The organism is Bacillus sp. CH30_1T (assembly GCF_008364765.1).
GTDB lineage: Bacteria > Bacillota > Bacilli > Bacillales > Bacillaceae_B > Rossellomorea.
This window is the reverse complement of sequence record NZ_VTUY01000017.1, coordinates 1-57,058: the sequence shown is the minus strand read 5'-3', so window position 1 is coordinate 57,058 and position 57,058 is coordinate 1. Positions and strand designations below refer to the sequence as shown.

66 protein-coding genes and 3 pseudogenes are annotated in these 57,058 nt (G+C 39.0%); 15 read left to right on the top strand and 54 right to left on the bottom strand.

The features are described from left to right. Window positions 1–188 precede the first annotated feature (188 nt). From F0342_RS23030 to F0342_RS23020, 3 genes are read left to right on the top strand one after another with little or no spacing between them, the layout of a single operon-like run. On the top strand, window positions 189–2,300 hold the full coding sequence (locus tag F0342_RS23030) for a BglG family transcription antiterminator (RefSeq protein WP_149158116.1): 2,112 nt from the start codon (window positions 189–191) through the stop codon (window positions 2,298–2,300). A 19-nt stretch (window positions 2,301–2,319) separates the two neighbouring features. Then, window positions 2,320–2,586 (top strand): PTS sugar transporter subunit IIB, encoded by a 267-nt coding sequence (locus F0342_RS23025; protein ID WP_149158115.1) that lies wholly within the window; start codon window positions 2,320–2,322, stop codon window positions 2,584–2,586. Window positions 2,587–2,615: 29 nt separating this feature from the next. Beyond that, the gene (locus tag F0342_RS23020) at window positions 2,616–3,983 is read left to right on the top strand and encodes a PTS ascorbate transporter subunit IIC (RefSeq protein WP_149158114.1); all 1,368 of its coding nucleotides are present in this window, start codon (window positions 2,616–2,618) and stop codon (window positions 3,981–3,983) included. Between the two features lie 49 nt (window positions 3,984–4,032). On the opposite strand, the gene F0342_RS23015 is transcribed toward F0342_RS23020, so the two are convergent. The 9 genes from F0342_RS23015 to F0342_RS22980 form a co-directional block, all read right to left on the bottom strand. Next, complete coding sequence (locus F0342_RS23015) at window positions 4,033–4,938, bottom strand: stage II sporulation protein P (protein ID WP_149158113.1); 906 nt, start codon at window positions 4,936–4,938, stop codon at window positions 4,033–4,035. Then, window positions 4,928–5,467: an RNA polymerase sigma factor gene (locus tag F0342_RS23010; RefSeq protein ID WP_262481866.1), complete on the bottom strand. Its 540-nt coding sequence runs from the start codon at window positions 5,465–5,467 to the stop codon at window positions 4,928–4,930. The genes F0342_RS23015 and F0342_RS23010 overlap by 11 nt, the downstream gene beginning before the upstream one ends. Before the next feature lie 364 nt (window positions 5,468–5,831). Next, window positions 5,832–6,368 carry a DUF4269 domain-containing protein gene (locus tag F0342_RS23005; RefSeq protein WP_149158111.1) on the bottom strand — a complete coding sequence of 179 codons (537 nt, stop codon included), beginning with the start codon at window positions 6,366–6,368 and terminating at the stop codon, window positions 5,832–5,834. 40 nt (window positions 6,369–6,408) lie between these two features. Then, entirely contained in the window at window positions 6,409–6,741 is a 333-nt protein-coding gene (locus F0342_RS23000; protein ID WP_262481865.1) for a hypothetical protein, read from the bottom strand. 139 nt (window positions 6,742–6,880) lie between these two features. After that, window positions 6,881–7,219 carry a hypothetical protein gene (locus F0342_RS22995; protein WP_149158110.1) on the bottom strand — a complete coding sequence of 113 codons (339 nt, stop codon included), beginning with the start codon at window positions 7,217–7,219 and terminating at the stop codon, window positions 6,881–6,883. Window positions 7,220–7,322: 103 nt separating this feature from the next. Next, the gene (locus tag F0342_RS22990; protein WP_262481869.1) at window positions 7,323–7,706 is read right to left on the bottom strand and encodes a GNAT family N-acetyltransferase; all 384 of its coding nucleotides are present in this window, start codon (window positions 7,704–7,706) and stop codon (window positions 7,323–7,325) included. A 114-nt stretch (window positions 7,707–7,820) separates the two neighbouring features. Beyond that, a complete protein-coding gene (locus F0342_RS25110) occupies window positions 7,821–7,964 on the bottom strand; it encodes a hypothetical protein (RefSeq protein WP_188048678.1) in 144 nt (47 codons plus the stop codon). A 312-nt stretch (window positions 7,965–8,276) separates the two neighbouring features. Continuing rightward, the gene (locus F0342_RS22985; RefSeq protein WP_149158108.1) at window positions 8,277–9,074 is read right to left on the bottom strand and encodes a phosphotransferase; all 798 of its coding nucleotides are present in this window, start codon (window positions 9,072–9,074) and stop codon (window positions 8,277–8,279) included. A gap of 354 nt (window positions 9,075–9,428) precedes the next feature. Further along, window positions 9,429–9,653 carry a hypothetical protein gene (locus F0342_RS22980; protein ID WP_149158107.1) on the bottom strand — a complete coding sequence of 75 codons (225 nt, stop codon included), beginning with the start codon at window positions 9,651–9,653 and terminating at the stop codon, window positions 9,429–9,431. 243 nt (window positions 9,654–9,896) lie between these two features. On the opposite strand from F0342_RS22980, the gene F0342_RS22975 reads away from it, so the two are divergent. After that, window positions 9,897–10,391, top strand: coding sequence for a GNAT family N-acetyltransferase (locus F0342_RS22975; protein WP_149158106.1), 495 nt, complete (start codon window positions 9,897–9,899; stop codon window positions 10,389–10,391). Window positions 10,392–10,550: 159 nt separating this feature from the next. Here the strand turns inward: F0342_RS22975 and F0342_RS22970 are convergent, their stop codons facing one another. From F0342_RS22970 to F0342_RS22960, 3 genes are all read right to left on the bottom strand, one after another. Further along, window positions 10,551–10,970, bottom strand: a complete 420-nt coding sequence (locus F0342_RS22970) for a VOC family protein (RefSeq protein ID WP_149158105.1) — start codon at window positions 10,968–10,970, stop codon at window positions 10,551–10,553. 79 nt (window positions 10,971–11,049) lie between these two features. Further along, the gene (locus F0342_RS22965) at window positions 11,050–11,847 is read right to left on the bottom strand and encodes a class I SAM-dependent methyltransferase (protein WP_149158104.1); all 798 of its coding nucleotides are present in this window, start codon (window positions 11,845–11,847) and stop codon (window positions 11,050–11,052) included. A gap of 23 nt (window positions 11,848–11,870) precedes the next feature. After that, window positions 11,871–12,416, bottom strand: coding sequence for a GNAT family N-acetyltransferase (locus tag F0342_RS22960; protein WP_149158132.1), 546 nt, complete (start codon window positions 12,414–12,416; stop codon window positions 11,871–11,873). A 250-nt stretch (window positions 12,417–12,666) separates the two neighbouring features. Here F0342_RS22960 and F0342_RS22955 point away from each other — a divergent pair, with 250 nt between their 5' ends. Further along, the gene (locus tag F0342_RS22955; protein ID WP_149158103.1) at window positions 12,667–13,308 is read left to right on the top strand and encodes a GNAT family N-acetyltransferase; all 642 of its coding nucleotides are present in this window, start codon (window positions 12,667–12,669) and stop codon (window positions 13,306–13,308) included. Window positions 13,309–13,397: 89 nt separating this feature from the next. On the opposite strand, the gene F0342_RS22950 is transcribed toward F0342_RS22955, so the two are convergent. Then, window positions 13,398–14,015 carry an NUDIX hydrolase gene (locus F0342_RS22950; RefSeq protein ID WP_149158102.1) on the bottom strand — a complete coding sequence of 206 codons (618 nt, stop codon included), beginning with the start codon at window positions 14,013–14,015 and terminating at the stop codon, window positions 13,398–13,400. A 343-nt stretch (window positions 14,016–14,358) separates the two neighbouring features. Further along, window positions 14,359–15,843 carry a flavin monoamine oxidase family protein gene (locus F0342_RS22945; protein WP_149158101.1) on the bottom strand — a complete coding sequence of 495 codons (1,485 nt, stop codon included), beginning with the start codon at window positions 15,841–15,843 and terminating at the stop codon, window positions 14,359–14,361. Between the two features lie 441 nt (window positions 15,844–16,284). On the opposite strand from F0342_RS22945, the gene F0342_RS22940 reads away from it, so the two are divergent. Further along, window positions 16,285–16,869, top strand: a complete 585-nt coding sequence (locus F0342_RS22940) for an LOG family protein (RefSeq protein WP_149158100.1) — start codon at window positions 16,285–16,287, stop codon at window positions 16,867–16,869. Between the two features lie 179 nt (window positions 16,870–17,048). Here F0342_RS22940 and F0342_RS22935 read toward each other — a convergent pair whose 3' ends face one another. Further along, window positions 17,049–17,900, bottom strand: coding sequence for an aldo/keto reductase (locus F0342_RS22935; RefSeq protein ID WP_149158099.1), 852 nt, complete (start codon window positions 17,898–17,900; stop codon window positions 17,049–17,051). Window positions 17,901–17,931: 31 nt separating this feature from the next. After that, window positions 17,932–18,915, bottom strand: coding sequence for an aldo/keto reductase (locus F0342_RS22930; protein ID WP_149158098.1), 984 nt, complete (start codon window positions 18,913–18,915; stop codon window positions 17,932–17,934). A 189-nt stretch (window positions 18,916–19,104) separates the two neighbouring features. Here F0342_RS22930 and F0342_RS22925 point away from each other — a divergent pair, with 189 nt between their 5' ends. Next, window positions 19,105–20,022, top strand: a complete 918-nt coding sequence (locus tag F0342_RS22925; RefSeq protein WP_149158097.1) for an AraC family transcriptional regulator — start codon at window positions 19,105–19,107, stop codon at window positions 20,020–20,022. 90 nt (window positions 20,023–20,112) lie between these two features. Here the strand turns inward: F0342_RS22925 and F0342_RS22920 are convergent, their stop codons facing one another. The 11 genes and pseudogenes from F0342_RS22920 to F0342_RS22870 all read right to left on the bottom strand — a co-directional run bounded on the left by F0342_RS22920 (window position 20,113) and on the right by F0342_RS22870 (window position 28,770). Continuing rightward, entirely contained in the window at window positions 20,113–20,775 is a 663-nt protein-coding gene (locus F0342_RS22920; protein ID WP_262481864.1) for a DUF4405 domain-containing protein, read from the bottom strand. 73 nt (window positions 20,776–20,848) lie between these two features. Beyond that, window positions 20,849–21,583, bottom strand: coding sequence for a cytochrome P460 family protein (locus F0342_RS22915; protein WP_188048676.1), 735 nt, complete (start codon window positions 21,581–21,583; stop codon window positions 20,849–20,851). A gap of 881 nt (window positions 21,584–22,464) precedes the next feature. Then, a complete protein-coding gene (locus F0342_RS22910) occupies window positions 22,465–23,001 on the bottom strand; it encodes a GNAT family N-acetyltransferase (protein ID WP_149158094.1) in 537 nt (178 codons plus the stop codon). Between the two features lie 285 nt (window positions 23,002–23,286). Then, on the bottom strand, window positions 23,287–23,970 hold the full coding sequence (locus F0342_RS22905; RefSeq protein ID WP_149158093.1) for a DUF421 domain-containing protein: 684 nt from the start codon (window positions 23,968–23,970) through the stop codon (window positions 23,287–23,289). A 681-nt stretch (window positions 23,971–24,651) separates the two neighbouring features. Further along, a complete protein-coding gene (locus F0342_RS22900) occupies window positions 24,652–25,242 on the bottom strand; it encodes a histidine phosphatase family protein (protein ID WP_149158092.1) in 591 nt (196 codons plus the stop codon). 119 nt (window positions 25,243–25,361) lie between these two features. Next, window positions 25,362–25,559 carry a hypothetical protein gene (locus F0342_RS22895; RefSeq protein ID WP_262481863.1) on the bottom strand — a complete coding sequence of 66 codons (198 nt, stop codon included), beginning with the start codon at window positions 25,557–25,559 and terminating at the stop codon, window positions 25,362–25,364. A 143-nt stretch (window positions 25,560–25,702) separates the two neighbouring features. Then, window positions 25,703–26,360 (bottom strand): annotated as a pseudogene (locus tag F0342_RS22890) (HAD family hydrolase). 58 nt (window positions 26,361–26,418) lie between these two features. Then, on the bottom strand, window positions 26,419–26,631 hold the full coding sequence (locus F0342_RS22885; protein WP_149158091.1) for a hypothetical protein: 213 nt from the start codon (window positions 26,629–26,631) through the stop codon (window positions 26,419–26,421). Between the two features lie 350 nt (window positions 26,632–26,981). Continuing rightward, window positions 26,982–27,404, bottom strand: a complete 423-nt coding sequence (fosM, locus tag F0342_RS22880) for a FosM family fosfomycin resistance protein (RefSeq protein WP_149158090.1) — start codon at window positions 27,402–27,404, stop codon at window positions 26,982–26,984. A gap of 96 nt (window positions 27,405–27,500) precedes the next feature. Then, window positions 27,501–28,004, bottom strand: coding sequence for a hypothetical protein (locus F0342_RS22875; protein WP_149158089.1), 504 nt, complete (start codon window positions 28,002–28,004; stop codon window positions 27,501–27,503). Between the two features lie 364 nt (window positions 28,005–28,368). Beyond that, window positions 28,369–28,770, bottom strand: coding sequence for a MerR family transcriptional regulator (locus tag F0342_RS22870; RefSeq protein WP_149158088.1), 402 nt, complete (start codon window positions 28,768–28,770; stop codon window positions 28,369–28,371). Between the two features lie 69 nt (window positions 28,771–28,839). On the opposite strand from F0342_RS22870, the gene F0342_RS22865 reads away from it, so the two are divergent. The 3 genes from F0342_RS22865 to F0342_RS22855 all read left to right on the top strand — a co-directional run bounded on the left by F0342_RS22865 (window position 28,840) and on the right by F0342_RS22855 (window position 30,605). Next, window positions 28,840–29,076, top strand: coding sequence for a hypothetical protein (locus F0342_RS22865; RefSeq protein WP_149158087.1), 237 nt, complete (start codon window positions 28,840–28,842; stop codon window positions 29,074–29,076). 26 nt (window positions 29,077–29,102) lie between these two features. After that, on the top strand, window positions 29,103–29,435 hold the full coding sequence (locus tag F0342_RS22860) for a hypothetical protein (RefSeq protein WP_149158086.1): 333 nt from the start codon (window positions 29,103–29,105) through the stop codon (window positions 29,433–29,435). 183 nt (window positions 29,436–29,618) lie between these two features. Continuing rightward, window positions 29,619–30,605 carry an arsenic resistance protein gene (locus F0342_RS22855; RefSeq protein ID WP_149158085.1) on the top strand — a complete coding sequence of 329 codons (987 nt, stop codon included), beginning with the start codon at window positions 29,619–29,621 and terminating at the stop codon, window positions 30,603–30,605. A 154-nt stretch (window positions 30,606–30,759) separates the two neighbouring features. On the opposite strand, the gene F0342_RS22850 is transcribed toward F0342_RS22855, so the two are convergent. The 6 genes from F0342_RS22850 to F0342_RS25105 form a co-directional block, all read right to left on the bottom strand. After that, a complete protein-coding gene (locus F0342_RS22850) occupies window positions 30,760–30,975 on the bottom strand; it encodes a hypothetical protein (RefSeq protein WP_149158084.1) in 216 nt (71 codons plus the stop codon). Between the two features lie 238 nt (window positions 30,976–31,213). Next, window positions 31,214–31,489, bottom strand: a complete 276-nt coding sequence (locus tag F0342_RS22845; protein ID WP_149158083.1) for a hypothetical protein — start codon at window positions 31,487–31,489, stop codon at window positions 31,214–31,216. Window positions 31,490–31,573: 84 nt separating this feature from the next. After that, a complete protein-coding gene (locus F0342_RS22840) occupies window positions 31,574–31,804 on the bottom strand; it encodes a DUF3953 domain-containing protein (protein ID WP_149158082.1) in 231 nt (76 codons plus the stop codon). Between the two features lie 616 nt (window positions 31,805–32,420). Further along, window positions 32,421–32,762, bottom strand: a complete 342-nt coding sequence (locus tag F0342_RS22835; RefSeq protein ID WP_262481862.1) for a hypothetical protein — start codon at window positions 32,760–32,762, stop codon at window positions 32,421–32,423. A gap of 121 nt (window positions 32,763–32,883) precedes the next feature. Next, window positions 32,884–33,174, bottom strand: a complete 291-nt coding sequence (locus tag F0342_RS25780; RefSeq protein WP_188048674.1) for a TIGR04104 family putative zinc finger protein — start codon at window positions 33,172–33,174, stop codon at window positions 32,884–32,886. A gap of 58 nt (window positions 33,175–33,232) precedes the next feature. Beyond that, window positions 33,233–33,463: a DUF3953 domain-containing protein gene (locus F0342_RS25105; protein ID WP_262481861.1), complete on the bottom strand. Its 231-nt coding sequence runs from the start codon at window positions 33,461–33,463 to the stop codon at window positions 33,233–33,235. 593 nt (window positions 33,464–34,056) lie between these two features. Between F0342_RS25105 and F0342_RS22820 the strand changes: the two genes are divergently transcribed. Further along, window positions 34,057–35,586 (top strand): glycine betaine uptake BCCT transporter, encoded by a 1,530-nt coding sequence (locus F0342_RS22820; protein WP_149158081.1) that lies wholly within the window; start codon window positions 34,057–34,059, stop codon window positions 35,584–35,586. A 211-nt stretch (window positions 35,587–35,797) separates the two neighbouring features. Here F0342_RS22820 and F0342_RS22815 read toward each other — a convergent pair whose 3' ends face one another. The 6 genes and pseudogenes from F0342_RS22815 to F0342_RS25590 all read right to left on the bottom strand — a co-directional run. Further along, window positions 35,798–36,247, bottom strand: a complete 450-nt coding sequence (locus tag F0342_RS22815) for a 2-thiouracil desulfurase family protein (protein ID WP_149158080.1) — start codon at window positions 36,245–36,247, stop codon at window positions 35,798–35,800. A gap of 197 nt (window positions 36,248–36,444) precedes the next feature. Next, window positions 36,445–37,038 carry a DJ-1/PfpI family protein gene (locus F0342_RS22810; protein ID WP_149158079.1) on the bottom strand — a complete coding sequence of 198 codons (594 nt, stop codon included), beginning with the start codon at window positions 37,036–37,038 and terminating at the stop codon, window positions 36,445–36,447. Between the two features lie 367 nt (window positions 37,039–37,405). After that, window positions 37,406–38,572: pseudogene (locus F0342_RS22805) on the bottom strand (MFS transporter). 175 nt (window positions 38,573–38,747) lie between these two features. Then, entirely contained in the window at window positions 38,748–39,650 is a 903-nt protein-coding gene (locus F0342_RS22800; RefSeq protein WP_149158078.1) for an NAD(P)/FAD-dependent oxidoreductase, read from the bottom strand. Window positions 39,651–39,861: 211 nt separating this feature from the next. Next, window positions 39,862–40,260 (bottom strand): Rrf2 family transcriptional regulator, encoded by a 399-nt coding sequence (locus tag F0342_RS22795; RefSeq protein WP_149158077.1) that lies wholly within the window; start codon window positions 40,258–40,260, stop codon window positions 39,862–39,864. A gap of 209 nt (window positions 40,261–40,469) precedes the next feature. Further along, window positions 40,470–40,643 (bottom strand): annotated as a pseudogene (locus tag F0342_RS25590) (antibiotic biosynthesis monooxygenase family protein); the annotation flags it as partial. A gap of 568 nt (window positions 40,644–41,211) precedes the next feature. Here F0342_RS25590 and F0342_RS22780 point away from each other — a divergent pair. After that, window positions 41,212–41,502, top strand: a complete 291-nt coding sequence (locus tag F0342_RS22780; protein WP_149158075.1) for a hypothetical protein — start codon at window positions 41,212–41,214, stop codon at window positions 41,500–41,502. A 45-nt stretch (window positions 41,503–41,547) separates the two neighbouring features. Here F0342_RS22780 and F0342_RS22775 read toward each other — a convergent pair whose 3' ends face one another. From F0342_RS22775 to F0342_RS22745, 7 genes are all read right to left on the bottom strand, one after another. After that, window positions 41,548–42,198: a hypothetical protein gene (locus F0342_RS22775; protein WP_149158074.1), complete on the bottom strand. Its 651-nt coding sequence runs from the start codon at window positions 42,196–42,198 to the stop codon at window positions 41,548–41,550. Next, window positions 42,191–42,736 carry a sigma-70 family RNA polymerase sigma factor gene (locus F0342_RS22770; RefSeq protein WP_149158073.1) on the bottom strand — a complete coding sequence of 182 codons (546 nt, stop codon included), beginning with the start codon at window positions 42,734–42,736 and terminating at the stop codon, window positions 42,191–42,193. The genes F0342_RS22775 and F0342_RS22770 overlap by 8 nt, the downstream gene beginning before the upstream one ends. Window positions 42,737–42,862: 126 nt before the next feature. Further along, window positions 42,863–43,537 carry a lysoplasmalogenase gene (locus tag F0342_RS22765; protein WP_316252645.1) on the bottom strand — a complete coding sequence of 225 codons (675 nt, stop codon included), beginning with the start codon at window positions 43,535–43,537 and terminating at the stop codon, window positions 42,863–42,865. A gap of 345 nt (window positions 43,538–43,882) precedes the next feature. Then, window positions 43,883–44,239 carry a hypothetical protein gene (locus F0342_RS22760; protein WP_149158072.1) on the bottom strand — a complete coding sequence of 119 codons (357 nt, stop codon included), beginning with the start codon at window positions 44,237–44,239 and terminating at the stop codon, window positions 43,883–43,885. Between the two features lie 450 nt (window positions 44,240–44,689). Further along, window positions 44,690–44,842, bottom strand: a complete 153-nt coding sequence (locus F0342_RS22755) for a hypothetical protein (protein ID WP_188048671.1) — start codon at window positions 44,840–44,842, stop codon at window positions 44,690–44,692. A gap of 78 nt (window positions 44,843–44,920) precedes the next feature. After that, a complete protein-coding gene (locus F0342_RS22750; protein ID WP_262481860.1) occupies window positions 44,921–45,103 on the bottom strand; it encodes a hypothetical protein in 183 nt (60 codons plus the stop codon). A gap of 28 nt (window positions 45,104–45,131) precedes the next feature. Then, window positions 45,132–45,539, bottom strand: a complete 408-nt coding sequence (locus F0342_RS22745; protein ID WP_262371814.1) for a YbaN family protein — start codon at window positions 45,537–45,539, stop codon at window positions 45,132–45,134. A gap of 298 nt (window positions 45,540–45,837) precedes the next feature. Here F0342_RS22745 and F0342_RS25100 point away from each other — a divergent pair, with 298 nt between their 5' ends. After that, complete coding sequence (locus F0342_RS25100) at window positions 45,838–46,008, top strand: hypothetical protein (protein ID WP_188048670.1); 171 nt, start codon at window positions 45,838–45,840, stop codon at window positions 46,006–46,008. Window positions 46,009–46,037: 29 nt separating this feature from the next. Here the strand turns inward: F0342_RS25100 and F0342_RS22740 are convergent, their stop codons facing one another. Next, window positions 46,038–47,024 carry a DUF1835 domain-containing protein gene (locus tag F0342_RS22740; RefSeq protein WP_149158070.1) on the bottom strand — a complete coding sequence of 329 codons (987 nt, stop codon included), beginning with the start codon at window positions 47,022–47,024 and terminating at the stop codon, window positions 46,038–46,040. A 270-nt stretch (window positions 47,025–47,294) separates the two neighbouring features. On the opposite strand from F0342_RS22740, the gene F0342_RS22735 reads away from it, so the two are divergent. Beyond that, window positions 47,295–48,230 carry an iron-hydroxamate ABC transporter substrate-binding protein gene (locus tag F0342_RS22735; protein WP_149158069.1) on the top strand — a complete coding sequence of 312 codons (936 nt, stop codon included), beginning with the start codon at window positions 47,295–47,297 and terminating at the stop codon, window positions 48,228–48,230. A gap of 158 nt (window positions 48,231–48,388) precedes the next feature. Here F0342_RS22735 and F0342_RS22730 read toward each other — a convergent pair whose 3' ends face one another. The 5 genes from F0342_RS22730 to F0342_RS22710 all read right to left on the bottom strand — a co-directional run bounded on the left by F0342_RS22730 (window position 48,389) and on the right by F0342_RS22710 (window position 53,994). Continuing rightward, window positions 48,389–49,792, bottom strand: coding sequence for a sensor histidine kinase (locus F0342_RS22730; protein WP_149158068.1), 1,404 nt, complete (start codon window positions 49,790–49,792; stop codon window positions 48,389–48,391). Next, a complete protein-coding gene (locus F0342_RS22725) occupies window positions 49,782–50,486 on the bottom strand; it encodes a response regulator transcription factor (RefSeq protein WP_149158067.1) in 705 nt (234 codons plus the stop codon). The genes F0342_RS22730 and F0342_RS22725 overlap by 11 nt, the downstream gene beginning before the upstream one ends. Window positions 50,487–50,674: 188 nt before the next feature. Further along, window positions 50,675–51,547: a hypothetical protein gene (locus tag F0342_RS22720; RefSeq protein ID WP_149158066.1), complete on the bottom strand. Its 873-nt coding sequence runs from the start codon at window positions 51,545–51,547 to the stop codon at window positions 50,675–50,677. A gap of 137 nt (window positions 51,548–51,684) precedes the next feature. Beyond that, on the bottom strand, window positions 51,685–52,569 hold the full coding sequence (locus F0342_RS22715; protein ID WP_262481858.1) for a peptidylprolyl isomerase: 885 nt from the start codon (window positions 52,567–52,569) through the stop codon (window positions 51,685–51,687). Window positions 52,570–52,722: 153 nt separating this feature from the next. Next, on the bottom strand, window positions 52,723–53,994 hold the full coding sequence (locus F0342_RS22710) for a S1C family serine protease (RefSeq protein WP_149158065.1): 1,272 nt from the start codon (window positions 53,992–53,994) through the stop codon (window positions 52,723–52,725). 263 nt (window positions 53,995–54,257) lie between these two features. On the opposite strand from F0342_RS22710, the gene F0342_RS22705 reads away from it, so the two are divergent. Then, the gene (locus F0342_RS22705; RefSeq protein ID WP_149158064.1) at window positions 54,258–54,506 is read left to right on the top strand and encodes a hypothetical protein; all 249 of its coding nucleotides are present in this window, start codon (window positions 54,258–54,260) and stop codon (window positions 54,504–54,506) included. A 276-nt stretch (window positions 54,507–54,782) separates the two neighbouring features. Here the strand turns inward: F0342_RS22705 and F0342_RS25585 are convergent, their stop codons facing one another. Further along, window positions 54,783–56,459 carry a phosphotransferase gene (locus F0342_RS25585; protein ID WP_262481868.1) on the bottom strand — a complete coding sequence of 559 codons (1,677 nt, stop codon included), beginning with the start codon at window positions 56,457–56,459 and terminating at the stop codon, window positions 54,783–54,785. 388 nt (window positions 56,460–56,847) lie between these two features. Continuing rightward, the coding region (locus F0342_RS22695; protein WP_188048669.1) for a transposase at window positions 56,848–57,058 on the bottom strand (211 nt) is incomplete at its 5' end.

Below are 57,058 nucleotides of genomic sequence, written 5' to 3'. Positions count from 1 at the left end.
TTCCTCTATTATACGATAAACTCAGTCTTTCACCCATCTGTTCAAATTTGCAAAATCACCCCCTACAAACTCTGCACACTGAAACCCCTTTCAAAACCTACAAATAGCCCCTATACTAGATTCATAAGATGATCATCTAATTAACTAACAATATAATTATGCAAAAATGATAACAGAGGGGGATCCTCATGGTATTGGATAAAAGGCGTGCACACTTATTATCCATCATTCAACATTCGACTGATCCGATTCCGACGAAAGATCTGGTGGCCAGGACGAATTTGTCTCAACGAACCATTTATTACGACCTTGATCAGATTAATAGTTGGTTACGGACTCAAGGATTAGAACCCATTGAAAGTATGCATGGCAAGGGACTGTTTCTGCCTCCTGTATCGAAATCGAAGTTGATGGTTTCTAAGGATCAAAGTTTCGAAGGTTGGCAGTATCAATTATCGAAGCAGGAACGCGAAGTTCTGATTAAAGCGAAAATATTATTAGAAGAACAAGATGCATCGATGCAACGGTTTATGGACCTGACAAGCATGAGCCGGGGGACGATCGCTAAGGAGATTAAAGAGATCAAGCAAGAGTTCAGCGAAGCCGGTTTGCGGTTGTATTACAAGAAAGGTTCAGGCTACCGATTGAGTGGTCCAGAGGATGCTAAAAGAACTATGCTTTCGAATATACTGGCAACCATCTTCTCACACCCGGATTGGCAGAACGTGCGGAATGAAGTCCATAAGATGATCCAGCCGGAAGCGGCCACGTGGTCACATGAAACGGATCAAAGGCGCTTGGTGAGAGAGATTCTTTATGAAGCTGAGAAAGAATTGGGATTGACGCTGACAGATGAGATGGTGGAGATCCTGTCCCTGCATATCTTGATGATCATGAAGAGAATCGAGCTGCAAGAGTATATTCTTGTTCCTGAAGCAGAAAAGCAGGTCCTGCAGCAAACAGAAGCATACAAGGCAGCCCTCCATATTACGAATAAACTTGAAAACGTAAAGGAAGTCTCTTTTCCAGATGATGAGGTTTGCTTTATTACGATGAATCTGTTGGGATCCAAAGTCCAGCAAGATAACTTCAACCGTTACACAGAACAGGAATTATCAGGGCTGAAGGAAGTCGTGCAACAGATGATTGATGATTTCCAGCTTTACTCCTGTGTGGTGTTCGATGATAAAAGTGGACTGGAAGAAAATCTGATTTCCCACATCAAGCCGACATATTACCGGCTCAAGTACGGGCTCTCTATCGCGAATGATCTGGCTGACAGCATTCAAAAGACTTACCAGGACATCTATGATTTGACAAAACGGGTGATGAGGCACTTGGAGCGGTATGTCGGGAAGACCGTCCCATACGCAGAAATAGCCTACATTACCCTCCACTTTGGAGGCTGGTTGACGAAAGAGAAAAAGAAAGTCGAGACGAAGTTCAAGGCCCTCATTGTGTGTGAAAATGGGATCGGAACCTCGAATATGCTCCGCACCCAATTAGAAAATTTGATTGCCGGGCTGAATGTCATCACCACGATTTCGATGAGGGAATATCGAACGAAAGAGTACGAGGCAGACATCATCTTTTCCACCAATTATATCAAAGAGAAGGACATTCCCGTTGTCCACGTTCCAGCCATCTTGACTAATCTCGAAAAGGAACGGGTCATCCAACGTATGAATGAGCTTTTCGATTCGAAGCCACCGGAAAAGAATGTCACCGATCACCTGATGGATGTCATCAAACGTCATGCGACCATCCATCAAGAGGAAGACCTGAAAAAAGAATTGGTCCACCTTTTAGAACAAAATACTCCACGAATAAAGGAGATCAGAAAGCCTATGCTCAATGAATTATTGACAGAACGAACCATACAACTCAAAGACCGAGTAAGCAGTTGGGAGGAAGCCATCAAGGTGGCTAGTCAACCACTGATCGACATGCAATCGATTCGCCCGGATTATGTAGAGGCCATGATAACGAACGTGAAGGAGTTGGGTCCTTACATTGTCATCGCACCAAATATCGCCATCCCCCATGCACGTCCGGAGACCGGTGTCGAACAACTGGGGATGAGTTTCTTGCGACTCAAAGAACCCGTCTTTTTCTCAGAAAAAGAAAAACATCGCGCTCAGCTGGTCATCGTACTGGCGGCAATCGATAATCAAACCCACTTAAAAGCACTTGCTCAGCTCACAGAACTGCTATCCAATGAAGACAACGTGGAACAGCTGATCTCAACAAGTGATCGTCAAACCGTGATTGAATTAATCAACCAAACAATTGAAGTATAAATTAGAGGAGGAAGAAAAGATGAAAAAAGTATTAGTCGTATGTGGAAATGGTTTAGGCAGCAGCATGATTGTAGAAATGAATGTAAAAGCAGCTCTTAAGGAAATGGGAAAAGAAGCTGAGGTATCCCACACGGACCTGACAACAGCCAAGACGGAGCAAGCGGATCTCTTCATCGGTTCAGAGGATATTGTAGAAAGCTTGGAAGATGGCCGTAAACATATCGTGAAATTGAAGAACCTTATGGATAAGAACGAACTCCGAGCTGCATTGGAACAAAATATCTAGTCCACTATTAAAAGGAAGGAGCGATACAAATGGTTGATATCATAATGAAGGATATATTAGGAACACCTGCAATCCTTGTCGGTCTATTCGCCTTAATCGGGCTCCTTATTCAACGTAAGAATTCAGGAGATGTCGTTTCCGGGACCCTCAAAACGGTCATGGGCTTCGTCATCCTTGGGGCGGGTGCGAATGTACTAGTCCAGTCACTGGGGCAATTCAGCAGCATGTTCAATAAAGCCTTCGAAGTCGACGGGGTGATCCCGAACAACGAAGCCATCGTAGCCCTGGCACAGGAAAGCTTTGGTACGGAGACAGCGATGATCATGCTGTTCGGTATGGTTGTCAATATTCTTATTGCACGATTCAGTCCTTTTAAATACATCTTCTTAACCGGACATCATACTATGTTCATGGCCTGTCTAATCGCTGTCATCTTAACCACTGGAGGATTTACCGGAGTACCATTGATCATTCTCGGTTCCATTATCCTCGGGGCACTCATGGTCCTATCGCCTGCGATGCTTCAGCCTTTCACACGCAAAGTCACCGGGTCGGACGACTTTGCCGTTGGCCACTTCGGATCGATTGGTTATTTGGCTTCCGCCATGGTCGGTAAAGCGGTCGGTAAAGGATCAAAATCGACAGAGGAAATCAAAGTTCCAAAGTCACTAGGCTTTCTCAGAGACACATCTGTCTCAGTATCGCTGACGATGGTCATCCTGTTCTTTATCGTTGCAGGTGCAGCAGGTCCAGCCTTCGTTGAAGGAGAACTAAGCGGCGGACAGAACTTCCTCGTCTTTGCCTTTATGCAGGGAATCACATTTGCAGTTGGTGTGTATATCATTTTAGCAGGGGTACGTATGCTCCTTGGTGAAATCGTTCCAGCCTTCAAAGGGATCGCGGACAAAATCGTCCCGAATGCGAAACCCGCTCTTGATTGCCCGGCCATCTTCCCTTTCGCAGGTAATGCCGTCATCATCGGTTTCTTATTCAGCTTCATTGCCGGTCTCGTCAGCATGTTATTTTTACCTCTATTAGGATTAAAAGTAATCGTTCCCGGACTCGTCCCTCACTTCTTCACAGGTGCTGCTGCCGGAGTCTTCGGCAATGCAACGGGTGGTCGAAGAGGCGCAGTCATCGGCTCCATGGCGAACGGTGTGATGATCAGCTTTCTTCCAGCCCTCTTATTGCCCGTTTTAGGCTCATTAGGATTCCAGGGAACAACATTTGGAGATGCGGACTTCGGGTTGGTCGGAATCGTGCTTGGGAATCTCGTCAGCATGATCGAATCCAATATGATTCTTTTCGCGTCGATCATCGTCCTTCTTGCCATCCTGTTCTTCATCAGCTTTAAGTCAAAGGGGACTGGGGAGAAGGAAAAAACAGAAGTTGCATAAGATGAATTCAGCCCCCCTCTTTGTTTGTTGAGGGGGCTTTTTATTTTGTTTAATCTTTCATTGTTTCCTCTATTACATCTGCAAGGACGTCTATTGTCCGAAATTCTTCTTCAAGAGTATTTTCCACTCCACCTATATTCAATAATACTGTTTGATCCAGTAAATCTTGATTGTAGGTATTCTGTTCTTCAGGATTTTCTTTCGATTTCACTATGACTCCTCGGGATAGCCCAGGTATTTTTTCTTCCATTTTTTCACTCACAAACTTCGCAAATTTCAGATTTTCTTCAAAGTTGCTGCTGGACCTTGATACAATGAACACCATTCTTGCATACTCTTCATTTTTTACTTTAAGAGTCGTTTCAGCCTTTTCCCTTGAGTCCCGATGGATATCCAATGCCATCTCTATAGTTTGATGATCTCTAAGTACCTCTTTGAATTGTTCTCTCGACACTTTATACGAATCCTCAAATGACCAATTGCGTTTGTCTAATATTTCCCCGATATCTTTTTGTTCATGAATGACGTTTATACCTTTTTTGTTTAATTGTTGTTGAAGCCGTTCTCCCACTAATGTAATATTCGTTGAATCATCGAACGCTTCAGAAGCTTGATTTGTGGATAATTCGGGGATAAATGACTCTTTGTTATGTGAGTGATATACGTAAACAGCAGGTTGTTGCTGCTCTCCGATAAGAAAGGAGTCATCGTTTAAGAGTGATGCCACATTTCGATTGATGGTGGTGGTTCCGTCGAAAAATAAAAGCCAGGAAGCGACGATGACACAAAGGGTTAATCCTATTGACGTAAGGGTTCTGTTTTTATACCGTCGTCTTTTGCTTTTCCTTCTCGCAGACTCCTCTAATACATGCTGAGTGGTGGAAACAAAATCCTTCCTCGGTTCTAAAGGATACGTCTCTTTTATTAGTTGGATGATTTCCTTTTCACCTTGCATGTCTTAATACCTCCTCTGCATCTACGTTTATCTTCTTTTTCAGCTCTTTTAAAGCCCTGTGGTAGCTTACCTTTACTTTGGATTGACTGCACTGAAGAATTTCAGAGGTTTCTTTTACTGAGAATTCATTGATCCCCCTGAGGATAACGATGGATCTGTAATCGGGTTTCAAGCTGGAAATGGCATCATGCACCGTTTTCTGTAATTCTTTTTCTTCCATCTGTTCGATTGGTTGTTTAGTAGTGGAAACTATTTTTTTGAAGAAGCCTTCTTTGAAGATGGAAACAAATTTCTTCTTTCGATAATGATCAATGGCGACATGTTTGGCGATGGATAGAATCCAGGTTTTAATGGATGATTGCTGATTATAATGGGATAGATGATTGAGTACGCGGATAAATACTTCCTGTGTTAAATCCTCAGCGTCGTTTCGGTTACCTGAGAAACAGATCAGAAATTTATACACGTCTAAATAATGCGCCTGATATAGTTTGGAAATGTTGACCTCAAGATCCTCTGAATCAAACAAGCTTCTCCCCCCTTTTTCTCCATTCATATATTAATCGAATGAACCCACTAAAAGGTTACAACTTTTTCCACCTTTTATAATACAAATGACCTAACGCTTCTGTAGACATGTCAGTTGACAAGGTATTGTCGTCAACTGAAGTTTTTTCGACAAACGGAACATAAATTAGGCTTATAGAGGTCAATGGATGGTGCAGGACTTCCATTGACCTCTATAAGCCCTTAGATTGAAGGATTTACACACTATTTTCATGAAAATCATGTCTACAACGGGGTTTTCTATGTAAATAGGGGTGATGAAGTGCCTTTCATCTTCTCAGTATCGATTCCAGCATCATTTAGTTCAATGGATTTCAACTACCTATCTACCCTGTGATAATCCCTTCTTCAACCCCAAACCGGATGAGACCTTCATAAGGATCTCCCGTAATGTCTAATAGCTTACAAAACGCAGGCTCTGTCTTATATCCTTGGTTTTTAAGATGTATCACTTTCTGTTGAAGTGCAGGATATCTTTGCAACAGTTCATGTTCAATCATCATATGGAGGTGCGCATGTTGCTTATGTACCGGTTGGGCTTGGCCAAACAGCTCAAACTCAAAATCTTTAAAGGTGAAATTCGCCTTCACGACTTCTTTCCCATTAATCGTTTTCCTTTTGATTCTAAAGCCATCAATTTTGTTGTATAACGTTTGAAGTAATTCTTCAAATGACTCTAATTCTTGTACTTCCATAATAATGTCCAGGTCTGAGCCAGAAATGTCTATACCAATGGGCAGTGTTCCGCATAGAACAGGATTGTAGCTACTCAACTTATTCAAGATATCCAGTTCCATGATGGCTGTATATGCTTCTTGTTGCTTTTCCGTCCCCATTTTCATTCTTTCAAATAAATCTATCATCGGTACACCACCCTTGCCTGAAAAATGCAATATATAAAACCTAAATGCTTGGTATAAAAGATTGATCCCTTACCACCACTGTTTCAGGCACAAACTTTATTAAAATATTGCTATCGCCTAACCCCTGAAATCTGGGATCCCACTTCTCTTCTTCTGATCCAAGATAACGCTCGAGTAACCGTGTTGCAATCGTCTTATTAAAAGGCTCAACCGTGGCTTTACCTCTGAACCCTGCATGTAATACTTTTCCTGATGTATGATCGAGATCTACGATACCATTGGCGCACTCAGGGTTTTCTTCGATTCTCCCAGGGAAACTGTCTGAAGATGGTGTGCCGATGATATAGATTTGTTCATTTCCCAGTAAAACCAAACCGGTGACTCTCTCAGCCCTTCCTTGGATAATGTAGAAAGGTGCGCAAATAGAGGTTTTTTAAGAAATTCATCCAGATCAAAGCTTTTATTACCATTAATAATTTCCAAGTCTATTTCATCCTCTCATTATATAACACTTACAATGTTTTATACCTTCGTCCCATTGTAGAAGGAGAAAATGTTATTCTATATTTATCACCAAGCTCCTGCTTGGCATGTTCAGTTAAAATTTCACCTTCCCTATTATGTTCCTCTTCCATTTCGATTCCATTTGAAATGATTTCATCTAAATCCCAATCAATCCATTTCCCGTACTTACTTGCCCAATCTATCAATTTCTTCTTTAACTCAATTGATAACGGAGTGTCCTCTAACTCCAAATTACAACCGCAATCAACACACCAGATAGGATCTGCTCCAACATCCGCTTCCATTTTCAAGTTAAAGGTTTCTTTTCGCTCACAGAAGCAACGCATATATGAAATACCACCTCTAGTAATTTGATTGCACTGTTAGTCTAAAAAAGCCCAAAAAGAAAGTTGGAGATTCGCTGCCTCAATTTACTCGAAGCTTAGTTGTTTATACTGTCCACTCATATTGAATATCCGGTAAGTTTTCTTCATTCTCATTTCCCCTGCCAATGATGATAAATCCATGCTTTTCATAAAATCGCTGAGCCTTTTGATTTATATCAAATGTATAGAGTGTTAGTCTTCCACTTGAATGCTCTTTTGCTTTATTAAGCAGTGCTTCTCCTATACCGATCCCCTGATATCTAACATGAATATACAGTTGGCTGATTTCTGTTTTATTATAGGCAATCATGCCAACTACCTTCTCATCGACTACCGCTAAATCGATTTGGAACTGCCCGGGTAATCTATGATTGATGAAATGAACATGATTTTCAAAGCTGTGGATTTCTTTTTGTCCGATAGCCTGCTCCTTGCTTTCCCTCCACATTTTCACGGCCTCTGATGCATATTTGGGATGATACGGGATGATCCTGTATGGGTGTTGTTTCACATTCAATTCCTCCATTGGGTTTAGTGAAGATCAAACTGGATTGGGAGTCCCTTATTTACTGAACCCTGGTTTACTAAAGTAAGCCCCAATTAGCATGAATAACATCGCCGAGAGTATTCCAATTGCTCCTTGGTTAAATAACATAGAAACAGGTATGGATAAAGCTGCAAGCATAAAAAGAATCTTCATCAACATTTTGACTCCTCCTAACAAAACGTCACGATCGCTATTTCAGTTCCATGTGATACGATCAATGCACACATTCCAATTATTTCAAACCATTTATGTTTTAACAATCCCTATTCCTTTAATAGGAAATTATCCTCACTTTACTGTTATCCTTTGTGTTAACGGGTTGTTTATGATACTATATAAACCATCTTGAAATTGACCTCAAGTTTCAATAAGAAAACCCATCTCTGGTTTAGAGGTGGGTTTTCTTTGTATGTTTTTATCCTGCAATCTGACGCGATATTATATAATCGCGCCAGATTGCTGACCTGCCTCTTAAACCCATTCTTCCCCATGTTCACGAATAAACTTTATATCTTTTTGATAATGCTCATGGTGCCCTTCATCTATCATTTTTTGAAAAGCAAGGTCACCTTCACCGGCTTTTCTTTTCATGTAGGTACACAATCCTTCCAAGCGTAGCAATACCATCTCCAAATAACCTTCTTCCATTCCCTCCATACCGTAGGATTCAAAGAACAATACAACTCTTTGTTTTACACGCTCAGCATCATTAGTTGGATGATAGTGAACAGCTTCACCCGCTTCAGTATGATAATGCCCGCTTAAAGGAACGCAAGTATACAGAGTATAAGCGATATCCCAAAGTCTTGGACCTGGGCCCGCAACATCAAAATCAATGATACCTACTGGTTTTTCTTGGGTAAAAATAATATTGTATATGGCAAAATCATTGTGACATACAACCTCCATGCTAGCTGGTGTATTGTCCATGGGCTGCCATTCATCCGATAATGGAAAGTCACTCACAGCATCATGGTAATGCCGGAGCATCTTCGCTATTTCTTTTAAAGCATCGTTAGACCACATGTATTCTTTTAAAGGATAATTGCCGGCTTCTCCTGCTATAAATGATAATATCTCTCTATCTTTTTCATCAATTCCTAAAAACTTCGGTGCAAAGTCAAAACCTTTACTTTCCAAATGTTGCAATAACGTATGGATTTTACCACTATCAGGCTTCAATTCCCGCCTGACAGTATCTCCCAAACGATATACGTCCGAGACATTCCCTCCTGTTAGCATTTCTTCGTTTTCATTCTGACTTTTCATTTAAATTCCCCCAATTTAGGGACGCTGTGATTGTGTCAATCGAGATGTATTTTTACCCATAAATAAAAGCAGATATACAAAGGTATCTGCTTGGCAATGGGAATGTAATTGTCCACACCATTTATCCCTTGAATGATTTCAGATAGACAAATAAACGTATCCTTAAGAATCAAGGACCGCCGCTGTCTCTATCCAATTAACTAATCATTTCGAGGTATTCCACATGTGTACTATAGATTCCCCTTTCTTTACATCTCTACATTATATAATAACAAATATCGCTAACTAAACACAGGAAATGTCGGAGTTTTCCGATAATTCCTTCGTGGAAACGTCGGGATTTTTCCGTAACTTCTAAACTAACATCAACAATATCGAGCTAAGAGAAACCAGGAAACAAATGGACAAATCGACGAAAGGCTTTGCATGTCCGTTTTTGTATGAAGCATAGGACATGACAGTAGTCGAGAATAAAAATATCATCTGCATCATTAAGGATTGTTCAAATGGGCCAATATAAAACAGCAACGAGATCAACAGTACAGATACTCCTAATATAATTGCAATCTGCTTTTTCATTAAACACCTCATTGACAATTGAGAGATTACTATACGAGTGGTAAAAGGAGGGATTCCTTTCCCAATCTTCAGCTATAGCAATAACACAATTTTCTTTTTTAACGATATGATTCTATTTGTAATCTCAGATTTTAACATTCTCCGTAATCACCCCTTATGAAGTTATGCGGCACTCAGTATATAGCTTGTATAGCCTCTCACGATATCTTATAATGGAAAATATTACATTTGTTGGAGGTAATCATGAAGTCAAATGCTATAAGCCCTACAGTTACACTAGTTGAGTTTAATGAACAATACACACCTCAATTGTCCAACTTTTACTTGCCTGAAGATCAACTAGAATTTACTAGTCTCCCTTTAGAAAAAATCAATCATCCGAAAGTCTCCAAGACTTCTATTCATGTATTAGTCATGAGTAATAATGAACCAGTCGGATATTTTGCACTAGAAGATGGGGAAAAGGTTCTTAAGTATAGTGACAATCCAAAGGCCAGAATCTTAACATCTTTTTCAATTGATTCGAAGTTTCAAGGAAAAGGACTGGCAAAACAAGGATTAAAACTCCTTCCTTCTTTTGTGAAAAACGTTCTGCCTGATATCAATGAAGTGGTTCTTGGTGTTAACAAAAGGAACACTGCTGCCATAAATCTCTACCTGAAATGTGGTTTCGTAGATGAAAAACAAATGTACGCGGGACCTAAAGGACCTCAACATGTTTTACACTTGATTATTTAATTTACCTGGGGCGGCATACGCTCCTTATTGTGCTAGATGGATGGATCTCGTTTCTTCCATTATTCAAACGCCTTTAACAGAATAAAGAAAAGCTAAAGATAACTGCCTGCCCTTCAGCTTTTCTTACCCATTCCTTGAACAAGAAATAATCGTTCCTGATCACTGTGAAATGAAATATTTCTCCCGGAAAATTGGACTAAGTTCACTCCACACATCAAACTTATTTCCATCTAAATCATAAAAAACAAAATTTCTTCCAGAGTGTCCTCTGTTTTCAATAGTGCCAACCCGAATCCCATTTTCTATAAAATCCTTATGCAGTGTTTCCAACGCTTCTAAACCATTCACTTCAAAAGTTAATGAAAATCGTTCTTCACCATAAAAATCTATGAAATTAGCACTTTGATTTTCTTTTGATTTAACAAGAAAAATACTTTGGTTTGCAAGATTAAAGATGGCTTTATCTTCATCTTTATAGCTTAATTCTGCATTCAATTTATTTATGTACCATTCAGATGAAAGATCCACATTCGTTACTGGAATATAGGTTGTACCAACCCTTAATAATTTTTCGCTCATTTAAAATTCCCTCCCGCATTCAGATATAGTAAACATTCTCTTTTCATATGTGTTTACCCTGCAGGAATTCCCATATTTTTCATAACTCTTTTCTCCCAACCTTCACTGATAACGTTGATTCTTCTTTATATTCTCCAGATTCACAAATATCGAGCATGGCCTCTTTCACATCACGTTCAAATAATGAGACGTCACTTCCAAGAAAACGCTTAGACCCATAGGATGTGGAGTAAAGGTTCCCTAATAATGACTCAATAGTCCAAGTGATTTCGTATGTCGGTAAAGTGTGAACTTCAAGGTTAAATTTAGATTGGGATATGACTTCTTCATGACTGGTAACGGGATGAGTATAGGTTGAAATTCCAGCTTTTCGATCTTTTCCATACCATTTTTCGATCACTTCATTAAACCTTATTTGCCAAGGTTTCAACGTTTTATTGGGCTCATAATTATCAATGATCGCTACCACGCCACCAGGAGAAATCATATCAAATAATTCCTCTAATACGTTTGGTCTGTCCATCCAATGAAAAGCCTTGGCTATCGTCACGAGAGAAAAATGCTCATGATTCTCAGTCTTGTACTGTTCCAAGGTTCCATTGAACCATTTAATCTGACCCATTCTTACTTCCTGGTGGATACGGGTAGCTTCTTCAATCATTTCCGGTTCAACATCTATACCGACTATTTTTTGACACCAATCTGAAAACCTTATGGTAAGCTGCCCTGTACCACAGCCTAAATCAAGGAGGTTCTGCTCCCCATTTAAAGAGAACGTTTCAACCAGAAATCTTATTAAAGAAGATGGATACATAGGTCTGTATTTCGAATAATATCCTGCAGAACCCTTAAATAAATCTTGCCCGTACTTGTTCAAGTTTGTAATCCTCCCTTCCATCTCTATTCGCAAAATTTTAATATGGAATATACCTTCAAGTCTTTATGCTCCCCTTTAACATACATTACTTTTCTACTTATTCCTTCAAAAGACATACCTAACTTTTCCATAACACGCTCTGAACCCTTGTTTTCTAAAAAGCATCTCGCCTGAATACGGACTAAATCCATATGTTCGAATCCAAATGATATGACTGCATTTGCTGCTTCGGTAATTAAACCTTTGCCCCAGTATTCTTTAGATAGAACATATCCAATTTCAGCACTATTGTGTTCCGGCTGCCACCAAACAAAGTGAACGGTTCCAATCAATTGACCATTCTCCTTAAGCTCAATCCCCCATGGAGCATCGTACTGAGATAAAAACGTATTTATAAATTTCTTTGTATCTGTCAATGAAGAGTGAGTATCCCAAGTTACATATCCCGTTACTTCTTCATCCGAAGCATATACATACATATCTTCTGCATCATCTAATGTGATTTTTCTAAGGATGAGACGTTCCGTTTCAGTTTGAGGTACATCACCAAATTTTTCTGTAATGTTCATGAATTCACCACCACCTAATAAAATTAAAAAACTGATCATTATTTCCTTGAATATACCCAAAGTAGCAGCACTGATCTACAATGTCTATCTACAAATAATGTTCTCTTTACATGAATTTGACCACAAATATAATAAGTATATATAATGCACTTGTGCTTTGATTAAGGAGGATTATTTATGAATTTTGAGAGATTACGCTTCTACTCATTTGAAATATACTCTAAAAACTAATAATTAATGGAGGGTTCAAATGAGAGAAGAAATACCAGATTATAATTTATTTATGATATGTAATAAATTAGAGACCTCTGCTACAACTGAAATACCTGAAGGCTTTCACGTTCGGTTTTGTAGAAAAGATGAAGTAGATATATGGAAGAGAATGCCCTTTGATACAATAGATTTAGCTACTCAATACCATAATTTCATGACGGATTTTTTCAATCAAGTTTATTTACCATATGGTGACTTATTCTTTAAAAGGTGTTTATTTGTATGTGATGAGAGTGATACGCCTATAGGAACCTGCTTTTTATGGAAAGCGTATAATAAGGTATGGACCGTTCACTGGTTCAAGGTAAACATACATTATGAGGGAAAAGGTATTGGGCGCAGTTTATTATCATATGTCATGCATACCTTATCTCAAGAAGAATACCCAGTGTTTTTACACACACATCCTACCAGTTATAGAGCAATAAAATTATATTCAGATTTAGGGTTCAAATTGTTGACTGATTCAGTAATTGGCCAAAGGGCAAATGACCTTAATGAAAGTTTACCGATATTAAAAAAGTTTATGCCAGATGAAGATTTCAATAGTTTAGAGTTTCAATCAGCTACAAATTTTTTCTTGGACGTTGTAAATTCTTCATTAAAAGATGAATTTTAAATAAGAGAAGTCCTTTTGGGCTTCTCTTATTCTTTTCAAATTCTATGGCCAATATCTCATTAAACTGCCGCCCTTTAACTTCATGATCATTAATCATATACAGTTTCTTTACTAGGATCTTTTAAGAATTCAAACAGCATGTTAATCTGAGTTTCTGTATTCCTTCCGATTGATAGCTCCGGCAAATTCTCTTCATCAAAAAAATGAACTCCTTTTGTTTCGATTCCACTCCTTTCCTTTCCACCAGTCACCTCACATTGAATAAATATTTTATAGTAATGGTACGGTTGCGAGGGATGGGGATGCTTGTTCATATCGAGCAGTGCGAGTAATTTTACAGGGGTTACATCATATCCAGATTCTTCTCTTATTTCTTTCACGATGTTTTCACTTGGAGACAAACCTACATCACAAAATCCACCTGGCAAAGACCATTTATCATCAATTTTCTCTCTTACCATTAGAATTTTGTTATCCTTAAATACGACTCCGCGTACATCTACTTTCGGTGTCTGATAACCCGTTTCGTTCGTAAATAATTCTCTTATTTTTATCATTTCTATATCCGTGTATTCCTCCATGATCTCTGCACTGATCGTTCGTAATTCTTCATATCTCTCAATATCGTAAACATCCTTTGAAAAGGTCAGCCCTGATTGAGATAATGCTTGGATCCTTTTTGCCCATTCAAGCCATTTGTCACTCATAGTTCTTGCACCACCTTATACTTTCATACACATAAGTATGTTAACGGACAATCGTCTCCCCTTACTTCATGGTTTTCTTCCACTCTGACTTACTCAATATATCCTTATATTCTTAAATTCGACAATTTAAGAACCTTTTCCTTGTTACAATAATCTATCAAATTGGCTCAATAAGAAAAGGCTGCTTTTTAGCAGCCAGATCTTTAAGCAATCACCCTTTAATTGAATAACCCAAATATATAATTTGCCCTTAAATCACTTAATGCTTCTTTAGTTAACGGACGCGTTCGATTATTCATACCTTCTTATTCCAAATAGAAGGATTATTTTGTGGTTTTCCCAATCAGTAGGGAAAGAGCGTACGTGGCAAGTCATTGACTTCCCATGCAGCTTGTATTGCGGACTCGATTGCACCTTGTATCCAACCGTGTGTAGACGATGCGTGTTCCCCTGCAAAATGAACACGTTCTTCTGGAGTGGATATATATGGGGTAAGTTCCATCGCCTGATATGGTTTAAGCATTGAGAACGCTCCACTAAATAAAGGATCTCGAATCCAACTATGACTAGCTCCAGCAAGAAATTCACTATATACCTGGTTCCCGTGAATTTTAGACAAGTTTTTTAATGCATTTTCCAATCGGTCCTTCTTATTCAAGCTATCCCAAGGCATAGCATCATCTTCCCATGTATAACTCCCCAAGACAACACCAGGTCCTGATGTTCCAATGCCATAACTTGGATATGCAGTATAGGTATTCGGGAGATCAGAAGAGGTTCTTCCACCATACATACCTTCTTTTTCCCAAAACCTCTGTTTAAACTGGATTCCGATTTTTGTAGAAGCGACATAGTGAAGTTGTCGAATCGCCTTCCATTTATTTTTTGAAAATGAGGTAACGGGTTCTATTTCGATATGTTGTAAAACTGTAAATGGAAGGGTAATAATAGCTAAATCCCCTGTGATTTGAAAAGGCCCAAATATATTATGGTTAGAATGGAGGGTTACTTGGTTATTGTGCTGAATTATTTTTTTTACCTTTTGGCCAAATATGATATCACTAGATAGTTGAGGAAGAAATGCTTTAGGTAGCTGATCGTTTCCACCAGTTATTTCAAAAAATTTATTATCAGCTTTTAAAAATACTGCAAGTTCTCTTATTAGCTCCAGAAAACCAAGCTCAGGAAATCCTTCCGATGTAATAAAAAACTTTAGAATATCAACAGCACCTGGAGATAAATTTAATCCGAAAGGATTATTTTTTAAATAACTTTCCATGGAGTAATGGTCAAATTTTTCAACTACTATTGGCCAATGTTTCTCTTTATTTAAGGTAAGATAGTCCATCACAGGTTTCAATGAATAATGAAGCAATTCAAGAGCTGTTTTGCCTCTTTCATTAGGGGCTACTTTAATACCCAAAATATCTGGATTCTGTTCATATTCCTTTAGACGAATTTTTTTTCCTTGAAGATAGATAAGATCGTTAGGGGTAGTATTAATAAAGGTGTTTATTGGAAGTTTGAATTTTTTTATATATTCTAAAGTTAACAAATGAGATTCAGGGATGCGCATCGCACCAGCTTCAAGGTACTGTCTTTGCTTAAAATCTGCTCTCATTGTGTAGACTCTTCCACCCACCCTTTCAGAAGCTTCAAGAATTGTCACTTTGTGTCCAGCTTGCTTAAGCAAAGATGCCGAAACTAACCCTGCCATTCCTGCACCTACAATAATTATTCTCTTGGGATTATTGGTTTTTTTAAGACCATTTCTGATGATTGAAATCATTTGGTCAGATGATAACAAAGGATTGATATAACTAGACATTCTATTCCCCCTCAAGATCAAGATCTTGTGCTGAAAAAGATGACTTCAATTATCTTATTCAACTAGAAAGAACATTTATGTCCCTCTATCTACTCTTTCACACGTTTTTATAATATTAAGACAGAAAACAAAATTTTATTGATTCCGTAAAAAAGGGCAGCACTGCTAATCTTTTCTTATACAAGCTTCTTGCACACCCATGCGAAAGGGTGCTCCCTTACACTTAATGTTTTTATCACGGATAAACGGTACATCGATCTTCATTTTTTTAGTTTTAAGTTCAAACTGATATCTAACTCGGACCATCCTCTGGCTTCATAATAGTATTTGATCCATTATTGAAATTCGGTAACATCCATATTCCCATTCTTACACTAGCTATAGTTTAACAAACGATTCTAAATTTTGTATAATATTCGTGGTGATTTAAGGAGGGATAAGATGAAAAAATTAGCTGTATTCTGCGGATCTAGCCCTGGTGCTTCAGAATCTTACATATTGGGGGCAAAAAATCTCGGAAAAGAATTTGTTAAAAGGGATATTACCCTCGTCTATGGTGGGGCAAGTGTAGGACTGATGGGAGCCATTGCGGATACTGTAATAAAAGAAGGCGGAAATGTAATCGGTGTTATGCCCAGCTTTCTAGAAAAGAAAGAAATAGCACATAAATGTCTAACTGAACTCATCGTTGTAGATTCTATGCATGAAAGAAAAACCAAAATGTCAGATTTGGCTGATGGATTTATTGCTTTACCGGGTGGTCCAGGAACAATGGAAGAGTACTTCGAGATTTTTACTTGGTCACAATTAGGGCTTCATCAAAAGCCTTGTGGTCTTTTGAATATTAATCATTTTTTTGATCCTCTATTAGCTTTGTTTAAACATATGACAAAAGAGCAATTCCTAAATGAAAAATATCTGTCCATAGCAATGTCAGATCCTAACCCATCCCGTTTATTAGATCAATTTTATGCCTTTGAGCCGCCAAAGGTAAAGACTTATATCACTTCTAAAGACGAGACTTAATAAGAAGACACAGACCAAAGAAAATTTCTTTGGTCTGTGTTTTTAGTTTAAAGATGGATAACAGATATTTCTGAATCTATGTAATCCCCATTTTATACAGCCCTCTGATATTCTAAGAAAAAAAGCCAATTTCACTGGAAGGAAATTGACTTCTTCTTATTCAAATGGGAACAAAAGCATTAAATATCAAGTTTACGAGTACCGATCCACTTCACCATCTCAGGATCCCTGTGAGAAAAGAACAAGCTTTCCTTTGTGTCTAATTCAGCAATTCTCTCCATTTCTTCTTCGCTTAATTTGAAATCAAAGATATTGAAGTTTTCGATGATTCTTTCCTTACGTACCGACTTCGGAATTGCTATGACTCCTCTTTGTGTCAACCATCGCAAGATAACCTGAGCAACGGATTTATCGTGCTCTTTAGCTATTGATGCTAAAACTTCATTTTGAAACATGTTATTTTTCCCTTCAGCAAATGGTCCCCAAGACTCTATCTGAACATTGTTCTCTAACATGAAATGAACACTTTCTTTTTGTTGGTTGAAAACATGTGTTTCAACCTGGTTAACCGCAGGAACAATTTCATTATGAATGATCAAATCGATCAGGCGGTCTGGATGGAAGTTACTCACACCAATAGCCTTGATTTTTCCTTCACGATACAATTCCTCCAAGGCACGCCATGAACCGTATATATCTCCAAATGGCTGATGAATCAAATATAAATCCAAATAATCTAATTGCAGCCTTTTAAGGGAATTTTCGAATGCCTTCTTAGTGCTCTCATAACCAGTATCCTGAACCCAAAGTTTTGTGGTAATAAACAATTCTTCTCTAGGTACACCACTCCGCTCGATTGCTCTGCCTACTGCTTCTTCGTTTAAGTACGAGGCCGCAGTATCGATAAGACGATATCCTGCCATTATAGCGTCATAAACAGCTTGTTCACATTCATTTTCATCTTGTATCTGAAAAACCCCAAAACCTAGAATAGGCATTTCTACACCATTATTTAAAGTTACTTTTTGCATTTAATATCCTCCTATTTATATGGAATATCTGTTATTCATCTACCCTTTTTGCGTATTCTGCCGGATAGCGATCTCCCCATACCTCAATTTTCGATAAGGCATCATTCAAGTCATTGAGTTCCTCAGTGCTCAGTTCAATATCAGCTGCCCCAATATTTTCTTCGAGGCGATTCAATTTCCGCGTACCTGGAATCGGAACAATCCAAGGCTTCTGAGCAAGCACCCATGCAAGTGCAATTTGAGCGGGTGTCGCGTCTTTACCTACTGCCACCTTTTTTACCAATTCGACCAATACCTGATTTGATTCGATATTCTCAGGTTTGAAACGAGGAACAATACTTCGGAAATCGGAGCCGCCGAACGATGCATCTTTATTAATTGTTCCAGTAAGGAATCCCTTGCCTAACGGACTGAAAGGAACAAAGCCGATGCCAAGCTGTTCAAGGGCAGGAAGTAGTTCTTCCTCAGGACTTCTCCACATCATTGAGTATTCACTTTGAATCGCAGTGAGTGGATGAACGGAGTGTGCACGGCGGATTGTTTCCACCCCTGCTTCTGAAAGTCCCCAATGCTTAATCTTGCCTTCCTTGATTAGGTCTTGAATGACTCCGGCTACCTCCTCAATCGGAACGCTTGGGTCCACTCGATGCTGATAGTAAAGATCAATAGTGTCAACCTTCAGTCGTTTAAGCGAGCCTTCAATAGATTGCCTAATACACCTCGGCTTACTTTCCAGAACCTGTTTACCCTCTTCTATTTGGATACTAAATTTAGTAGCGATAGCCACTTTTCCCCTGAATGGAGCAAGGGCTTCTCCTACCAATTCTTCATTCACATATGGGCCATATACCTCAGCAGTATCGAAGAAAGTAACCCCCCGGTCAATCGCCTCATGAATAAGCGAAATCATTTCTTTCTTGTCTGCAGCAGGACCGTAACCATAGCTCATTCCCATACATCCAAGTCCGATGGAGGAAACTTCCAAGTCACTGTTTCCTAGTTTTCGTTTTTTCATGTACGATTCAACTCCTCAACCTATTGTGATGTGAAGATAAAAAACTGTGACACCTTTATTATGCAATAAAAGAATATAAAACCCTTATATTAATCCTGCCAAAACATTGCCTAATCCTCTCACATTACTTACATTTTGTGAGAATTTGTATTAATATTGAACTAGAAATAAGGAGTCAAGGAGGTTTTTATGTCCGAACAAATCGATAAACAGCGGTCTGAACTTACCCGACATATTGAGAGTTACACAGGTAAGGACGGGCCTTATGCGACTGCTATTCCCGCTTTATCTTTCATTCGTTTCTCTGACGTTATAGGTCCAAATTACGGAGTTTACAAGCCTTCATTATGCATTATCGTTCAGGGCAGGAAGGAGGTAACACTGGCACAGGAGAGCTATTTATACGGTCCTGCCAATTACCTTGTTGCATCCGTTAACTTGCCAATCGCCGGAAAAGTTACAGAAGCCTCTCCCGAAGTTCCTTATCTTGCTCTTAAACTGGAATTCACATCTAGTGAAATATTGGAGGTGTTACGTGATTTCCAAATGGGAGTTGACAAGAAGGAAAATGCTAAAAGAGGTTTGTATGTCAGCAAAATGGAGCCGTCCTTGTTAGACGCTGTAACAAGATTAGCTCGTTTGCTGGATGCTCCGGAAGACATCAAGGTACTTGCTCCTCTGATCAGAAAAGAAATTATCTATAGGGTTTTGCAAGGAGAAAATGGGGGCTTGCTGAAACAAATTGCAATTGAAGGAAGTTCTACCAATCAAATCAGTGACGTGATTGAACATATCATGAATAACTATGAAAAGCCTTTCAAGATAGAGGAACTTTCGGAAATAGCAAATATGAGCGTTTCTTCACTTCATCGACACTTTAAAGAGGTAACCGCGATGAGTCCAATTCAATTCCAAAAACAGCTGAGACTTCAAGAAGCCAGAAGCCTGTTATTATCTGAATCCGCCGATGCAGCAGATGTTTCATTCCGGGTAGGCTATGAAAGCCCATCCCAATTCAGCCGTGAATATTCGAGGATGTTTGGTTTACCACCAATAGAAGATATAAAGCGCATGAGGGAACAATATGATCAAAAAGTAAAAGCTTGATTCCCCTTCACTGACTTTATTCAATGTACTAAATAATATAAAATAGTGCATTATCCAATTACGGATTAATGCACCTTTTCATTCTGTAATTTATCTATCTTTGGAAGCCATAGCTTTATCCTGCTTATGGATAAATTTCAAAGCATAATGAGTCCCACTTATATATATTCCCACGATAGCCAGATGATCTATTAAAAATCCCAAGGAAGACTCATCAGAGCTCCACCCGAATGGATTATAAATGGTTAATCTAGAAAGCATATCTCTCTCAAAAGAATTCTGCACACCGTAGACAACAATTAACACCGCTATGATACATAAAGATATTGTGCGAATTCGGCTCGTGCCGGTAATCCTCGTCATCTTTCGTACTGTATTGATAATTGTTCCCCAGGACATTCCTATATGAACACCCATGAAGATAAATCCCCAATACGACGCCTGAATATGGATCTGTCGTAAAATCATGTCATTTTCTACTGGGACATAGGGAAATACTTCACTGGAAATTGGAACGCCACTTATTATTATCACAGCCATAGATACAAGAAAAAGCAGATTGACCACTATGCTAAGAATGCGACGTACATTGAACCTTCCCTTAAAAATAGTGCTATACCATCGTTTATTTAGTATATTGTGGACTATAAACAAAATTATCAGTCCAACTCCAACAAGTTCATGAATTGTGTTGCCTGTAATTTGGTAAGCCATTGCCACTAACAACAGAATGGTCATGGTAAGGTCGATCATCAGCCTGATTAACATATTTCGCTTCAAGAAGTTCTCCTCTTTCTATTTTAATATTACATGGATTCCAAATCCTCTATGTCTCTTGATTAAAATGAATCGTTAAAAGGACCTTCTGGATGATCCCTGCTTTTTCTTCGTTTTCTAGTAAACTATTTCCTGGCAAAATTCCATACTGGTTCTTCAGATTATCGTCTACTGTTCTTACATTCCAGTGTTCTGTAGGAATACTTGCAATCTGGGGATCTGTACTGCTGCCCTTTGATCCTGTAAAATTTTCAAGTTCAAAACTTTTCATTTCATCCAACGTGTTCACAAAGTCATCCCGTTCCTCATTTGCGTGACAGCTAAAGCAACGACCGATATCTTCATCGTAATCCAACGACCTGTCAGCATTGAATTCCTGGTATTGCCAATCTCCGTTACGTGGTGTCCCTTTCGGGGTTTGGTTGCCCCAACCAGTGCGCTTTTCCATCACGAAGATTTCATCAAGTTCTTCATCCCTATAAATCTCAAGAGTGATTACGGTTCCATCAGGAATCGGCTGCCCGTTTTGCACCGCTTCAATTGCTTCCCGGCTCGTGTATAGCTCCTCCCTGACATTTCCTCGATTAACCGTCGTGTAGTTCACACCCTTATTATAATTCTCAGGGAATTCAACAAGTTCACGGTCATACCCAGCAGGCTCCTGTTGAGAAGTGTCATCCGATGGTACCTTTTCGGAAATTTCAATTGAGTCATTATTGTTACCACAGGCTGTTAGAGTGAGGGACATCACTAATGCAAGGGACGGAGATAATAGTTTTTTCATAATGTTTATTCCTCCTAGTTTCTTCATCTATTTACCCGACTTTTCCTATCATGGTTAGTGCCGCTTTAGATAAGTGCTAGTTTCTAATTTTTCCCTTGACGCAATTTGTTTTTGATATTTTTATTGTTACGAGGAAGCCAGTTTAGAGAACCGATATTTCTTTTGACTTAGTATTCTTAAATTCTTAATGTGGCATTAAATACCACATTGAACATTATTCATAATGAAAGTGCCTGGAACGAGTTTTTTTCAATATCGAATAAATGAAAAGGTACTTTTATTATGCAACAGCTGAAAAAACGACAGATATCCTATTTCTCTTAAATGTTTGCCTAATCCGCTCAAATCATTAATGAAAGTTGCTAGCATAGATAAATTTGAAGCTTTATTTGTACCTCAGTTCCATCCTTCAATTTCGTTTCAACAAGGATAACTCTACGGTGCAAAGTTAATTCCCTGCAGCAACGGCTTAATATCTTTTCTTTCTATTTCCGGGACTCGGAGTTCACACGAATCTTCAACATTTTATTTCCATATGGGACTTCTTTTTTTATCGTCACTAGCTCCGGCTGATCTTTATCTTGTAAAACATTTATAATTCACTTGCTTTTTCCTTTTCAATCTTTCCTTCCTGCAAACAGGACAATTAGTGAGTAAAGGATGCGCCATACTAATTAATTTACAGATTAAATAAGTTAATTCATTGATTAAACCTAAAGTAAAAAACAGACTCATTGGAGAGTCTGTCTGATGGTTGAGAAAGGGTTAAGAGCCTATTAGACACTTAAAGAAATAGTACTACGATAAACTGGTTCTTCAATTAAATGTCGCATATAATGGAATAACAGAGGAGCTTCTATCAGCTGGTTTAGTTCAAGATGTCAAATGTTTCTTGTTTTCACCCATTCATTTTCTAAAATACTCATTTCCCACTGATTCCAATATTCTTCACCATTTTTTCCTGTATCCCTTAACAATCCCTCTTTTATAAAGCCGGCTTTTTCATAACAAGCGATTGCAGATACATTGAAATCAAATACACCAAGACCAACTCTATGTAATTTAAGTTCTTCAAAAGCAATTTTTAGTATTTCCTTTATCATTAGTTGACCTATTCCTTTTCCCCTTACGTTTTTATCACCTACTAATACTTTTCCTACTCTGGCAGATTTGTTTTTTCTATCAATTTTCCCCAAGGAAATATGACCAATAACATCTCCAGATTCGCTATCCATTACTTTATAAACCAAAGTATCGGAGTGATCATTATTAGCATTCTCAATGTATTTTTCTAACTGATCAGTAGTTAAAGGAAATCCGAATGCAGGACCTCCCCATTGAAGTAAGGATTTAGGTGAATCAATCCAATTAATCAATTGCAAAAAATCTGCACGTTCGAAATACTCCAGTTCAATCATTGTAAAATTTCTCCTCTGCCTTATTTTTTTCTTCATTTTATTATGTAATTTATTTCTTCTTCAACAAAATTGCCCATACAAAAAATAGAGCGCAATTCTGACTCCAGAAATGCGCTCTTCTTATGTAATTTAATTCTTGCGCCTCGATTGTTGAAGACCAAAGAGTAACAAACACCTGATCAGATAAATTCTTAAAACGGATTCTCTGGTTTATAAACGGTGAATCTTATTTTAAATCACATTATATTCACCAAGATAATTGATATGCTCCTATCCTAACAAATTTTATTTGGGACTAATATGTATGCCTTCACTCTCTCGCCAATCTGCGTAGAATATACTCTTTACATTGTCATATCCGTTGGTAGTTAATTGGTTACCTAACCATTGTTGATCAAATCCGAGGTCATGTAAATTATCCCATAAAATTTCCCCATCTAGAATTAACGATGTTGGGAGGTATACTGGACTTTCTGGAAGATTGAGATCTTGCTTGTCTGGTTTTTGATACATCGATTTTAATAATATACTTATTTGCCCATTAGTTTCCAATATGCCGTATTTAACTTCGCGAACTGAAAATACATTATTTTGTCGAAGTATACTCAAAACTTGATTTACATCCAATTTGTTCTTTTTAAGTAACTTTCGATCCATGACACCATCCCGAATGATGATATTGGGATCGCCTAATAAGAGAGAACGTGTCGATTTATTTTTTAGAGTCATAAACTCTATCCCCAACATAAGAAGCGTCCACAATCCGATGGCATATAAAAAGTGAAAAGTCCTTACATTATCTTCATAAATGGTATTTCCTAAAAAATCTCCAAGTACTAACACAAAAACTAAGTGAAACGGGGTTAACTGAGAGATGGATGTTCTGCCTGTTATGATAATAATAAAAAATAAGGTGACAAAACCTACTATGACTTTGATCGTCAGTAAACCAATATTAACTTCTTCCAAAGTTGTTTCCTCCAATTTAAAGTTTACTTAGTTGTAAGATCTTGAAGTTTAGATATATGAGGCTAGTTTTAGTAAGCACGAGTTCCAATTCACCAATATTTTAAAACATGGAAATTTTTTATAATCGCACAAATCACTATGGCACTCACATACGCCTTTATTGGTGAACCATTTGAATAAGCTTAGGATCTGATATGCTACTAAGATATATCCAGAAACCAATGACAGGTAAAATAAGGACGATTATTATCCAATTCAAAGCCTTGGCAGGCCAACGAACTTCCCAAATTGCTATGAATAACATAAAGAGTGCATTAAATTGATATAGATCAAAAATCCGCTCCCCTGAAACCCCTTCTGTGTTTTACTCTTAACATGTACAAACTGTGTAGGGAGTATACGTTTGGAATATGAAGGAAATGTATAGGTATACATTCGCTAATAGAGAATTATAGTTACTTATTTTTTTACCTATTTCTTCTCCAAAGTTTAACATTAGCATTCGTATTCTTCCTTAATACTTCTTACACTTACGTCCGTTAATAAGATGGAAACCAAGTCATTTAAGTTTCGAATTATTCTTAGCTGCCTAATAGTTGAAAAAGGCAAAAGCTGAAGATCAATTGTCTGATCTCCAGCTTTTGTCCCTTTAATTGAATAATGAGCCTTTTATATAATGATCTATAATGGATTAATGCCTTCATTTCCACCCCACAGCCTTTGAACATTCACTAACTCCTTTTCTCTAAATTCCATCCTATAAATATCAGGTTTGGACGTGCTATGTAAAAAATCCAAGTCATACTTACTATCGAAATATCCCATCATCAAGGTCATAACAGCCCCGTGAGATCCTATTACGATATGTTTATCTCTAAACGTTTCTAATAGTTCCTTTAAAACGTTAATTGCCCTTTTTTGACAATCAGCATTTGATTCTCCTCCCTCTGGAGCGAAAATTGAATCCCCGAATGACTTCTCCAACAGTGGAACCAATTCCTTATCAGAAACTCGATTATCTTCAGAAGAAAAGATCCTTTCTTTTAAATCTTCATATACTAAAACTTCTTGACCTATTTGATCAGCTAACTTTTCGACAGTTAAGATGGAACGTATATAGGGGCTTGAAACAACTGCGTCAATCTTCTCATCTTTCAATATGTCAGTTACTCCTTGAGCATCCATATGACCTTTTTGAGTTAACCCTCTTGTTCTTTCATTTCCATCCTTTGGTGAGTCTCCGTGTCTCACCATATAAACAAACGTACTCATCATTTATTTGCCTCCATTAAAGTTCGATTTATAACATTGTCCCAATATCATGGCCAAAACCCCGGCAGGTTAAAGCTTCACCGTGCTTGGGGTTAGGCCATAATAAAGAAAAAACTATCCTACTCTACTGCTCTGCCACGATAAACTTTCAGAGTGATGACATTTAGTAGAATCGTAACGGTGAGAAGAATCGCTGAGACATAAGCCACGGCATACATTTTGTCCATAAGAGCACTCCAATCTTCAACCGTTACTTTATAGTAGGTATAAAAAATCTGGAAACATAGTGAAATACCACAAGCATAGATACTGGTCATGGAAAGAACAATCCAATTTTTATTCTGTTTTTTATCCCGGGTAAGATTCAAAATAGGGAATACCCAAGCAAGAGGCTCCCAAGATTAAGTAAACCAAACATATTTAATCCCCTTTTTTCCTATTGTTTAGTAGACGAATGACTCTATGTAATATAGCTTATTAATCTATCAAAAGAATCGATCTCGGTATATGGTTTGATATCGGTATCATTCTTGATCCTGTTAGGATTGAACCATATGCCCTTAATATGTGAATGTTGACAGCCGGCAATATCCTTTTCTAAGTCATCTCCTACGAATAATGCATCTTCCGGTTGCACATTCAGCTTATGCAACGCTAATTCAAATATGCGTTTGTCGGGTTTACTAAATCCCACTTCTTCAGAAATAATGATTGTATCAAAACAACCTTCTAAATGAGTGTTCAGTATTTTAGCTTTTTGTCTCTGAGTGGAGCCGTTGGTTATAATGGCAACTTTAACTTGCTGCTTTATGGTATTTACGATATTCATAGTATGTTGATTTATAGAAAAACAATGAGGGAAATGATGATTCCAAAAATCTTGAATGTCATGGCGCGGTAATCTATTATGCGGTGGGAAAACATCAAATAATGATTCCAAAACGTTTATTTTATTGTTATCTCCATAGCTTCCTTTATCGTATTCTTTGAACCTATGCAACATTTCGTTTTTTGCTGGATGTGGAACAACCTCATAACACTTTTCTAAAATAACCGAAAACATTTTATCTACTGCCTGATCCCTATTCAAGTAAGGTATCATCTAAATCAAAAAGCATGGCTTTATAACTTCTCAAATAACTTCACGGCCTTTCTCGCATTGTATAGTCCTCACATTTACTTACCAATTCTAGAATGTCTTTGATCAGCCGCACTTAGTATCAATAAAATGGCAAAAAAATAAACAACACTTCCTATAATCATCTTTGTCCCATTACCTAGAGGGAATAAAAATGACATGAAAAATATACATAATGGACTAAATAATATTAAAGCTAAGCCTATTGTAAATGCCATTTTCTCAGGAATTACTTTAATTTTATTTAACATTATTTTCACCTTCTCTAATAAGATCTGTTTACTTATTAATCTAGGTTAGAATTAAGAATTTTCCAGAAACCATAGTACAATGAAGGTGATTAATAGAACACCCCACACAATAAATGAAAAAGTTCTTCTTTTATTAGCATATTTAATGAATTTCGTTCCGATAAATTCAATTATTACACCTAGTAGAAGCAAGATACACATCAGGGCAAAATTATTCAATTTATTAACTCCTTCACAAACTTATTCCGTTTAACCGCCCGTTTATCTAAGTAAAAAGGGTGGCTGATAAACTGTAGCATTCGAGCAGATCACTGTTATGTAGTAATCGCCCTTCTATCATGGATACCCTTTTAATCAAAAAACTTCATATGTGCCTTCTCTTCTCTATAGAAATCCAACCTGTCTTGTAATGTACCTGCATGAAATTCAAATTTATGCCCATCCGGGTCCGTAAAATAGATGGACTTTTTATCTCTTTCATCTCTCGGACGACCTGACAAGATATTTACATTTAATTTCTTTAGTTTGTCGTACATATTATCAAAATCTTCTTCTTCAATTGAAAAAGCAATATGGGTGTAGGATTGGTGTATTTCATTGCGGGGGATGTCTTTCTCTACATTAAGGGCAAACCACATACCCTGTACATCCAAGTAAGCCGTTTTTCTACCCATTACTAATAATTTTGCATCAAATACTTTTTGATAAAATTTAATGGACGTTTCTAAATCTGCAATTGAAAATAGAAAATGATTAAGCCCTTTGATTGTCATTTATTCACCTCAAGGAAGCGTCGGGACAGTTCTGATCCCTCCTAATAATAAAAAAACAGAGAACCGTCCCTGCGCATTATTATCCTCTCTCTCTTTTTACTGTTCCATTATTTCTACTAAACCATCATCATTCATATTTCGAATGGTTACAATCTTGCCATCGTCATTGAGGTTAATTCTTGCAGTAATCGCAGCAGTGTCGGTTTGACCATCTTTCCTGTATTTCACTTCGACTTCATAATCATAAGTATGGTCTTGATCCTTTTGTATATCAATATTCGTTGGTTTCAATTGATACCCATTTTCATATGCAAATCTTTGAAAAAACAAAATGTGATTAGTATTAATCATATCTTCCCAATTCATAACCAGCGGCTTATAGTTTTCTACTACATACTCTTCTAATTCAGGCGGAAATGCACCATCTTGTTCTAGAGCATACGTTAATTCATCATTAGGTCCTGTGAATTCTTTCTCTAAAAAGGTTTGGATGGTTTTCACATTCTCATCACTTTCCTTTGGAGAACTACAACCTACAGCCAAAACAAAAACCGACGCTAAAACGAATAAGTTCATGGTTATGCCCATGATTTTTTTCATAACCCCAACCTCCTCCGTAATCACCTATACGTACAAAGATGGTAAAAGTTTCAATTTCCTTAAAAATTCATGGGATAAATATTTTCATTCCTGAAACTGTCCGATTATTGAACAAAGAAAAAGCTGGAGTTCAGCTGTTGATTTCCAGCAATCGGCTCCATTAAGGGAATAGCTCCAATCACTCTAACCACCCTTACTACATTAAAAAGGAGCTTACCCTTTTCTGATAGGCCCCTGATTCTTGAACAACAAACTGAATAACTAAAACATTGGTTCGTCCATATTTGTAACTTTAACAAAGCATGGAATGAGGTTGGCATTTTTCCCCTCCCTCTTTATCATTAGACGAAATCAAGTTCACTCTTTAACTACAACTACCCTTTGAATTAATCTTTGGAAAACATTCTGACCAAGTTAGACAATCACATTTCAATCCATTTTTTAATACATTTAACATTTCATCAATTTGCTTCTTTTTTTCCTCTAATTCCAGACACTTCGTATTGGCCATGTGTCTCCAACGCTCTGATGGAGGAGCCTGATCATCGAAACCCTCCAACAGTACAATAATTTCTTGATTACTAAAACCAGCTAACTGAGCTGTTTTAATAAACTTGAGTTGATCCAACACTTCAATTGTGTAGCGTCTTTGTCCACTTACCCTTGTAGGAATGGGCAACATGCCAATCGATTCGTAATATCGAATAGTAGAAGCACTAACGTCAGCCGCTTTTGCCAGCTCTCCAATAGGAAGGAAAGAATCCATTATCATCACCTCTTGACTTAAAGTTCACTTTAAGTATTATACTTTAAATAATAGTAAGGGGGAGTTACTTTGAAAAAATTATTTGCTGGAATTGGGGTAGTTGGCTTATGTGCACTTTGTTGTGCATTACCCGTTATTGGCATTACTGGATTTGCAGGTATAGTTGGAATAGGTTTTGGTTTTTGGAAGTGGGGATTATTATTGTTGGCTATAGCGTTATTTATTTCTCTATTTATAAAAAAGAAAAATACATGTAATTCTAATACGGGCTGTAATTGTTCTTCGGTTTCATGTAAATATATATAATAATAATAATAGGAGGTATAAAATTTATGGCTGAATGTAATTGTTGTAAAAGCACTTCAAATATTGCTTGTAATATTGGCTCTTTCAATTCAGAAGAAAGAATCCGTTATGATGAACTTCGAAAAGAATTGAATGTAAATCGGTCTATTGAGGAACTTCCAAATGGTTATAGGTTTATTTATCCCAATCAACCCACGTTGCTATTAACAATTGTTGAATGGATTTCTTACGAAAATCGATGCTGTCCATTCATAGAATTCTCACTACAAGTAAGTGGTGAGGCAGATTTTATTAGGTTAGATCTAACAGGAGATCAAGCAGTTAAAGATCTACTGAAAGAAGAATTTCACTTAGGGTAAAAATCCTCCCTAAATCATTTGATGATTTAGGGGTTTTTAAACTCCACTAAAAAATAATTATGCTATATTAAGTAAGAGTTCCCGTTTCAGTTAATAATTCCTTAAATATGACTTATTACATATGCCTCTTATTTAACAACTTTACAAGTCTTTTTAGAGGCAATAAAAAGGGGCAACAAAATAATGATTACTAGAGAAAAATTAGAAAATAATCAAGTTTGGCTATATGTCATTATACTAGTGATAGCAGCCGGATGGGGATTATTTGTTCCAGATCTAGCAGGTCAATTAGATGTAACGATTTCTGCTGTCATTGCTATTTTAATGTATAGCATGTTTTCGCAGATTCCTTTTACTTCGTTAAAAGAATCGTTTGCTAATCGTCGCTTTATTTTGGCTTTATTAACGGTTAACTATATTGCCGTTCCAATTGTGGTGTGGCTCCTATCAAAGTTATTACCCTATTATCCACCGTTACTGCTTGGGGTCTTTTTAGTTTTACTTACACCTTGTATTGATTATGTGATTGTTTTTACAGCTATGGGGCGTGGAAACGAAAAGATTATCCTTTTGTCTACACCAATACTTTTCATTACACAAATGCTCCTTTTGCCTCCGTATTTATGGATGTTTATGGGAAAAGAAGCAAAAGGAATAGTGGAACCAGCTCCATTCTTGGAAGCATTTTTAGGTCTCATCGTTGTTCCGCTGGGAATTGCTATTGCCATACAGCTATTTGCAAGAAAAGCACCTGTCGGAAATAAAATATTAGATCTATCTGCATGGCTTCCCGTTCCATTCATGGCTCTTACTCTTTTTGTTGTTGTATCGTCTCAAATAGGCAAATTATCAACATATATTGACCTAATCATCAAAGTCATTCCTATATATATTGCTTTTATGATTATTATGCCTATCATATCTAGGTATATTGCAAAGTGGTTCAAGCTTGATATTGGTTCAGGTCGCGCCCTTATCTTCAGTGGATCAACAAGAAATTCGCTTGTAGTTCTTCCTCTTGCTTTAGCCTTACCAGATAATTTGAGCACATCAGTAGCAGCCATAATTGTGACACAAACTATCGTTGAACTTGCAGGTGAACTCATTTATATTCGATTAGTACCCAATATACTTTTGACGAAGCGTCGGGACGGTTCTGATGCTTCCTAATATTAAAAAAAGAAACAGCAGAACCGTCCCGGCGCATCACTTTTTTGGTCTTTTTCAAGTTAATCCCTCCTTTGTTCCGTAACCCTGCCTTTTACCCTAATACCAATTTTTTCAAACCATGCAGCTTACTCAAGAAAAATTCAATAAAAAAAGCTTACCCTTTGCTGGATAAGCACACGATAGTTGAAGAAGTTGAACTGATTTTTTTATGGACCTGTACCACAAGAGACTTCATACTTTTCACTTTCGATCTCTTTTGAATAACAATAGTTGCTGTACCTCCAGTAGGACTATCGTAGTTAAACCAATATACATTGTATCGCTGTCCGTAGCGTTTATCTTTATAATCACCCTTAGTTATTAAAGCCATAAAACTTTGATATGGATGCCCGTCTTTGAAAATTGCTTCTCTTAATGCGGACCTTGGCGAATCGTTTTCGTGTACCAAGGGTGCTAATATTGGTGGAAATATGATTATTACTATTAATGCCAGAAAGCCAACCATTAAAAGTCTTTTTTTCATCTTTAAATTAATACCTCATTTCTCCACTCTTATCCCATTAACCTTTCGTGATGAGGCGGCTGCCTAATTTCAGCAATTGACCTCTTTAATTCAACAAGAAACTGGAGGTCGATACAAACAATATAATCGCTAAACCTAAATTTATTATAAATTTCTTTTGTTCTTTATTCAGAAAATTTTCAATGGCATCAATAAAAAAACTTCCACCTAAGAAAATAAATAAAGTTCCTACGTAAATTGAATTAAAATCATTTAGAATCGTAATGAAAAGTAATAATAATAAAATTGCTATCATTATATAATTAATAACTTTAAACGGTTTAGAACTTTCTTGTTTTCTTTTTTCAAAAAGCAGCCCCATCACAATCTCCCACTTTCAATTTTCATAAAAGCTAAACCCTTTATTGCATAAAAAACGCTCAGCCACATCGGCAACTTTCCTCACCTAATGCATAACAGTCTCTAATAGTACTATGAATGAAAATATAGAAACAATTAAACTAAGATAGCCATAAGCTTTTCGTCCTCGTTGAAATTCCTCTAATCCCATAACAAGCATCATTAATCCTAATAAGAATAACATGTATGGTTGTAGCCAATGGTTTTCTGTTAGCAGGCTATAACCGGCCATAGTAATAACTATTAATGCTAATATTATTCTTGAAACTTTTAACATTGATTTGTCTCCTTGTAATGACTCAGATTATCACCTAATACATTCATCGTTCTGATTGGCTGTTAGAAACGTATGCATTAATCCGTTCTTTCTTTTATTCACTATAAAAGCCTCTATAAATCTAACAATTGCAACAAAAGAGTAACCGATTGTACTGCCCAAGGCATTCCTTTCCAATGCCATAGATCATTTAAGATATCTTTAGCTTTGCCCTCCACTAGAATTCTCAATATTCCTCATTTGATTCAAATAATGTTCTATACGAGGCAAATAATAGAATAACACCAAAAATATACGGATAAAGTGATATTCCCCATTCATCTACTAAACCGGCTATGACAAGACCTGTTAGAAAGATAATAGAACAAACGAAGAAAAAACTCTTACTTATTTTTCTGCGATTAAATACCATTAACAAATCAGCAGCTACAAATAGCAATAATATTACTCTAGTAATAACTAGATGTTGGGTTAAGAAAAAACTAATGATTATTATAATAGCAGCAAGTGAATTAATTAATAGAGACCATTTGATATCAGACAAAACATACACACACCTTTCTAAAAATCGATAGTAGCCCCTCCACCATGACATATGTATACGGTTAAATGCCCTCTAATTTAATATCTTCTCCCAGAGCATCCCATCTTTCATAGAAATGATCTTACCAAAAACACCAAAAGTCCTAAAGGTAATTTGTTCACCATTTTCATATTGATAATCTACTTCAAATGAGGCAAATACAGCTACATTTTTATAATGGGAAGAACTGAACCGTATCTTTTGATTACCTTTCATACACTTTACATTCCAACCATCCTTGTGACAGACAATTTCATTCTCATTTAATATCCATTGTTCAAATTCTTTTTTAGTTGGAGTAGTGATTACCATAATAATTATTAGAAGTATGATCAAAATAAATCCTAGAAATAAAACCTTCTTTTTAGTTGTCAAAGTCCACCATCTCCTGCTGGTATGAATTACTTGAGTGACCCTTTATTATCAGTCATGCTCAATAATACGAAAATCTGGAGTTCAGTTGTTCGATCGCACCCCTTGGCTTAAGTGAAAAACCTCACAATACCCCCTTATACTTAACAAGAAATGGTGTTAACAACGAACCAACCAAGAGAATGAATATCCCTATTACAAAAGTTAGAATATAATAATTTTCAAAAGGGGATAGGAAATTAAAAAAAATCAGTGAAGGTACAATTGTGCAGAAAGCAAATGATAACCTCCCCAAAATGGTTATTCTGTGTTCCATTCCACAGTTATTACACTCTATTGGTTTGTATATCCATACAAAAGAATTATAGATTTCACTCCAGCTAAATTGAGTATTACATTTATCGCATTTCTGCAAAATAAAACACCTCGATATTAGAGTTTCTCGAATAAACTACTTCCTGTTTTATCCCCCGTTAGCTTAATAAAAAGCCTTTAATTGATACAAATAATGATAAAAAAAATACACCAACAAGTAACAATCCATTTGCTTTTCGTTCTTTTTGAATTTCTTCTATACCCATAACCAACATTGTTAGACCTAAGAGAAAAATCATAATATGGTTAAGCTGAAAATTGTTTGTAATCAGTCCAAAGATAGCAAATGATAAAGTAACTATTGATAGAACATATCGTAAAATCTTCAACAAAATCCCCCCGTCAACTTCTTTGATAAAACAGACCTTTAAGTCAATACCAATTATTTCAAAATATCACCTGTAACTCAATAATTAATTTCACAATAAAGAAGCTTATTTTGTTCCAGATAAAGCACTCTTGAAGTTGAATTTCGTTACAGATTTTATTTCACGCTGGCTCTATTGCGAAACAAAAATAGAAGCTCTCTCTTTAGCTATCCATGTTCAACAAATCTTTAGAAAGATTTCACTACCTTGCTCATTAGGGTTTTGATGCACCATTTCGAACAGTTCATTTAAGAACACACCTATGATCAATACAGAAAAGAACGAAAGGTCATCGAGGAGATCTTAGATACCCTTGGAGGCAGAAGGATGCTGTTTGTGCCAGTGAATGAGCTTCAAGGAGGAGAATGAGGGAGCATTCACAACCATCCCCTAGTAATTGTATACCTAACATGGATGAACTGATCTCTATGTTGAAAATCGCGAAATTTGACGAAATATGAAAGCGACAGGTCTTTTTCTATTTATTCAAACTATGATTTAATGGATATTTGTACTGGGTACTAAAGATTATCTATTAAAGTAGTAAAGGAATGATGCAAATGGACAGGTCCGTTTTTAGGATCTCGGTAGGAATTGCAGTGGTTTTCGTCCTGATAGGGGTGTTGATACCTGAACAATTGGGATCTGCAATGGACGTAGCAAAAGGATTCGTACTTGAGAAATTCGGCTGGTTTTATCAGCTGGTCGCCACCTTTTTTCTCATATTTGCCGTGTTTATGATTTTCAGTAAATATGGAAAAATCAAATTAGGAAAACAAGATTCACAACCCGAATTCAGCAGACCGACCTGGTTTGCTATGCTATTTTCGGCCGGAATGGGGATCGGTTTGTTATTTTACGGTGTCTCTGAACCAATTTCTCACTTTTCCTCGCCACCTGCAGGAGAAGGCGGGACGGCCCAATCGGGAATTATGGGAATGCGATATACCTGGCTTCATTGGGGACTGCATGCCTGGGCGATTTATGCCATCGTTGCATTGGCACTGGCCTATCAGAAGTTTAACAGGGGGGCTCCTGGATTAATGAGCGCGACTCTTCATCCTGTAATTGGTGAAAAGGTGAAAGGCCCAATCGGTAAGACAATTGATGTTGTCGCCGTGTTTGCGACATTATTTGGCGTTGCGGCATCATTAGGATTGGGATCTCAACAGATCAATGCTGGACTGGAGTATCTGATTGGAATTCCGAACAACTTTTTTGTCCAGTTCATCATCATGATGATCATCACTGTACTTTTCATTGTTTCAGCGACTACAGGCATTTCGAAAGGAATCAAATTATTAAGTAATATCAATATGTCGTTAGCTGTTTTATTGTTTATTGTCATGCTCATACTTGGTCCAACATTATTCTTGATGAACATGTTTACCACCACCATGGGTAGCTATTTGCAAAATGTCGTTCAAATGGGCTTGCGCTTGTCTCCTTTCAATGCTGATGAAGCTGCGTGGACCCAAGGCTGGAGTGTGTTCTATTGGGCTTGGTGGATTTCCTGGACTCCGTTTGTGGGAATGTTCATTGCACGTGTGTCCAAAGGACGTACCATCCGTGAGTTCACGATCGCGGTCCTATTAGTCCCATCCCTTGTATGTGCCTTATGGTTCACTGTATTCGGCGGAACAGGAATTAACCTCGAGATGGTGGAGGGCTTGGATGTTTCAGGACAAAGCCTAGAAACGGCTCTATTCTTTATTTATCAACATCTGCCGTTCGGTGCGCTTCTATCGGTGTTGACTGTGGCACTTATCACGACTTTCTTCGTCACATCAGCCGACTCCGCAACCTTTGTTCTTGGAATGCTCACAACAGGTGGGAAATTAAACCCTCCTAACGGTGTGAAGATGGTATGGGGAATTATCCTGGTCGCATCCACACTTGTTCTGATGGCGTCCGGCGGCCTGTCAGGACTGCAGACAGCAATCATCGTAAGTTCACTTCCGCTTACATTCGTCGTGCTTGTCATGTGCTATGGATTGGTCAAGCAGCTTGGAAAAGAATATGACATCCAAATGAATCATTGGAAAACGAATGAAAAGGATAAATCAAATCAAAAGGCAGGCTAAAGAAACTACCTGTCCCATATAAGCGGTTCCGTTTTTGGAGAGAAAACCTTAAATTACACCTTAATTAGTTATGGAAATAACAGAGAAATTGGCACAGCATTTAGTACTGTATTTAACCAGTAAAAACCCAGAACCAAGTGTGGTTCTGGGTTTTTGAATTTTCATTAAAGCGCTCTATAATGGAAAATAACTCGATCTACATCAACTGAGATTATAGAAAAAACTGTTCTTCAGAAATTACTTGTAATCCGTTTCTTTTGAGTAATGCAGTCGTGACTCCATTTCCAACAATTTTCTTACTTTTAAATTCACCATTATAAATCATTGAACTTCCACACGATGGGCTATACTCTTTAAGAACAACTACATTTGCATGGACCTCTTTGGCCTTTTTTAAAGTAGCATAAGCCCCTCTTATGTACAGTTCCGTAACGTCTCTACCTGACTTCTCGACTACTTTAGCTTTCCCATCCAATACATCTTCCCCGTTGCCACCTACTATTTCAGCAGGTTCTCTGGGGGTTGAAAATCCACCAAGCAATTCCGGGCATACAGGTATTGCCTTATTCTCTTCTATTAGTTTACTGATCTTATGATCTAGACAATGCGTACCGTTATATCTTACTTCCAATCCTGCTAAACAAGAACTCACTAATATCATTGATGACACCTCATTTTAATAGCATCTTATAAACTTGTACAACTAACTCCACGTTAAATGAATAACTTAAAGCTTCGTTTTACTCTCGAATAATTCCTTTTCTTATTCCAGAATAGCGCTCCTATTTCGGAAGATCGTTAAACAAAAGAACCTAACCACACAGAAGTATCGTCCTTCTTTCATTTGTTAATGGAGAGTTACAACTTAATTTCATACTCCATTCGTTTTGCTGTCTCAACAGCTACATCTTTTCCGTGCAGTCGAGATATCAGGTGAAACGACATATTAATTCCTGCTGATATTCCTCCAGATGTTATAATTGATCCTTCATCGACAAATTTAACATCACGTTGGACTGATACTTTAGGAAATTCATGTTTTAATCGATCAATATCCATCCAATGCGTTGTCGCTTTTCTTCCATCAAGAATTCCTGCTTTTGCAAGAAGCAGCGCACCAGTACAGACTGAAGTCAGAAACTCTGTTTTTGATTGCTGGGATTTAATCCATTCAATGATACTAGGATTGTTTATTTCAATCTGTTCAGCACCATACCCCCCAGGAATAATCACAATATCTAATGAAGGATGGTTAGCGAAACTAAAATCAGGAAAAACTTTCAAACCATTCCTTGCAGTAACTAAGTCTCCATTTTCAGATAATGTTTTAACAATAAACGGCTTTTCATTTGAATTAGGTAAAGTCGCTACAGAAAAAACTTCAAATGGTCCTGCAAAATCTAATACTTCTACATCGTTAAATAGTAAAATACCAACTGTACGCTGTTGCATGTTTTAAACCTCCTGAAAAAAATATTTGTAACAGTTATATATACTTGTTTTTAGGTAAATAATCGATATTTCCTTTTATCGGTCAGATGATCAAATTTGCAAGACTCAATTACCTTATTAATAGTGATAATCAAATATTAATTGATTTTGCTTTTATTTTAGGTGGTGAAATCGCTCGATTATGTACAGCCATACCACTTCACCGAATTCTAATATTTCCTTCTATTATACAAGAATTGGGGCCGATAAACGCGCCCTGTTGAAGATCAAAGGCTGTTGAAGCTAGATCTTACTTATTTAACTCTCGCACTCGTTGTTGAATAAGAAAAGGTTATTATTAATCAACACTATTCTAGTTATTTATAAATCAACTATTCACAAAGTTTTCTTTTCTCCTTTTATCCAATCCAAACGAAATAGATGCAGTTAATAACGCTAGTAATACTGTTAATCCCGCAATCCACCCTAAATTCAAGACAGATGTATATTCAATTACCACTCCTCCTAAGCCAGCGCCTAATGTCATACCAATATTCATTAGAGCAGTATTGAAACTTAAAACAATTTCTGATGACTGCGGTTTCAAAGAAATTAAGTAAAATTGATTTGCAGGAGTGGTTAACCATGCAGATGTTCCCCAGATCATAATGGCAAGAAGAATACCTATCGTTGATGTAGATATAGAAGTGAATATCATTAAGATTATTGAGTGAACGATTAAACTGGCAGAGATAGTGCGAACTGGTCCCCAGCTATCAACGGCATATCCGCCGACACGTGAGCCTATGAAAGCAAACAAACCAAGCACTAAAAGAGATGTACTAATTTCTTCTATAGAGAAACCAGCTAATCTACTTAAAAGTGGTGTAATGTAAGTAAATACCATTGTATAGCCAAGAATCCAAAATACCGTTGTAAATAAACCGGTTATGATTTCTTTGTCTAGAATTAATAACAATTGCTGCTTTAAAGAAATCGGTTTATTACCAGCTAATTTGGGAATGAACTTATTTAGAAGCACTAAATTGATCAGTGTAACGACAGCAATAAACAGAAAGATATAACGCCAATCCATATAAGCAGCAATTAATGTTCCAATTTACACCTAAGATTAAAGAAACGGTAAAACCGGTAATAACCGTTGCAATTGCACTACCCCGCTTTGTGGGCTGAGCAAGTTGTGCAGCATAATTGGTTGCCACAACAAAATACAAACCTCCACGCATTGCTAAGACAATGCGTGAAAACATAAGTATACCGAAATTAAAACTGAAAAACGCAATGATATTTCCAAAAACAAAAATAAGCATTGAATACATTAACACTTTTTTTCTTTCGTATTTTGCAGTCAGCATAACAAGCACTAGCGCACCTATTGCATGGGATAAAGCATATATGGTACTAAATGCCCAGTCATTGAGATTGATACGCCTAAATCCCCTGAAATCATCTCTAAAATTCCAGAAACAACAAATTCTGCTGTTCCAACTCCAAAGGCTCCTAAAGCTAGCAAATATATTGCAAAACGATTCATTTCTTTCACCTTTTTCTCAATGTTATTCTAAAGAACTACTTTTCATCATATCGATAATGTTCATTAGCAAGAAGTCCAAGGAAATAAATTTTCAATATACAATCTTAGAAAGAACAAAATAGTGAGCTAACAAAGGAAATACATAGACTAAAACAATCTTTAAAAGGTTTTGATATCATTCAAACTCTTCTTCTGTTAAATCCATATTAACGGTCATAGCAATACGGCTCCCATCTGCTGCTGCAAAAACCACTTGAGATGGTTTTACATAGGAAGCATCTCCAGCAGAATACAAACCAGGTATTGAGGTTCTTCCTGATTCATCTGTTTTGATCCCACCCGACTTTGTCATTTCATACCCCAACTGCTCTCTGAACGGTGCGCTTTGAACAATTTGTGGCATGACAAAGCCTCCAGTTCTCGCAGTGTGAGTTCCATCTGTAAAGCGAATATGTTCCAATCTACCGTTTTGCCCGGTAAAGGCTAGAATGGGTTTCTCTATCACAGTAATCCCTTTTGATTGCAGTTGCTTTTTTTGCCCTTCCGATAAAAGTGTAAGACCATTTGTACAAACAACCAAATCTTTACTCCAATTGAAGAGCAGTTTCGCCGTATGGAAGATAGATGGATTTTCGGAAAAAACGAAAATCGGCTGATCCTGCAGTTCCCATCCATCACAATAAGGACAATTAAACAAACTTTTTCCATAGAACGAATAAAAGCCCTCGATGTGAGGAAAAATTTCTTTTACCCCAGTTGCCACAATTAATTTTTTTGTCCGAATACGAATTCCTGATATATCTACCACTTCATATCCCATAGCTGTTTTGTTGACTGAAACTATCTCAGTTTGTAGATGATTGACAGAAGGATAATTCAACAATTCTCTATAAGCAATACGACGGAATTCGGACGGTGTTATACCATCTCTTGTAATGAAACCGTGAGTGGCATGTGTCACAGCATTTCTAGGCTGATTATTATCAATCAATGCTACACTTCGTCTTGCTCTCCCCAGTACAAGGGCTGCATTCAACCCTGCAGGGCCTCCTCCAATAATCGCACATTCATAAATCATAAATTACACCACCTAAATAGATAATATAGATATATTATATCTATAATTAAACAAAAGATTCCGTTATTAATGAATTAAAGGTATATAGATTGTGTTGCTCTTAAGAGTGTAGAAAAATTCATCACCCCCCCGAAATATATTAGAGATACATTATATCTATTATTAAACGAGTATTCATCTTTAAAGTAAAAAACGAAAAAAATGACTTATGTTAAACTCCCATTTGCTTTTGAGCTATGTCCACTAAGTTAATTTCTTTTAAATGTTGCTTCATCTTCTCTTCTGCTTCTTTCATTTCAGCTTGAATTAAGCATTCATCTCCATGAACAAAATCACATTCAAATAAGGAAGCTGTACCTTCTATGGCGTGAATGATATCTAAAAATGTAATATCATCTTTTAAACGAGATAATCGATAACCTCCATGAGCTCCGGAAATTGATTCAATCATTCCTGCTTTTACGAGCTTGGTTAAAATTTTGGACAGATAAGTTGTTGAAACACCTTGGGATTCTGCCAGTTTCTGGACACCTATAGGTTCAATCGAAGAAGTAGTAACCAGAGAAAGCATGGTGTGTAAAGCATAATTAGTTGCTTTTGAAAATTTCATGTTAACACCTCTATTATAGATTTATTATATCTACAATATCCTTAAATATATTTATCTGTCAAGACTACTGCTTCCTAAATAAGAATGTAGACGAACAAATCTTCACCATTTTGACCCTATATTTTAGTATAAATCTTAAATTGTATTGAAAACGTTCCTCAACAACTTGGCCCTTTCATAAAGAGAAAGCGCAATTCTTATTCTGGAAATTTCCAACTCTTTATTGCATCTAAAGACTCCCAGTAAGAAACAGTAATTCCCAACTCATGATCACTTACACTTTCTATGCCTAAGAATCCCTTCTGTTGAGAGGCTTAATCCACCATTTTTTCTGCCATTCCCCCATAGCCTCTATCCCCTTCCGTTCGCTGTGAAGGAAATATTAGGGCATAATACGCCGGCTGGACGGTTCTTTTGCTTCCGAAGCAGTAGAACCGTCCCGATGATTCCCCCTATTCTAGAGACCTGGATTTAACAATCCGGTCACTAACAATTGCCACCACTATCCCGATAGCGATTGGTAGTAAAGCAATTTCAGTGTTTGAGAGTGAAACTTTGAACACAAGGAAATCTATATTTCCTATAAAACCAATTACGTATAGCAATACCATCGTTCCAATTGCGGCAATTAAAGGTATCCAAAAGGATTTAGACATAACTCCACCTCAATTCAATGAATTCTTAACAACTGTCTTTCAACTTAATACCAATTACTTCAAAATATTTAAAATCACACAATCCTTTATTCATCAGTTTAATGACATCAAATTCACCCAACTATGTGGACTAGAATTATTAAAATATTTATATCTCATCAAGAATCATAAAGCTATCGTCCTATTCAGTGGTCATTACTCCCGATTAATAGAGAATTAGACCTAAACTAGATAATGATATTTGTAATATGATTGACTACACAATTATATTTATTAACAAAAGGGGATGGCGATAGTGTTAGGTTTCCTTCAATGTTCAGTAAAGTATGTGGTTGCGTGTTCACTGGTTCTATCTGCTAGTGCTGCCGTAGGGGTGACGCAGACATTCGCAGCCGAGAATGACGGTACAAAGGTCATAGAAGATGGCGGTGGCCAAGGGGGAGTCACCTGGATGGAGTATTATCGGAGAACTTCAGGCAGCTATTCCATCATCATGTATCGAAGTGCAAACGGCGGGGATCAGTGGAAAGAAGTGACCTATAACAAGTACGGAAACATCGTTAAGGTTGTGTATGGAACATATTAAGGGGAAAAGGATGATGGATTTGGGATCTGTCATCCTTTTCTTTGATTAACGAAACGACTCAGCCATCTTAATCATATCCTTTTTAGACAAAGTGACGTCAGATCCCCCTGGAAAATATTCCATTTCATATTTGATGGTATCCCCTTCAATCCATGTCAGGTGGCTGACCTTTGCCGGACCTTCAGACTCATAATAGCTACCTTTGGATTGACCGACTTTCACTTCGTCCTGAGACAAGGTTAGATTAGTTTCTGCTTCAATGGATTGAAACGTCAGTTTGATCGTTTGCCTTTCCTTTCCCTTCAAGGTCACCAATTCTATTTTTCCTGAAGGATCCTCACCTGTTTCCGTCGTGACCTTCTCTACTTCAAATGGAGCCTTTGTGAGAAACTTGAATTCATCTCCAAGGGATTCGGGACGATCTTTGGCCTCGTATTGATAAAAAGGGGCACTGGCGTTATTTCCGTCAATCAGTCCCAATTGTGTCCCACCGAAATAAACGAATAAAGAAAGGCATGCCGCAACGAATAAAACGGACATCAACGGAGCCAGGACTGGTTTTTTATTGAAGGTGAACGATTTTGGCCGCTTAGAATGAATCTCGTTCAAAATATTTTCCCTCATTTTATTGGTAAAACCATGCCCTTTGAAGGTTTCTTCTTTCATCAGGCCACGCAAACGTTTAAGCTCATCCATTGTTATACACCTCGTTCCGTTTAATCGTTGAACCTAGTAGCGCTTTCCCTCTTGTCAACCGTGTCTTCACGGTATTGGTGTTCAAATCCATACAGGCCCCGATTTCAGATAGCTTCATTTCTTCAAAATAATATAGAAAGATGACCTCCCGATACTTGATGGGAAGGGACAACACGCTTTGGATCAGCTCTGAATTCTTTTCCTTCTCGATCACGGTTTGTTCCGGCGCGCCCATTTTTCCTTTGACCATGTCATTGATTTTATTCGTTATACTGACCATACGTGTATCCCACCGTCTTAAATAATCTTTGCAATGATTGACAGCTACGCTGATGATCCATGTTTTGAGAGAAGAATCCTCGCGAAAGGTATCCATCTTTTGATAAAACTTGATGAAGATCTCTTGTGTCAGATCTTCAGCCAGGCTGTGCTCCTTCACATAGGAATAAACAATATAATAAACATCATTTCCGTATTCCGTCATGGCTTTCTCTAGTAGTCGATCTTTCTCGGATTTAGAAATAATTCCGGTTTTCAAACACTCACCTGCTTTGTATGTATCTTCACTTAATAAGACGTTTCTTATATAGAGAAAGTTTGGATTTTTTTACAATTTGTCAAAAAAACACGCCTGGCGAGACCCCTCGACAGGCGCAAACACTGTTTACATATTCATACTTTTTCCCTCTTTATGCCCGACTGACTTCCTTAAGCTTGCGAGGCTTGTGGCAATCAAGAACTGCGCTGAGTAGTAGGTTGTCATGATCAGGACATCCGAATAAGGGATGGCTGAAACGAACATATTCCATGACAGGATTGAGTCCGAGATGACAAACAGGATGCTACCGGCAGTTGCCCATAGGTTTTCGGTCAGGATGGCGGTTAGGGCCATCAGGGAAATAACCAGCATATAAGCAATAACCGGGATCATGAGCCCATCATTTCCTTCGGTTTGGAGCGCGGTAATCAGTTGTCGGCCGATGATGAAGGAATACAACCCAATCGGCAGTAAGGCGGCGAGGCGCGTCATGTTTAGACGGGACATTTTGATAAAGCCCATCAAATAGAAGACGTGTCCCGCCAGGAAGGCTCCAAGCCCGGCAACAAATGACACGGCAATAAACCCGTCACCCAACATGCAGAAAAACAGGCCGATGACGATGAGGCGCATGGACGGTGCTGGTTTGGAGGGCAGCTGACGGAATGCGTAGAGAATGATGAGTAGCATCGGGATCAGCTTAAAGACGATTTTCAATGCTAATGGCTCTTGGGGGATGATGAATATGTAGATTGCGGCCATGATTCCAATCAGAGTGGGGAGGATCCATTTATTCAACATCGTTCACATCCTGTTTATGCAATTTTTTTAGTCCATTGACATATATATACTTGCTTTTAGGAGGAGATTCCTTCTATGGGCAGGATAAATAGCTAGTTGAATCTTATTTTAGTATGTGAACCAGCTTCTCTTTTACAGGGAGATCTATAATCATGCTGGTTTGGGCTATAATCGTGCTGGATTTGAAATAATCATTCCGGTTTCAGATTAATCATGCTGGAATCTGATTTATTAAGCTTCTTATTCACATATTGGTCCTCCGTGTCGAATTTTCTTGATGCCGTCCCCTCGCTTATAAAAAATGAACGCAAAAACCACTCAAAAGGTGCGTGGTCCTTGCGTCTTTCATTTGAATGAAGTTGACTTTTTAATGATTTCTCCCCCTGGACCTACACTGTAATGAGCAATCGAGTTGGTTACTGAGCCTTTCCTAATGAGCCCATCCTTATAATTAAACGTTATTTCCCAAGCCTTTGAATCACTACTGAAATGGGTTTCTTTTGAAAGGAGTTCCACGTCATCCATACTGATTTTTTTTAAGCTTGATTCATTATGTTTCTCTACATCTTTTTCAAATTGTTCCATGGCAATGGCTTCAGCTTTCTCACTTTCAATGATTCCCGTTCCATCATCCGCACATCCTAACAATGAAAGCACTGTGATCAAGCTTACAAGAAGAATCATGATACTTTTTAAATGCATCTTCCCATTCCCCTTAAACATTGGGACCGCCACCTGAATGGTGATTCGAATTCATGGCTTGTTGGGTATGTCGGGCGGACTTTTCGTATGCTTCATCCCTGGAATTTCGGGACGTATTCTTGATGCTATCTCCATAAAACTCCATCTTCCTGGAACCAATCCAAATTCTAATGCCAAAGTAAAGGACTAGAATTCCGACGAAAAGAAAAAAAATACATCATTTGGTTTCCCCCTCACTACTCTTTATGGATGGTTAATGTCAATTATTTCAAATGTTATAGTGTTGGGCAATACCTATTCATAAAAAGGGCAAAGGGGCTTGGCTGCATTTAAGGAGCACAGATGCAGTTCCTTTGCATATCCCCTCAATCTTTTCGATATTTTAAACTTTCCGATGGAAGAACCCTAAGATTGTCTGTTTTAGCTGGAAAATCGATATTACATGGGTGCTCAGGCAGGTCTTGGGTTTGAATCATGGAGTGAAGATAACCTTCGCTTACTAATCATGCCGGTTTCGAGGACATTCATGCCGGATTTGAAGTAATCATGCCGGTTATAGAAAAATCGTGCCGGAATTCCATTAATCATGCCACTTTCGTTCATAATCATGCTAGGTTGTCGAATGTTCTTTATCTTGTCATTAAAAAAGACTCGTCTCATCGACGGGTCTATTAGGCAGTATCATTTCAAAGGAATAAAATATTTCTCCATTTCCCTTTCAGAGATAATCATTCTCGTGGATAAGTCTTTCGTTCGTAAAACAAACTCCTTGATGCCAATATACTCAGATTCAGCAATTAAATAAAAGTCTGCTCCCTTTTTGAACCCTCTGAAATCACTTTTTAATTGATAACTCTTCAGCATTGTCTCTAGTAACTCCTTGGTTCATTACTCACTGGCTCTTTTCCACCTGATATGACTCCGGATATATCGTCTCGATTTTTTTTATAAAATAATAATGTTTATATAAAGCGAGCCCAATTAAGATGATCCGAACGAACAGGATATCGACGAACACTACTGAGAGCAGAATAAAGAAATCAGCCGTCACGTTGATCCTGATCTTCTCTTTCCGGGTCATCCCCTTCTTTTGAAGGAGGGCGAGAACATATTTATCATAAATGACTGTGCTCTTAAACCAACGATCGATCCGCTTGGAGCTTTTTGCAAAGCAAAACGCGGCAAATAAGTAAAACGGGCCACCCGGCAGAACCGGAAGCACAGTGCCGGCAATCCCGAACACCAGGGATATCGAGCCAAGCAGCATAAACAGGATGCTCTTTATCTTTTTCAGTGTCATGATTGATTTCCCCTACCATCGCTAGATTAATAGACATGTTTCTACTTCCATCCATTGTACTATAACTATAACAGGAAGGTCCGGTTAGTGGATTAGGTGATTTATGTTAATTGTGTGGCGATTGGCGGGTGGATGTGGAAAAGGTCTGACGCTAATACTATAAGAAATTGACAAAAGAATCTGTAGCTCTGTTTCAATCTTTCTCCTCCTCTTTCAAAAAAGGAAAATCTTAGACTATAAAAAAGCATCTATCTACATTTATGTTATAATTATCCAACAACCGAGAGGAGACCCATCCATGTCCAATCCTGTCCTGTTTAGCATTTTCCCGCTATTGACCCTTTTGTTTTACCTGGCCACCATTGTATTCATCATCTGGTTCTTAATGAAAATCCTGAAGATCCAGCAAGAGAAGAACCGGATCCTGCAAAGCATTTCTGACAAGCTGGATAAAAAGCTGCAGGATTAGAAGAATGATGGGCGTGAAACACGCCCATTTCATTTAAGTTTCACACTATAAAACCTCATCGCTTTCGGAACCCCTTCGATCACAAATACGCCATTCATGATTAAATGCCTTACTCGATACTCAAAATATCCGTCATCGATATATTGATCCACATGTCCCAGCACTTCACCTATAAGTCGCGCTGATTTCATGAATCCATGATTCTCCAGCTCTTTATGTAATTTTTTTGCTTTATGGATGATGTACTGATCATAATAATCTTCACGGACCCTTTTTATTTCGCCATTCTCCCATATTCTCAGAATTTCCTGTGTGGCAGACAGCTCTTGCCACTCTTCTTCGTATTCTAATCTTTGTTCTTTATTCAATGGAGCAGAGTTTTTTTCATATTCATACAGCATCCCTACTTTTTCTGGTGAAAGTTCTCCGGTGTGCAAGGTATGAGAATGAGTAGTATTCATGATAAATAGATCGTTTTGCTTTTCTTTTAATAGATACAGAACATATCGCATGGCCGTTTGTTCGTGAGCATTTTCCCCTGCCCAAATCGTAATGGGGATATGGTCAGGAATCGCCTCAATCTTCGAAATCGTTTCATTGAACCTTTCATGGTGTTCCGTTAGATCATCACCTTCAAACAGAATGTGATTATTGAGCCATTCATACCGGTGTCGAAGCCCGCGTTCTTCATGCAGTTTCCAAACCGGACCGATGGAGAACACATCTGAAAAAGAGAGCACCTTTACCTCTCCCTCGTCCCTTTCTTTTAACGCTATTTTTAAACTACCGGAAGCAGAATCTCCGAATAGGATATGGACGGCTCGATAGGTCTTTTCCGTCTCAGCCTGACTTCTTTTATACTCCACAAAACCACGATAGGTGTCCTTCAAATCTTTAACCAGTTGGGCTTGCTCTGTCTCTTCCGCCATATTGATTCGTAATAGCATATAGAACAGCAGGGATTTTACTTCGTCCTCCGTCGAATGCTCCACGAGTTTTATTAGTTGATCAATCAATTTATTTCACCGCCTTAACATAGAAAAAACTATCCATATTTTGTAATGATATCATAAAAAATCCAAAAGGAGCGCCACGTTAACCCAGATGTAACAATAAACCAAACCGTTAATGATCCTTTTTAAAAAAGCCCCTCCCATTAAAGCCATCATCCAAATCCAAACTTTAGAATCACTGATAAATTTTATTGACAATGATAATCGTTCTCTGTATATTTAGTACTATAATGAGAATGATTATCACTATTAATTAGAAAGAAGGAAAACAATTTGAAAAAAATACTCATCCCGTTTCTGCTCTTGGCAATCTTCATTCTTCAGGCTTGTGGCAGCACCGAGACGGCAAAGACTGAACAAAAGGAAGAGAATGCGAATCAGAAAACAGCATCAGAAACCATTACATATCAATCAGAAACTGGTCCTGTAGAGGTACCTGCGAATCCTACCCGTATTGTGGCGCTTTCGAACGCTCCAAACGTGCTTGCATTGGAGAGTAAAATTGTCGGCGTCGATGAATGGACGAATATGAATCCCCTGTTTCAAGAGAAGCTGGAGGGTATTGAAGTAGTATCGGAGGAAAACATCGAGAAAATCGTTGAGCTTGAGCCAGACCTTATCATCGTGGGATCCCACTCGAAAAATATTGATAAGATGAGTGAAATCGCTCCTACGGTTGCCTACACGTGGGGGAAATTGGATTACTTGGAACAGCAAATTGAAATTGGTAAGCTCCTTAATAAAGAGCAGGAGGCCAAAGATTGGGTTGAAGATTTCACTACTCGTGCGGAAGAAGCAGGGAAAGAGATTAAAGGAAAAATCGGCGAGGATGCCACTGTATCGGTCTTTGAATACGATACGAAGTCAGCTTATGTATTTGGGAATAACTGGGCTCGCGGCACCGAATTATTATATCAAACAATGAAACTGGAAATGCCTGAAAAAGTGAAAGAAAATGCATTAGAGCCAGGCTACTTTGCACTAAGTACAGAAGTCCTTCCAGAGTTTGCGGGAGATTATATCGTCCTTAGTAAAAACCAGGACGGTGACGGTTCATTTTTGGAAACTCAGACATGGAAGAACATCCCTGCCGTTCAAAACAATAGAGTCATAGAATTAGATACGAAAGCGATCACGTATAGTGATCCAATCACACTGGAATATCTTCTGGATGTGTTTAAAAAAGCATTTCTTGAAGAGCTGAATTAATCTTACAACATATGAAAACCGCATGGATTGATTGTTGGAGTCCATGCGGTTTTTTTATTTCCCTTGTTTAGTCGATCATGACGAAAATGGCCAAGGAGACAGGTACTATGGCTCCAATCCTGGACCGAGCCAAGGTACCTGTCCCCTTGGCCCCCCTTTCAGAGAGGCAGCCGAATCACAAACTTCGTCCCCTTCCCTTTCTCACTAAAAACATCAATCGTCCCCTCATGCATGAGCACCAATTGCTTCACGATGGAGAGTCCGATACCGAATTCACCGTAGGGATTATTCGTCCTGGACAGGTCCGCTTTATAAAACCTGCGCCAAATCGATTGGATTTCTTCGGGATCCATACCTATTCCGGTGTCTTCGATTTCGATGACGGTTTCTGTCCCGGAAGAGGAGCCCCTTAACGTGATCGTTCCTCCAGAGGTGAATTGAATGCTGTTTTTCGTGATGTTGATCAGAATTTGGATAAGCCTATCATAGTCCGCATGTACCGTGGCCCCAGAATCTGCAACCACCCTAATTTCGTTCCCCTTTTCTTCAGCCTGCAAGTCGAGCTGTTCCTTGATGACTTCGAAGATATCCAGTAAAGGTAAGGTTACTTTCGTGATCGCTACCTGGTTGGAACGGATTTTTTCGTAGTCCAGGTTTTCATTCACCAATCTGATCAACCGTCTCGTTTCCTCGCTTACGAGACCGAAGCTCTTCTCTTTCTGTTCTTCGGGGATCATGTCGTTCCTGATTCCTTCGATGACACCGCGAATCGTGGTCAGCGGTGTTCTCAGTTCGTGTGATACATCCGCCATGAATTGCCTTCTCCGGTTCTCCAGGCTGTCGATTTCCTCTTTGGATGCCCGGAGTTTCGTGACCATTTCATTAAAGTCTTCGGCAAGATCGCCGATTTCATCGAAGTTGGAGCTTGGGACGTGAACATCGTAATGACCGGATGACACACGGGAAGTGGCATCCCTGATCCGCTGAATCCTTTTCACATGGAGCTTTGATAAGAACAAGCTGATCAAGAGTGAAATCGCCAGTGACAGGAGCACGATATATAGAAGATATTTATTGATCTCACTCAGCATTTCCCTTGAGCCGCTGATCGGGGCAATCAGGATCAATCCGCCAGCCAGCTGATCATTGATGATCCGGGGCATGATGACGAGTGATACAGCCTGGTCAAACCGGCCGAAATCTTTTTTCAGGGGGACGGTTTCACCCCGTTCGATTTTTTGCCACTCTTCTTTGGAGAGTTCGATCCGCGGGTACACCCCTCCCCTTGAGAATGATACCTCTCCCTGGCGATTGAACGTGATCACATCGATGTTCCGGGCATGAAGCAAGCTGCTGTACTCCTCCAGATAGAGAGGTCTTCTCGGGCTTGGTCTTTCAAGGTCTGATAAAATTTTCTCCCCATATGACCTGAGTTCCGTGACCTTATTTTCGTAGACAAGATTCTCGACATACTGGGAAAACAGGAGGCCGAGGATCATGAAGGCGATGATGAGTACGCTTGTATGGCTGAGGAGCAGCTGATAAAGATATCTAAATTTCATCCCCGGCCGCCGTCTCATCGAATTTATACCCTACTCCCCAGACCGTATGCAGGTATGGCTTTTCCTTGCTGCCGATTTTGTTGCGGAGCCGCTTGATATGGACATCGACCGTCCGTTCATCCCCGTAAAAATCATACCCCCACACGCGTTCGAGAAGCTGCTCCCTCGAGAACACTTGACGCGGATGACGTGAAAGATAATAAAGCAATTCAAATTCTTTCGGTGTCAGGTTCGTAAGGGGAACGCCTTTCAGAAGGACTTCACGGGTTTCCTTACTGATTTGGAAGTCTGCCGTCGAGACATCCTGAGTTCCTGCCCCACTGTTTTTCTCCCCTTGATATCGCCGCGTAACAGCCCGTATCCTTGCCATCAGAGCAAGGGGCGAGAAGGGCTTGGTCACATAATCGTCGGCTCCGAGTTCGAGCCCGAGCACTTGATCCGATTCACTGTCTTTCGCCGTCAGTATGATGACCGGGACCTGGGACCCTTCCTCCCTGATCTTTCTGCATATGGTGACGCCATCCATCCCCGGCAGCATCCAGTCCAGGATGACCAGATCCCACTCACCTTCCTTATAACGCCGGTACCCATCAGCCCCGTCGTGGACAAATTCTCCTTGAATCCCTTCTTTTATAAAAAACATCTCAAGCATCGACGTGACACTCTTATTGTCTTCTACTACCAGCACGTTCATCAACATCGCTCCTTTCCCGACTTCTTTCTATTTAGAACCATGGGGACAGGTACCGTGGCTCCTATTTCCGACTGTGCCAAGGTACCTGTCCCCATGGCTCCCTATCTAAAGTATAGCCGTTTTGACTGATTCATTCTATTGTTTCCTCCTAACGAAAAACCCCGCTCACTTGGCGGGGATTCCAATCCTTATAATGTGTCACTTGGAGATTCGGCTGCCGGTTCCTCACTCTGTTCTGTCTCAGGCGCAGATCCATGAGGACCCTTTCCATGGCCTGGACCACCATGATGGCCCTTACCGCTCTTGTGGAAAAAGAAACCCTTTTCTTTATTGAAAGGGAAGAAATCCAGTTTCTTTGCTTCATCGGCATGGTCGGTCATGATTTCTTCCATCAGTTCTTTCGTCGTTTTGCCTTCTGATTCAATGCCCAGTTCTTTGGCGGCTTTTAGAATGGAAGCTTCGAATATCTCTTCTTTCAATTCATGATGCTCTTTTCCTTCTGTTTCAATTCCAAGATCTTTTGCCTGCTTCAGAAGTGCTGCTTCCCTGACTTCATCTGCAAGTTCATCCAGATCCTTGCCTTCAGTTTCCACTCCAAGTTCTTTAGCTTTTTGTTTAACTAGTGCTTCCCTTACCGCTTGAGAGAGCTCTTCCAGGTCTTTTCCATCAGTGGAAATGCCCAGCTCTTTCGCTTTTTCGTTCAGTTCCGCTTGCCGGATTTCTTCCATGACGGCACGGTGATCTTTTCCTTCAGTTTCAATGCCCCATTCTTTTGCTCTTTTTTCGAGTTCAGCACCCATGATCTCTTTGGCAAGTTCTCGTGTATCCTTATCGGTGCTGTCGATTCCAAGTTCTTCTGCTTTTTCCTTCAACTGTTCCTCATTCTGATGGAACTTCCCATGCCCACCGCCACGATGTCCGCCAAACTCCGACTTTCCGCTTACAACCGCCGATTCGTTCGTCTTCGCCGTATCCTCCTCGGCAGCTAAGGCTGGAATAGCCCCGAGGATCCCGACAGATAAGGCACCTGTCAGTACATACGTTAGTGTTTTCTTATTCATTATTATTTCCTCCTTTATTGGTGTTGCAGGGATCGAACCCATCTATGTAGCTGACGATGAAGTCGGGATTCGATCCCCTGCCCTGTCATTTTCTCCAGAAGCTATGACCAAATTATGAACAAACATTTGCCGGATCATTAACTTTTCAATAAATTTTCGATTTGGTACTCCTCTTTCTGTTCCTCAAGCCAAGTCCCATACTCCGTTTGAAGTGCCTGATCAAACAGAATATCCTTTATTTCCTCTTTATGATCGTCAAGAACCGCTTCTTTCGCATCTTTTTTGTCCGTCACCTTGATGATATGGTAGCCAAATTCCGTCTTCACAGGCTCACTGATTTCACCCTTCTTCATAGCAAACGCCTCATCATCAAATTCCGTCACCATTTCACCTTTTGCAAAGTAACCAAGCTCCCCGCCTAACTCGGCATTGGACGTATCAGTGGAGTATTCTTTGGCAAGCTCCGCGAACTCTCCTCCGTCATCAAGATTGTTCTTCACTTCCTTTGCCGTTTCCTCATCTTCTACAAGAATATGGCTTGCCTCTACCTGCTCTTGTTGTGCAAACGATTCTTTATTCGCTTCAAAATATTCCTTTATCTGATCATCCGAAATCGAGACTCTGTCCTTCAGTAACTTTTCCGTTAACAAAAACGATTGGACATTCTTTTTTACACTATCAAGGCTCGCTCCGCTTGTGGCCAATGCCTCATTGAATGCCTCTTCGCCCCCATAGGATTCTTTGAGCGACTCCAGTTCCTCCTCGATTTCACTGTCCTTGACTGTGAGATTCTTCTTGTCACTCTCAAGCTCCACAATCTTCTCGGCAATCAGTGTATCCAGGGCAGCATCCCCATACTGGTCCACAAGCGTCGTATACAAATCCTCTTTACTGATTGACTTGTCCCCCACCTTTGCCACCACTTCATCCTTCGAAAAGCCGAACATAACAAGCATCGTGCCGACGACGACAATGCCTCCTATTACACTCCATAATGTGATCAAACGCTTCTTTTTATCCACTCACCCGTACTCCTTTATCTTTAATTATTTGTATTCTTTCGATTGTTGTTTCTGGTGCCAGGTACAGTTTGGTCGATTTGTACCTGGTACATTTCACTTGATCTGTACCTGGTACATTTCACTCACTTTGTACCAGGCAAACAGACCACAACTTTATCCATTCATCATTGCATTACTAGTAAGAGTCAGACTGATCGTCATTTCTTTACCATCCCGGAAGATGGTCAGGTCGATCTTATCCCCTACTTTCAGGTCAGCGTACAACTGCCTTCTCAAGTCGGCCACATCCGCTACTGCTTTTCCGTTCAGCTCCGTAATGACATCGCCCTCTTTAACACCGGCTTCTGCTGCCGCTGATGTTTGATCGATACTCGCGACGACTACACCTCCTTCTACTTCATTAGGCAGATCCGGCAGGTATTGGCGCGGAACATCGGCAAGATTCGTCATTCCGATTCCAATATACGGCCGCTCCACTTTCCCCGTTTCGATGATTTCATCGACGACCGGCAGGAAATCCTTACTTGGAATGGCAAAACCAAGCCCTTCTACACCGGAGTTCGAGATCTTCGCGCTGTTGATGCCAATCAACTCTCCCTTTGAATTCAAGAGGGCCCCTCCACTGTTACCCGGATTGATGGCCGCGTCTGTTTGGATGACATTCAATTCAGATTCACCAGCAGATGTCTGTACTGGAATGGTACGATCGACGGCGCTGACAATCCCTTGTGTAACCGTCCTTGATAAATCGAGACCGAGTGGGTTCCCGATCGCTATCACCTGTTCACCAGCACGCAATGCACTGGAATCCCCCACTTCCAACAGATTGTCCGCATATTTCCCATCGATCTTCAATACGGCAAGATCCGTCAGTGGATCTGCTCCGATCAGCTCCGCATCGGCCTTTTCACCATCATAGAGAGACACTTCAATCTTAGAAGCCCCTTCGATGACATGATTGTTGGTGATGATATATGCACTATCCCCTTCTTTCTTGAAGAGAACCCCTGAACCTGTCCCTGCTTGAGCTTCTTGTGAAGCACCCATGCCATTCTGCTGCTGATAATTGACGATTCCGACAATCGATTCAGAGGCATCTTCCACAATATTCGCCACATCGCCGCTACCCGTTGAAACCGTTGTAGGATTGATTCCTGAATCTCCCGAAGTCTCTACCTGCCCGTTGTCACCTGCTGATTGTTCGATGCCCGGCTGAGCCAGGTTCTGATAGTAATCGGTTTGAGGCAATACCGTCAGCGTCAGGACCGAACCGATGATCCCGGCACCCACCGTGGATAGAAACCCTCTTCCTTTAAACGGCTTTTTCGACTTTGGAGTCCGTTGCATCTCTTCTTTTTGAATGACTTCTGTATCGTTTGTTTCCCTATAGTTCATTTCTTCATTTTGATTATTATGTTCTAGCATGTAATTTCCTCCTCTATTGATTTTGCACTGTTGAACCTTGCTGTTGATTTCATGTTAGAGGGAAAATATTACGAAACTATTAACAATGTGTGTACAGGGTGGGAAGTTTTTTGGAATGGGGAGGGTGATTTTTGTAAAAAAAGCTATTTTCGTAAATTTTGTGGTTTTAGTTATGAAAGCATTAATGATAATTGACAATCTTCCTCTTTAGTGTAAAATTACACCAAGGAGGAAGATAAGTTATTTAATGGAGGGTAAACCAAATGGAAAAACTTATTTACATCATTCACCTTGTTATAAGTTCCTTAGGTTTTTTATTATTTTCACTCTTTAGTGGGATTGTGGGAAGCTACGCAATTGAATACAAGAGAGCCCCCTCGATATTTGACAAAACAATTTATGCCTATAATTCGTCTTTCTATCCTTATTATGCTTGTGTGTTTTTACTCTGGTTTTTAATTGTAATAGCTGTTCTGGTTATTCAGCGTAAAAAAACAACTACTACAAAATAATCATTAGTTGACGGCTTTTCTCCCTTTTTTCAATACTTCTCAAACATTTTCTGTTTTATAATTGAAAGCACCAATTTATGCGAAAACAGCCTAAAAAAAAGAACCACCCATTGAATGGTGGTTGAGTGAAACAAGCTGTTGATTTCCTACAAAAAGTGGTGACTGAGCTGCACCTTGTCGGGGAACACACCTGAAAAAGGCGGAGGTCCGTCCCTTTCAATTGAGACATTCGGTGAATTTTCATAACACCTTAACGGGAAAACAACAGGGACGGACCTATACTCCAAGATCGTCCCTGATCCACTCCTTCTTAAACTCCGCCAGCGACTGCTGACGCTTCTCACGATCATCGCTCACAGCTTTCAAGGCCACTCTATATAACTTCTCACTCAGTCGCCATTTATCGATGGACCGGTCTTTCTCCCCACCAAACAGCGCAAAGGCGGTGGCTCCGATCAGATACACATTCGTGATTTCATCGATCACAGCCCCTTGTTCGAATTCCTCCGGCGACATAAATCGGGATGAACCCCACATCCTGCCCACTTTATTGATATAGGGGCGTTTGGAATAGAGGTCGATATCGCAAATCAGGGTCTCATCTTTTGAAAAATCATACAGAATACTGCCATCATAAAAATCAATGGCCACATACCCCTGTTCCATCACATGAATGTGGAAGTCGAGGATGTCATGGAATACGTCCATCTTTGTGCGGTCCGGCATCTGCATGAATTTCTCCCTGGACAGGGGGTACATTTTCCCCATGCATTCCCCGTCTGTCCATTCAAATATGGCGGCAAATCCACCTCCGATTTCTTCCGAACGAAGCAATTTGACCAAATGGGGATGTGCCAAATCTTCATAAACCTTTACGGCATCCTTCAACTCTGCGACCGCATCTTCCGGTTTGCCTTCAAATCGCGCTGTCGGGGCTCCGGCAAATTTTATAAACATTTTCTGGTCGCCATTCTTTACCCCGAAGCAGATATTTCCGGAGTCCTGATCGTCATACACCTTGAAGACCTCCCCATATTCTTCTATAAAAGAGAAATCGAAAGGAGACTTTAATTTGTATGGGGTCTGATGGATGTACTGAATATAAAAGTTTTCCAAATACCATGTCGGCACTGGATTATCCATGCCGTCAAACCAGCCCTGCACTTCCTTCGCCTGCTCCTTCATGACGGCCACTTCCTCTTCCCCGAACGCCATGGCCCATGGAACCGACGACAGCATATTGCTGCTTATGTAAAAGAGCATGAGCTTGAAGAACTCCTCCGGCGGCCGTCCGTTGAAATAGCCATTGAGCTGCCCTGTCGCAAAATGAGGACTGACAGAAGCACTCCTCACGATGCGGTTGAACTCTTCCCACGGATCACCGAAGTCATGCCGGTTGAAATCGATGATGGAAAGTTCTGCTTCTTGCGATATGACCATATTCCCCACGTGATAGTCCCCGTGATGAAACGATTGCGTCCGTCCTCGCAGGAGATGCCTGTTTGACTCTATGTACTTAATGATTCGATCGCCGTCTTCGATTTTTACCGGACAGTCCTGGTACTGCTTGATCTTGCTGTCCGCTTTGCGATTGAACTTCGTTTCCCACTTCTCATGATCAGCTGGCGCAGAAATCGAGTGGATTTTCCGGAGATAACGACCCGAATTCAGCCCGAGCACGTATTGCTCCGTATCGGTCAACTTAGGCAGCATATCCGCCGCGTCTTCCCCGTCACACCACGTAAAAAGAGTATACACCCCATCGCCATCGTCACACGTACCAAACTCCAGCGGCTTCGACATGGGTACTCCCGTTTCAGCCAAACGCTTCATCGCTTCAAACTCGCTCTTCTTCCTCTCATATTCTGAACTGTGCGCTGTCCGAAGCAGCAGTCTTTCACCAGTCTCCGTTTCAATATAGTATTTCTTATCACTCGACCAACCCTTGTTGATTGGATTGATCGTTATAAAAATGTAATCGGTTTTTAAATCAATAATACGGCACCTCCAATAAGCCGGGAATCCCTTGACTCAGTTATAAATAATGTAAAACAGTGATTAGTTTAGGCTATGCCCTAATAGCCTAATTTTACCAATGGTTGATTCGTAAAGATATAGGAATCATGGTGTTTTTTGTTCACTTTTTTTCCAGAAATACTTCCGAATGCTATGAGATGAATGGACATTTCCGCAGACACGAAAACCGTCTCTACATTCCACATACAAAAAATGTAAAAAATCACATACATACTTGTATGTGATTACAGACCGTAGACAAACCCCACCTTTGCATTTAAGCGAAGATGGGGTTTTCTGTTATTTTAAAAGATTTTTCTTTTTTTTAGGCTGGACATGGTCCTCGCCATGTCCAGTTTGCCAATTTCTTAAGATTCATGGCAGCAAACGTAAGCATCGCCTGCATTGAAACTTTTTTAAGACCCCTTAAGGTCGTCCAACGCATGCCATGCTTTTCTTTTGCGTCCGCAAAGACTCGTTCGATCGTTTCTTTGCGTTTCGCATATAGAGTTTTATTAAGTTCTGTAAGTTCTGTA

Bases quoted from the DNA above. Each gene is read 5' to 3' on its own strand.
- F0342_RS22930 (WP_149158098.1), bottom strand. From the start codon at position 18,915: ATGAAAAAACGAAAACTAGGAAACAGTGACTTGGAAGTTTCCTCCATC.
- F0342_RS22745 (WP_262371814.1), bottom strand. From the start codon at position 45,539: ATGACACTGAAAAAGATAAAGAGCATCCTGTTTATGCTGCTTGGCTCG.
- F0342_RS22750 (WP_262481860.1), bottom strand. From the start codon at position 45,103: ATGCTGAAGAGTTATCAATTAAAAAGTGATTTCAGAGGGTTCAAAAAG.
- F0342_RS22755 (WP_188048671.1), bottom strand. From the start codon at position 44,842: ATGAACGAAAGTGGCATGATTAATGGAATTCCGGCACGATTTTTCTAT.
- F0342_RS22845 (WP_149158083.1), bottom strand. From the start codon at position 31,489: ATGGGGCTGCTTTTTGAAAAAAGAAAACAAGAAAGTTCTAAACCGTTT.
- F0342_RS22815 (WP_149158080.1), bottom strand. From the start codon at position 36,247: ATGATATTAGTGAGTTCTTGTTTAGCAGGATTGGAAGTAAGATATAAC.
- F0342_RS22950 (WP_149158102.1), bottom strand. From the start codon at position 14,015: ATGAGTGACAAATGGCTTGAATGGGCAAAAAGGATCCAAGCATTATCT.
- F0342_RS25110 (WP_188048678.1), bottom strand. From the start codon at position 7,964: ATGTTGATGAAGATTCTTTTTATGCTTGCAGCTTTATCCATACCTGTT.
- F0342_RS22820 (WP_149158081.1), top strand. From the start codon at position 34,057: ATGCAAATGGACAGGTCCGTTTTTAGGATCTCGGTAGGAATTGCAGTG.
- F0342_RS22995 (WP_149158110.1), bottom strand. From the start codon at position 7,219: ATGCGTTGCTTCTGTGAGCGAAAAGAAACCTTTAACTTGAAAATGGAA.
- F0342_RS22760 (WP_149158072.1), bottom strand. From the start codon at position 44,239: ATGCATTTAAAAAGTATCATGATTCTTCTTGTAAGCTTGATCACAGTG.
- F0342_RS22985 (WP_149158108.1), bottom strand. From the start codon at position 9,074: ATGAAAAGTCAGAATGAAAACGAAGAAATGCTAACAGGAGGGAATGTC.
- F0342_RS22955 (WP_149158103.1), top strand. From the start codon at position 12,667: ATGAGAGAAGAAATACCAGATTATAATTTATTTATGATATGTAATAAA.
- F0342_RS22855 (WP_149158085.1), top strand. From the start codon at position 29,619: ATGATTACTAGAGAAAAATTAGAAAATAATCAAGTTTGGCTATATGTC.
- F0342_RS22810 (WP_149158079.1), bottom strand. From the start codon at position 37,038: ATGCAACAGCGTACAGTTGGTATTTTACTATTTAACGATGTAGAAGTA.
- F0342_RS22705 (WP_149158064.1), top strand. From the start codon at position 54,258: ATGGAAAAACTTATTTACATCATTCACCTTGTTATAAGTTCCTTAGGT.
- F0342_RS25100 (WP_188048670.1), top strand. From the start codon at position 45,838: ATGTCCAATCCTGTCCTGTTTAGCATTTTCCCGCTATTGACCCTTTTG.
- F0342_RS22775 (WP_149158074.1), bottom strand. From the start codon at position 42,198: ATGGATGAGCTTAAACGTTTGCGTGGCCTGATGAAAGAAGAAACCTTC.
- F0342_RS22850 (WP_149158084.1), bottom strand. From the start codon at position 30,975: ATGGCTTTAATAACTAAGGGTGATTATAAAGATAAACGCTACGGACAG.
- F0342_RS22940 (WP_149158100.1), top strand. From the start codon at position 16,285: ATGAAAAAATTAGCTGTATTCTGCGGATCTAGCCCTGGTGCTTCAGAA.
- F0342_RS22730 (WP_149158068.1), bottom strand. From the start codon at position 49,792: ATGAAATTTAGATATCTTTATCAGCTGCTCCTCAGCCATACAAGCGTA.
- F0342_RS22915 (WP_188048676.1), bottom strand. From the start codon at position 21,583: ATGAAAAAACTATTATCTCCGTCCCTTGCATTAGTGATGTCCCTCACT.
- F0342_RS22980 (WP_149158107.1), bottom strand. From the start codon at position 9,653: ATGAAAAAGCAGATTGCAATTATATTAGGAGTATCTGTACTGTTGATC.
- F0342_RS22910 (WP_149158094.1), bottom strand. From the start codon at position 23,001: ATGATTGAACTGGAGTATTTCGAACGTGCAGATTTTTTGCAATTGATT.
- F0342_RS23005 (WP_149158111.1), bottom strand. From the start codon at position 6,368: ATGATAGATTTATTTGAAAGAATGAAAATGGGGACGGAAAAGCAACAA.
- F0342_RS22975 (WP_149158106.1), top strand. From the start codon at position 9,897: ATGAAGTCAAATGCTATAAGCCCTACAGTTACACTAGTTGAGTTTAAT.
- F0342_RS23020 (WP_149158114.1), top strand. From the start codon at position 2,616: ATGGTTGATATCATAATGAAGGATATATTAGGAACACCTGCAATCCTT.
- F0342_RS22710 (WP_149158065.1), bottom strand. From the start codon at position 53,994: ATGCTAGAACATAATAATCAAAATGAAGAAATGAACTATAGGGAAACA.
- F0342_RS22885 (WP_149158091.1), bottom strand. From the start codon at position 26,631: ATGTTAAATAAAATTAAAGTAATTCCTGAGAAAATGGCATTTACAATA.
- F0342_RS22870 (WP_149158088.1), bottom strand. From the start codon at position 28,770: ATGGATTCTTTCCTTCCTATTGGAGAGCTGGCAAAAGCGGCTGACGTT.
- F0342_RS22970 (WP_149158105.1), bottom strand. From the start codon at position 10,970: ATGAGCGAAAAATTATTAAGGGTTGGTACAACCTATATTCCAGTAACG.
- F0342_RS22920 (WP_262481864.1), bottom strand. From the start codon at position 20,775: ATGATCGACCTTACCATGACCATTCTGTTGTTAGTGGCAATGGCTTAC.
- F0342_RS22875 (WP_149158089.1), bottom strand. From the start codon at position 28,004: ATGAAAAAAATCATGGGCATAACCATGAACTTATTCGTTTTAGCGTCG.
- fosM (WP_149158090.1), bottom strand. From the start codon at position 27,404: ATGACAATCAAAGGGCTTAATCATTTTCTATTTTCAATTGCAGATTTA.
- F0342_RS23015 (WP_149158113.1), bottom strand. From the start codon at position 4,938: ATGCAAGGTGAAAAGGAAATCATCCAACTAATAAAAGAGACGTATCCT.
- F0342_RS22720 (WP_149158066.1), bottom strand. From the start codon at position 51,547: ATGAATAAGAAAACACTAACGTATGTACTGACAGGTGCCTTATCTGTC.
- F0342_RS22860 (WP_149158086.1), top strand. From the start codon at position 29,103: ATGGCTGAATGTAATTGTTGTAAAAGCACTTCAAATATTGCTTGTAAT.
- F0342_RS22725 (WP_149158067.1), bottom strand. From the start codon at position 50,486: ATGAACGTGCTGGTAGTAGAAGACAATAAGAGTGTCACGTCGATGCTT.
- F0342_RS22795 (WP_149158077.1), bottom strand. From the start codon at position 40,260: ATGAAATTTTCAAAAGCAACTAATTATGCTTTACACACCATGCTTTCT.
- F0342_RS22765 (WP_316252645.1), bottom strand. From the start codon at position 43,537: ATGTTGAATAAATGGATCCTCCCCACTCTGATTGGAATCATGGCCGCA.
- F0342_RS22990 (WP_262481869.1), bottom strand. From the start codon at position 7,706: ATGTGGAGGGAAAGCAAGGAGCAGGCTATCGGACAAAAAGAAATCCAC.
- F0342_RS22895 (WP_262481863.1), bottom strand. From the start codon at position 25,559: ATGACCAGTATCTATGCTTGTGGTATTTCACTATGTTTCCAGATTTTT.
- F0342_RS22840 (WP_149158082.1), bottom strand. From the start codon at position 31,804: ATGTTAAAAGTTTCAAGAATAATATTAGCATTAATAGTTATTACTATG.
- F0342_RS23030 (WP_149158116.1), top strand. From the start codon at position 189: ATGGTATTGGATAAAAGGCGTGCACACTTATTATCCATCATTCAACAT.
- F0342_RS22800 (WP_149158078.1), bottom strand. From the start codon at position 39,650: ATGATTTATGAATGTGCGATTATTGGAGGAGGCCCTGCAGGGTTGAAT.
- F0342_RS22900 (WP_149158092.1), bottom strand. From the start codon at position 25,242: ATGAGTACGTTTGTTTATATGGTGAGACACGGAGACTCACCAAAGGAT.
- F0342_RS22925 (WP_149158097.1), top strand. From the start codon at position 19,105: ATGTCCGAACAAATCGATAAACAGCGGTCTGAACTTACCCGACATATT.
- F0342_RS22945 (WP_149158101.1), bottom strand. From the start codon at position 15,843: ATGTCTAGTTATATCAATCCTTTGTTATCATCTGACCAAATGATTTCA.
- F0342_RS22935 (WP_149158099.1), bottom strand. From the start codon at position 17,900: ATGCAAAAAGTAACTTTAAATAATGGTGTAGAAATGCCTATTCTAGGT.
- F0342_RS22960 (WP_149158132.1), bottom strand. From the start codon at position 12,416: ATGAACATTACAGAAAAATTTGGTGATGTACCTCAAACTGAAACGGAA.
- F0342_RS23025 (WP_149158115.1), top strand. From the start codon at position 2,320: ATGAAAAAAGTATTAGTCGTATGTGGAAATGGTTTAGGCAGCAGCATG.